At 74.0% G+C, this 55676-nt stretch carries 48 protein-coding genes, 1 tRNA gene, 1 pseudogene and 1 riboswitch; of the genes and pseudogenes, 26 read left to right on the top strand and 24 right to left on the bottom strand.

Annotated elements, in window-relative coordinates:
- Positions 1 to 52 precede the first annotated feature (52 nt).
- The 3 genes and pseudogenes from AB0B40_RS27295 to AB0B40_RS27305 all read right to left on the bottom strand — a co-directional run bounded on the left by AB0B40_RS27295 (position 53) and on the right by AB0B40_RS27305 (position 3087).
- The gene (locus AB0B40_RS27295; RefSeq protein WP_345054038.1) at positions 53 to 1057 is read right to left on the bottom strand and encodes a Gfo/Idh/MocA family oxidoreductase; all 1005 of its coding nucleotides are present in this window, start codon (positions 1055 to 1057) and stop codon (positions 53 to 55) included.
- Between the two features lie 34 nt (positions 1058 to 1091).
- A pseudogene (locus AB0B40_RS27300) lies at positions 1092 to 1866 on the bottom strand (SDR family oxidoreductase); the annotation flags it as partial.
- A gap of 69 nt (positions 1867 to 1935) precedes the next feature.
- Complete coding sequence (locus AB0B40_RS27305) at positions 1936 to 3087, bottom strand: Gfo/Idh/MocA family oxidoreductase (protein ID WP_362266065.1); 1152 nt, start codon at positions 3085 to 3087, stop codon at positions 1936 to 1938.
- A gap of 120 nt (positions 3088 to 3207) precedes the next feature.
- Between AB0B40_RS27305 and AB0B40_RS27310 the strand changes: the two genes are divergently transcribed.
- Positions 3208 to 4251, top strand: a complete 1044-nt coding sequence (locus AB0B40_RS27310; RefSeq protein WP_345054034.1) for a LacI family DNA-binding transcriptional regulator — start codon at positions 3208 to 3210, stop codon at positions 4249 to 4251.
- On the opposite strand, the gene AB0B40_RS27315 is transcribed toward AB0B40_RS27310, so the two are convergent.
- The gene (locus AB0B40_RS27315; protein ID WP_345054032.1) at positions 4241 to 4585 is read right to left on the bottom strand and encodes a cupin domain-containing protein; all 345 of its coding nucleotides are present in this window, start codon (positions 4583 to 4585) and stop codon (positions 4241 to 4243) included. The two genes, AB0B40_RS27310 and AB0B40_RS27315, sit on opposite strands and share 11 nt — an antisense overlap.
- Before the next feature lie 154 nt (positions 4586 to 4739).
- Between AB0B40_RS27315 and AB0B40_RS27320 the strand changes: the two genes are divergently transcribed.
- Positions 4740 to 5255: a hypothetical protein gene (locus AB0B40_RS27320; RefSeq protein WP_345054030.1), complete on the top strand. Its 516-nt coding sequence runs from the start codon at positions 4740 to 4742 to the stop codon at positions 5253 to 5255.
- Positions 5256 to 5286: 31 nt separating this feature from the next.
- Here AB0B40_RS27320 and AB0B40_RS27325 read toward each other — a convergent pair whose 3' ends face one another.
- On the bottom strand, positions 5287 to 5865 hold the full coding sequence (locus AB0B40_RS27325) for a helix-turn-helix domain-containing protein (protein WP_345054027.1): 579 nt from the start codon (positions 5863 to 5865) through the stop codon (positions 5287 to 5289).
- A gap of 210 nt (positions 5866 to 6075) precedes the next feature.
- Between AB0B40_RS27325 and AB0B40_RS27330 the strand changes: the two genes are divergently transcribed.
- Together AB0B40_RS27330 and AB0B40_RS27335 are read left to right on the top strand one after the other, a co-directional pair.
- The gene (locus AB0B40_RS27330) at positions 6076 to 7506 is read left to right on the top strand and encodes an MFS transporter (protein WP_362266067.1); all 1431 of its coding nucleotides are present in this window, start codon (positions 6076 to 6078) and stop codon (positions 7504 to 7506) included.
- Between the two features lie 45 nt (positions 7507 to 7551).
- A tRNA-Pro gene (locus AB0B40_RS27335) sits at positions 7552 to 7625 on the top strand.
- A 112-nt stretch (positions 7626 to 7737) separates the two neighbouring features.
- Here the strand turns inward: AB0B40_RS27335 and AB0B40_RS27340 are convergent.
- Positions 7738 to 10086 (bottom strand): GH92 family glycosyl hydrolase, encoded by a 2349-nt coding sequence (locus AB0B40_RS27340; RefSeq protein WP_362266069.1) that lies wholly within the window; start codon positions 10084 to 10086, stop codon positions 7738 to 7740.
- Positions 10087 to 10596: 510 nt separating this feature from the next.
- Here AB0B40_RS27340 and AB0B40_RS27345 point away from each other — a divergent pair.
- Genes AB0B40_RS27345 through AB0B40_RS27355 form a run of 3 tightly spaced genes read left to right on the top strand, consistent with a single transcriptional unit; the run spans position 10597 to position 12844 of the window.
- The gene (locus AB0B40_RS27345) at positions 10597 to 11346 is read left to right on the top strand and encodes a 5-oxoprolinase subunit PxpA (protein ID WP_362266129.1); all 750 of its coding nucleotides are present in this window, start codon (positions 10597 to 10599) and stop codon (positions 11344 to 11346) included.
- A complete protein-coding gene (locus tag AB0B40_RS27350) occupies positions 11343 to 11990 on the top strand; it encodes an allophanate hydrolase subunit 1 (protein WP_362266072.1) in 648 nt (215 codons plus the stop codon). The genes AB0B40_RS27345 and AB0B40_RS27350 overlap by 4 nt, the downstream gene beginning before the upstream one ends.
- On the top strand, positions 11987 to 12844 hold the full coding sequence (locus AB0B40_RS27355) for a biotin-dependent carboxyltransferase family protein (protein ID WP_362266073.1): 858 nt from the start codon (positions 11987 to 11989) through the stop codon (positions 12842 to 12844). The genes AB0B40_RS27350 and AB0B40_RS27355 overlap by 4 nt, the downstream gene beginning before the upstream one ends.
- 84 nt (positions 12845 to 12928) lie before the next feature.
- On the opposite strand, the gene AB0B40_RS27360 is transcribed toward AB0B40_RS27355, so the two are convergent.
- A complete protein-coding gene (locus AB0B40_RS27360) occupies positions 12929 to 14164 on the bottom strand; it encodes an Ig-like domain-containing protein (protein WP_345054015.1) in 1236 nt (411 codons plus the stop codon).
- Between the two features lie 367 nt (positions 14165 to 14531).
- On the opposite strand from AB0B40_RS27360, the gene AB0B40_RS27365 reads away from it, so the two are divergent.
- Genes AB0B40_RS27365 through AB0B40_RS27375 form a run of 3 tightly spaced genes read left to right on the top strand, consistent with a single transcriptional unit; the run spans position 14532 to position 17899 of the window.
- Positions 14532 to 14810, top strand: coding sequence for a hypothetical protein (locus tag AB0B40_RS27365; RefSeq protein ID WP_345054012.1), 279 nt, complete (start codon positions 14532 to 14534; stop codon positions 14808 to 14810).
- Between the two features lie 52 nt (positions 14811 to 14862).
- The gene (locus tag AB0B40_RS27370; RefSeq protein WP_362266075.1) at positions 14863 to 16623 is read left to right on the top strand and encodes a cation acetate symporter; all 1761 of its coding nucleotides are present in this window, start codon (positions 14863 to 14865) and stop codon (positions 16621 to 16623) included.
- A gap of 34 nt (positions 16624 to 16657) precedes the next feature.
- A complete protein-coding gene (locus AB0B40_RS27375; protein WP_362266077.1) occupies positions 16658 to 17899 on the top strand; it encodes a histidine kinase in 1242 nt (413 codons plus the stop codon).
- Here AB0B40_RS27375 and AB0B40_RS27380 read toward each other — a convergent pair.
- From AB0B40_RS27380 to AB0B40_RS27410, 7 genes are all read right to left on the bottom strand, one after another.
- Complete coding sequence (locus AB0B40_RS27380; RefSeq protein ID WP_362266078.1) at positions 17879 to 19291, bottom strand: amino acid permease; 1413 nt, start codon at positions 19289 to 19291, stop codon at positions 17879 to 17881. The two genes, AB0B40_RS27375 and AB0B40_RS27380, sit on opposite strands and share 21 nt — an antisense overlap.
- A 200-nt stretch (positions 19292 to 19491) precedes the next feature.
- Entirely contained in the window at positions 19492 to 20178 is a 687-nt protein-coding gene (locus tag AB0B40_RS27385; protein WP_345054108.1) for a GntR family transcriptional regulator, read from the bottom strand.
- Between the two features lie 55 nt (positions 20179 to 20233).
- The gene (locus AB0B40_RS27390) at positions 20234 to 21235 is read right to left on the bottom strand and encodes a proline racemase family protein (protein ID WP_362266080.1); all 1002 of its coding nucleotides are present in this window, start codon (positions 21233 to 21235) and stop codon (positions 20234 to 20236) included.
- Positions 21236 to 21247: 12 nt separating this feature from the next.
- Positions 21248 to 22144, bottom strand: a complete 897-nt coding sequence (locus AB0B40_RS27395) for a dihydrodipicolinate synthase family protein (RefSeq protein ID WP_345054002.1) — start codon at positions 22142 to 22144, stop codon at positions 21248 to 21250.
- An 88-nt stretch (positions 22145 to 22232) separates the two neighbouring features.
- Positions 22233 to 23651, bottom strand: a complete 1419-nt coding sequence (locus AB0B40_RS27400; protein WP_362266082.1) for an NAD(P)/FAD-dependent oxidoreductase — start codon at positions 23649 to 23651, stop codon at positions 22233 to 22235.
- A complete protein-coding gene (locus AB0B40_RS27405; RefSeq protein ID WP_362266083.1) occupies positions 23644 to 23946 on the bottom strand; it encodes a (2Fe-2S)-binding protein in 303 nt (100 codons plus the stop codon). The genes AB0B40_RS27400 and AB0B40_RS27405 overlap by 8 nt, the downstream gene beginning before the upstream one ends.
- A complete protein-coding gene (locus tag AB0B40_RS27410; RefSeq protein ID WP_362266085.1) occupies positions 23943 to 25103 on the bottom strand; it encodes an FAD-binding oxidoreductase in 1161 nt (386 codons plus the stop codon). The genes AB0B40_RS27405 and AB0B40_RS27410 overlap by 4 nt, the downstream gene beginning before the upstream one ends.
- A gap of 184 nt (positions 25104 to 25287) precedes the next feature.
- Here AB0B40_RS27410 and AB0B40_RS27415 point away from each other — a divergent pair, with 184 nt between their 5' ends.
- The 8 genes from AB0B40_RS27415 to AB0B40_RS27450 all read left to right on the top strand — a co-directional run bounded on the left by AB0B40_RS27415 (position 25288) and on the right by AB0B40_RS27450 (position 32079).
- The gene (locus AB0B40_RS27415) at positions 25288 to 25410 is read left to right on the top strand and encodes a putative leader peptide (protein WP_362266087.1); all 123 of its coding nucleotides are present in this window, start codon (positions 25288 to 25290) and stop codon (positions 25408 to 25410) included.
- Positions 25411 to 25493: 83 nt separating this feature from the next.
- Positions 25494 to 26381, top strand: a complete 888-nt coding sequence (locus tag AB0B40_RS27420; RefSeq protein ID WP_362266088.1) for a glutathione S-transferase C-terminal domain-containing protein — start codon at positions 25494 to 25496, stop codon at positions 26379 to 26381.
- Positions 26382 to 26459: 78 nt separating this feature from the next.
- A riboswitch (SAM riboswitch) is annotated at positions 26460 to 26570 on the top strand.
- Between the two features lie 32 nt (positions 26571 to 26602).
- Positions 26603 to 26752, top strand: a complete 150-nt coding sequence (locus AB0B40_RS27425; RefSeq protein WP_345053988.1) for a hypothetical protein — start codon at positions 26603 to 26605, stop codon at positions 26750 to 26752.
- A 169-nt stretch (positions 26753 to 26921) separates the two neighbouring features.
- Entirely contained in the window at positions 26922 to 27905 is a 984-nt protein-coding gene (locus tag AB0B40_RS27430; protein ID WP_345053986.1) for an amino acid ABC transporter permease, read from the top strand.
- A gap of 113 nt (positions 27906 to 28018) precedes the next feature.
- Complete coding sequence (locus AB0B40_RS27435) at positions 28019 to 29038, top strand: ABC transporter substrate-binding protein (RefSeq protein ID WP_362266091.1); 1020 nt, start codon at positions 28019 to 28021, stop codon at positions 29036 to 29038.
- A 158-nt stretch (positions 29039 to 29196) separates the two neighbouring features.
- A complete protein-coding gene (locus AB0B40_RS27440; RefSeq protein ID WP_362266131.1) occupies positions 29197 to 29310 on the top strand; it encodes a putative leader peptide in 114 nt (37 codons plus the stop codon).
- Positions 29311 to 29474: 164 nt separating this feature from the next.
- Entirely contained in the window at positions 29475 to 30677 is a 1203-nt protein-coding gene (locus AB0B40_RS27445; RefSeq protein WP_362266092.1) for an LLM class flavin-dependent oxidoreductase, read from the top strand.
- Between the two features lie 25 nt (positions 30678 to 30702).
- Positions 30703 to 32079 (top strand): NtaA/DmoA family FMN-dependent monooxygenase, encoded by a 1377-nt coding sequence (locus AB0B40_RS27450; protein ID WP_362266094.1) that lies wholly within the window; start codon positions 30703 to 30705, stop codon positions 32077 to 32079.
- A gap of 121 nt (positions 32080 to 32200) precedes the next feature.
- On the opposite strand, the gene AB0B40_RS27455 is transcribed toward AB0B40_RS27450, so the two are convergent.
- Positions 32201 to 33286, bottom strand: a complete 1086-nt coding sequence (locus AB0B40_RS27455) for a M12 family metallopeptidase (protein ID WP_362266095.1) — start codon at positions 33284 to 33286, stop codon at positions 32201 to 32203.
- Positions 33287 to 33363: 77 nt separating this feature from the next.
- On the opposite strand from AB0B40_RS27455, the gene AB0B40_RS27460 reads away from it, so the two are divergent.
- Positions 33364 to 35133 (top strand): LuxR C-terminal-related transcriptional regulator, encoded by a 1770-nt coding sequence (locus tag AB0B40_RS27460; RefSeq protein ID WP_362266096.1) that lies wholly within the window; start codon positions 33364 to 33366, stop codon positions 35131 to 35133.
- A 101-nt stretch (positions 35134 to 35234) separates the two neighbouring features.
- Here the strand turns inward: AB0B40_RS27460 and AB0B40_RS27465 are convergent, their stop codons facing one another.
- Positions 35235 to 37847, bottom strand: coding sequence for a CHAT domain-containing tetratricopeptide repeat protein (locus AB0B40_RS27465; protein ID WP_362266098.1), 2613 nt, complete (start codon positions 37845 to 37847; stop codon positions 35235 to 35237).
- A 75-nt stretch (positions 37848 to 37922) separates the two neighbouring features.
- Here AB0B40_RS27465 and AB0B40_RS27470 point away from each other — a divergent pair, with 75 nt between their 5' ends.
- The 3 genes from AB0B40_RS27470 to AB0B40_RS27480 are packed head-to-tail and all read left to right on the top strand — an operon-like array spanning position 37923 to position 40458.
- On the top strand, positions 37923 to 39347 hold the full coding sequence (locus AB0B40_RS27470; protein ID WP_345053967.1) for a S8/S53 family peptidase: 1425 nt from the start codon (positions 37923 to 37925) through the stop codon (positions 39345 to 39347).
- Entirely contained in the window at positions 39344 to 39982 is a 639-nt protein-coding gene (locus tag AB0B40_RS27475; RefSeq protein WP_345053964.1) for a sigma-70 family RNA polymerase sigma factor, read from the top strand. Before AB0B40_RS27470 ends, AB0B40_RS27475 begins: the two co-directional genes overlap by 4 nt.
- An 11-nt stretch (positions 39983 to 39993) precedes the next feature.
- The gene (locus AB0B40_RS27480; protein WP_362266133.1) at positions 39994 to 40458 is read left to right on the top strand and encodes a hypothetical protein; all 465 of its coding nucleotides are present in this window, start codon (positions 39994 to 39996) and stop codon (positions 40456 to 40458) included.
- 186 nt (positions 40459 to 40644) lie between these two features.
- On the opposite strand, the gene AB0B40_RS27485 is transcribed toward AB0B40_RS27480, so the two are convergent.
- The 3 genes from AB0B40_RS27485 to AB0B40_RS27495 all read right to left on the bottom strand — a co-directional run bounded on the left by AB0B40_RS27485 (position 40645) and on the right by AB0B40_RS27495 (position 44307).
- On the bottom strand, positions 40645 to 41436 hold the full coding sequence (locus AB0B40_RS27485; RefSeq protein WP_362266099.1) for an N-formylglutamate amidohydrolase: 792 nt from the start codon (positions 41434 to 41436) through the stop codon (positions 40645 to 40647).
- A 194-nt stretch (positions 41437 to 41630) separates the two neighbouring features.
- Entirely contained in the window at positions 41631 to 43850 is a 2220-nt protein-coding gene (locus AB0B40_RS27490) for an NADP-dependent isocitrate dehydrogenase (protein WP_362266100.1), read from the bottom strand.
- 37 nt (positions 43851 to 43887) lie between these two features.
- Positions 43888 to 44307, bottom strand: a complete 420-nt coding sequence (locus AB0B40_RS27495) for a DUF4186 domain-containing protein (RefSeq protein WP_362266102.1) — start codon at positions 44305 to 44307, stop codon at positions 43888 to 43890.
- A 133-nt stretch (positions 44308 to 44440) separates the two neighbouring features.
- On the opposite strand from AB0B40_RS27495, the gene AB0B40_RS27500 reads away from it, so the two are divergent.
- A complete protein-coding gene (locus AB0B40_RS27500; protein ID WP_362266105.1) occupies positions 44441 to 45031 on the top strand; it encodes a hypothetical protein in 591 nt (196 codons plus the stop codon).
- 13 nt (positions 45032 to 45044) lie between these two features.
- Here the strand turns inward: AB0B40_RS27500 and AB0B40_RS27505 are convergent, their stop codons facing one another.
- The 3 genes from AB0B40_RS27505 to AB0B40_RS27515 form a co-directional block, all read right to left on the bottom strand.
- Positions 45045 to 46145: a mechanosensitive ion channel domain-containing protein gene (locus AB0B40_RS27505; RefSeq protein WP_345053951.1), complete on the bottom strand. Its 1101-nt coding sequence runs from the start codon at positions 46143 to 46145 to the stop codon at positions 45045 to 45047.
- Positions 46146 to 46332: 187 nt separating this feature from the next.
- On the bottom strand, positions 46333 to 47871 hold the full coding sequence (locus tag AB0B40_RS27510; protein WP_345053949.1) for an amino acid permease: 1539 nt from the start codon (positions 47869 to 47871) through the stop codon (positions 46333 to 46335).
- Positions 47872 to 47976: 105 nt separating this feature from the next.
- Positions 47977 to 48963: a hypothetical protein gene (locus tag AB0B40_RS27515; protein ID WP_345053946.1), complete on the bottom strand. Its 987-nt coding sequence runs from the start codon at positions 48961 to 48963 to the stop codon at positions 47977 to 47979.
- A 255-nt stretch (positions 48964 to 49218) separates the two neighbouring features.
- On the opposite strand from AB0B40_RS27515, the gene AB0B40_RS27520 reads away from it, so the two are divergent.
- The 3 genes from AB0B40_RS27520 to AB0B40_RS27530 are packed head-to-tail and all read left to right on the top strand — an operon-like array spanning position 49219 to position 53395.
- The gene (locus tag AB0B40_RS27520; RefSeq protein ID WP_345053943.1) at positions 49219 to 50649 is read left to right on the top strand and encodes an FGGY family carbohydrate kinase; all 1431 of its coding nucleotides are present in this window, start codon (positions 49219 to 49221) and stop codon (positions 50647 to 50649) included.
- The gene (locus tag AB0B40_RS27525; protein WP_362266108.1) at positions 50646 to 52166 is read left to right on the top strand and encodes an FAD-dependent oxidoreductase; all 1521 of its coding nucleotides are present in this window, start codon (positions 50646 to 50648) and stop codon (positions 52164 to 52166) included. The genes AB0B40_RS27520 and AB0B40_RS27525 overlap by 4 nt, the downstream gene beginning before the upstream one ends.
- Positions 52163 to 53395, top strand: coding sequence for an FAD-dependent oxidoreductase (locus tag AB0B40_RS27530; protein ID WP_362266110.1), 1233 nt, complete (start codon positions 52163 to 52165; stop codon positions 53393 to 53395). The genes AB0B40_RS27525 and AB0B40_RS27530 overlap by 4 nt, the downstream gene beginning before the upstream one ends.
- 53 nt (positions 53396 to 53448) lie before the next feature.
- Here the strand turns inward: AB0B40_RS27530 and AB0B40_RS27535 are convergent, their stop codons facing one another.
- Entirely contained in the window at positions 53449 to 54213 is a 765-nt protein-coding gene (locus AB0B40_RS27535) for a crotonase/enoyl-CoA hydratase family protein (RefSeq protein ID WP_345053935.1), read from the bottom strand.
- Positions 54214 to 54550: 337 nt separating this feature from the next.
- A complete protein-coding gene (locus tag AB0B40_RS27540) occupies positions 54551 to 55621 on the bottom strand; it encodes a lysylphosphatidylglycerol synthase transmembrane domain-containing protein (RefSeq protein ID WP_362266112.1) in 1071 nt (356 codons plus the stop codon).
- Positions 55622 to 55676 lie beyond the last annotated feature (55 nt).

Below are 55676 nucleotides of genomic sequence, written 5' to 3' on the forward strand. Positions count from 1 at the left end.
GCCCGGGACACGTGTCCGGGCGCCGTCACCCTGCCCTCAGTCCGCCCGCACCTCAGTCCGCCCGCACCTCCGTGAGCGTCACCGGCCGGTGCTCGTGCAGCGACAGGGTGCAGGCCTCGGCGATCCAGCCGGCCTCCAGGGCGTCCTCGACGGTGCACGGGGAGGGCCGGGTGCCGGCCACGACCTCGGTGAACGCGGTGAGTTCGGCGCGGTAGGCGTCGGTGAACCGGTCCATGAAGAAGTCGTGCGGGGTGCCGGACGGGAAGACCGCACCGGGCTCGACCGAGCGGAGCGGGAGCCGGTCGTCCAGGCCGACGGCGACCGAGTCGGCGAAGCCGTGCAGTTCCATGCGCACGTCGTACCCCCGCGCGTTGTGCCGTGAGTTGGACACCACCGCGATCGTGCCGTCGTCGAGGGTCAGGACCGCGCCGGTGGTGTCGGCGTCACCGGCCGCCCGGATGTAGTCGGCGCCCCGGTTGCCGCCCACCGCGTACACCTCGGTCACCTCACGGCCCGTCACCCAGCGGATGACGTCGAAGTCGTGCACCGAGCAGTCGCGGAAGATGCCGCCCGACGCGGCGACGTACGCGGCCGGCGGCGGCGCCGGGTCCAGGGTCGTGCAGCGGACCGTGTGCAGCGTGCCCAGCTCACCGGAGCGCACGGCGGCCCGCGCGGCGGCGAAGCCCGCGTCGAAGCGCCGGTTGTAGCCGATCTGGACCGGCACGTCGCTGCCCTGGAGGGCCCTGAGGACCTCGACGCCCTCCGCCATGGTGCGGGCCACCGGCTTCTCGCAGAAGACCGGCACACCGGCCGCCACCCCGGCCCGGATGAGCGCCGGGTGCGCGTCCGTGGCCGCCGCGACGACGACGCCGTCCACGCCGGCCGCCAGCAGGGCCTCCGGCGAGTCCGCGACCTCGGCCCCGAACCGCTCGGCGGCTGCCTTGGCGGCGTCCGTGAACGGGTCGGCGACGACGAGCGACTCGACGGCGGCGAGGCCGGAGAGGGTCTCGGCGTGGAAGGCGCCGATGCGGCCGAGGCCGAGGATTCCGATGCGCATGGGCACTGCTCCTAAAGGTGGGTGCGGGGTGCTGGTCGAGGCCGCCGAGCACGTTCTGGTCCCAGTCGATCACCGAGCCGGTGGCCACGCCGGACCGGTCCGACAGCAGCAGGACGACGAAGTCCGCGATCTCCTCCGGCCGGCCCAGCCTGCCCATCGGCAGCCTGGGGCGCGGCCTGCTCCCGCCAGTCGTCGCCGGCGCCGTGGAAGGCGCGCTGGACGGCGTCCTCGCCCTCCGTCGCCGTCCAGCCGATGTTCAGACCGTTGATCCGGATCCGGTACCGGCGGTGGGCGTGCGCCGCGTTCCGGGTGAGACCCGCGAGACCCGCCTTCGCGGCGACGTACGGCGCGAGGAACGGCTGTCCGCCGTGCGCCGACGAGGTGATGATGTTGACGATCGCGCCGGGCGCGCCACGGGCCCTCATGTCGGCGACCGCCGCCTGCATCGCGAAGGACGGTCCCCTGAGACTGACCGCGACGTGCGCGTCGAACAGCTCCGGTGTGGTGTCCGGCAACGTGCCACGCGAGGTCAGCCCGGCCGAGTTCACCAGGCAGTCGATCCGGCCGTACGCGTCCGCGACCTCGGCGGCCGAGGCCTTGGCCTGCCCGGCGTCCGCCAGGTCGGCGCGCACGAACAGCGCCCTGCCCCCGGCGGCCGACAGCTCCGCCACCAGCGCCTCGCCCGGCTCCGTGCGCCGCCCGGTCACCGCCACGGCGGCTCCCTCGCGGACGGCGGCTCGCGCGGTCGCGGCCCCCACGCCCCGGCTGCCGCCGTTGACGAGGACGACCTTGTCGTCGAGAAGTCCCATGCGTTCCTCAGCTCTCCCGGCGGTCCGCAGCCGCCCGCGGTCCCGGGCGCGGGCGCCCGTGCAATTCACCTACAGGCCGACCCACCGGCCGCTCACCGCGGACTCCGCCATGGCGTCGAGCACGGTGGCGCTGTGCACCGCGTCCGCGAGGGTGGTGCCGTACGACCTGCCCTCGGCGATGGAGCGCACGAAGCGGTGGGCCTCGATCACCTTCAGGTCGTCGTACCCCATCGCGTTGCCGGCGCCCGGCTGGAAGGCCGCGAACTCGCCGGCGTCCGGGCCGACGTAGACCGTGCTCACCGGCTGGTCCTGGTAGGCCGTGCCACGGCTCACCCCCAGCTCGTTCATGCGGCGGAAGTCCCAGAACACCGCGCCCCTGGTGCCGTGCACCTCGAAGCCGTAGTTGTTCTGCTCGCCGACCGAGACGCGGCACGCCTCCAGGACCCCGCGAGCGCCGGAGGCGAAGCGGAGCAGGCAGCCGACGTAGTCCTCGTTCTCGACCGGCCCCGGCTCACCGCCCGAGGCCAGGGCGTGACCGGCCGTCGCCCCGGCCGGGCGGGCGCGTTGCGGTACGAAGACCGCCGTGTCGGCGGTGAGCGCGGCGATGTCGCCGAGCAGGAAGCGGGCGAGGTCAACGCCGTGCGAGGCCAGATCGCCGAGCACCCCGCTGCCGCCGCGCTCGCGCTCGTACCGCCAGGTCAGGGCGGAGTCCGGGTGGGCGGCGTAGTCGCTGAACAGGCGGATGCGGACGTGGGTGACCGTGCCGATCCCGCCGGAGGCGATCAGCTCGCGGGCGGACTCCACGGCGGGCGCGTTGCGGTAGTTGAAGCCGACCGTGCCCTGTACACCGGCCTCGGCGACCGCGTCGGCGACCGCGCGGGCGTCCGCCGCGGTCAGGCCCACCGGCTTCTCGATCCAGAGGTGCTTGCCGGCCTCGGCCATCGCCACGCCGATCTCCCGGTGCAGGAAGTTCGGCGCGGTGACGCTGACGGCCTGAACGCGCGGATCGGCGGCCACCTCGCGCCAGTCACGGGTCGCGGAGACGAACCCGAAGCGCTCGGCGGCCTCCTCGGCCCGCCCGGGCACCTCCTCCGCCACCGTGACCAGCCGGGGCCGCAGCGCGAGCCGCGGATAGTGGTGCGGGAGGCGGGCGTACGCCTGGGTGTGCACGCGGCCCATCCAGCCGAACCCGATGACGGCGACACCCAGCGCATCCACCATGACTGCCCTTCCACGGTCTGCTTGGACCGGTCCATGCCCGACGCAGCTCACCTTTGTTCGGACATGGCCAGTGTGTCAACCCTTTGACAGCGCGACATGCGGCATGGAACGGTCCATACCATGAGACCGCCGACGATCCGTGACGTGGCCGAACGGGCCGGCGTGTCGAAGTCGCTGGTCTCGCTCGTGCTGCGCGGCTCCGGACCGGTGCGGCCCGAGAAGCGCGACGCGGTGCTGCGGGCCGTGGCGGAGCTGGGCTACCGCCCGAACGCGGCGGCCCGCAGCCTCAGCGAGCAGCGCACCCGCACCGTCGGGGTCCTCCTGGACGACCTGCGCAACCCGTGGTTCGTGGAACTGCTCGACGGACTCAACTCCCCGCTGCACGCGGCCGGTCTGCACATGCTCCTCGCCGACGCCCGGCTCAACCGGCGCATGGGACACGACCTCGCCGAACCGTTCCTTGACCTGGGTGTGGACGGACTCGTGGTGGTCGGCACGGTCCCGGACGCCGGTGCGCTCGGCACCCTGGCGCGGCGGATCCCGGTGGTCGTGGCGGGTGCCCGGGAGGCGCAGCCGCCGGGTGTGGACGTCGTCGCCGGGGACGACGAGCAGGGCGCCCGGCTCGTCACCGAGCACCTGCTCGGGCTCGGTCACCGCCGGATCGCACACCTCGCCGGCCACGGCGCCGTCGGGGCACTGCGCAGGCGCGGCTTCGAGACGGCGATGCGCGAGCACGGCGCCGAGCCGCTCGTGGAACCGGGCGACCTGACCGAGGAGAGCGGCTACCGCGGAACCGTACGGCTGCTCAGCCGCCCGGAGCGGCCCACGGCGCTCTTCGCCGTCAACGACATGACCGCGGTCGGGGCGCTCTCGGCGGCCGGGGAACTCGGCCTGCGGGTGCCCGCCGACCTGTCGGTGACGGGGTACGACAACACCAGCATCTCCCGGTTGCGGCACCTCTGGCTGACCACCGTGGACACCGCCCCGTACGAGGCCGGCCGGCGTGCCGCGCGCTGCCTCCTGGACCGCCTGGCCGGTCACGGCGGGGAGGGCACCGTCCACCTGGCCGCGCCGGCACTCCAGGTGCGGGGGACGACGGGACCCCCGGGCCCCGCCGCCCCCACGCCGAGGCCCGGCGAAGGGCGCCCGGGCGTCAGAGGTTGATCGCGTACGCCTTGCGCAGCGTCTCGTGCACGGTCCACGTGGTGCGGTCGCCCGCCCGCAGCACCGCCATGTCGCCGGGTCCCACCCGCAGTGTCGGCCCGTCCGCCACCTCGATCGTCGCCGATCCGCTGATCACCACGAACAGCTCGTCCGCCTCCGTGTCCGTGACCACACCGGGGGTGATCTGCCAGACGCCCCGGATCTGCCGCCCGTCCGGCGACTCCCACACCACCTTTCCGGTGACCTCCGGGGTACCGGAGAGGATCTGCCCGGGGTCCAGGGGCTCGGGTTCAAGGTCGGCGTCGGGGATGTGGAGCGCGAAGCTGTGCGTCATACGGCCGACCCTAGTGGGCCCGCGAGCCGTGCCACCGTGGACAGTGTGTGGGGCATCGGGCCTGGTCGGAGGACACTTCGTCGCGGCGGCGAACGGGTCGGGCCGGGGCGGGCGCAAACTGGCGGGGCCGCCGGTCCCGGGTGATCGTGGGGACATGGCGGACTCCACGGTGGCCGGCACCCCGCGGTCCCGGCAGCACGACGCGCGCGAGATCGTCCTGTTCGGCGGGGTGTACGGCGCCGTCCTCGCCAGCTCGATGGTCGCGGCGCTCACCCAATACGGACACACGTCCGCCGAGGTCCGCGGCTACGACGCCGCGTGGGTGCTGGTGACCGCCTGCGCCTCCGCCCTCGCCCACGGCTACGCCCACTACATCGCCGAGCGTGCCCCGCACCGCCGCTGGGACGTCCTGGTCGCCGTGCGCAACGAGTGGCCGCTCGTGACAGCCGTGCTGCCCACGGTCTTCCTGCTCGCGGGCGCACGCTGGGGGTGGTGGCCGGCGAAGGGCGTCGAGTACGCGGCGTTCGTCCTCAACATCGTCATCCTGTTCGTGCTCGGCCTCCTCACGGCCCGCTGGTCGGCGCGGCGCTGGCCGGTCGCCGTCCTCATGGGAGCGGGGGACGCGCTGCTGGGGCTGATCGTGGTGGCGGCGAACGCGTTGATCAAGTAGCCGCCGGGGTGCCCGGGCCGGGCGCGCGGTGTCAGCGGCCGGCCCGGACCCCGTCCAGGGCGATGGCGAGGACCCGGTCCCGCTGGGCGGCATCCTCGAAGGCCGTCGCCGTGATCCCGGCGACCATCCGCAGCAGGTCCCCGAAGTCCATGTCCGCCCGGGCGACGCCGGCCCGCTGCGCGCGCTGCAGCAGCGGGCCGCCGGCCGCGTACATGGACTCGCGGCAGGCCTGGAAGATGCCGGACTCGTCGTCGAGGGCCTCGCGTACCGCGCGCTTGGTGACCATGTACCCGGCGAACCGGTCCAGCCAGGCCGTCAGCGCCTCCCACGGCTCCCGGTCCGCGAGTTCGACGGCCGCCCGGCACAGGGCGTTGACCTCGTCGGCGTAGACGGTCTCGAACAGATCGCGGCGGGTCGGGAAGTTGCGGTACAGCGTGCCGATCCCGACGCCCGCGCGGCGCGCGATGTCCTCCAGGGAGGCGTCGGCCCCGTGCTCGGCGAACGCCTCGCGGGCGGCGCCCAGCAGGGCGTCGTAGTTGCGGGCGGCGTCCTTACGGTGCGGCCGGCGGGTCGCCACGATCTCGCTGACGGGGAACGGCGTGGCCGTCACGGGTGCCTCCCGGGGAGGGAATCGATTGAACCGGAGGGGTGCCTCCGCTACAGTGGAGGGGTACCTCCACTTTACCAGTGCGGGGTGGCTCCGCCATGGCCGGACGCGGCCCGCGCAGCCGGCTCCGCACCCGGCGCACGGCCCCTGCGGCCGTGCCCGGCAGCACTCGACCCGACCCTCCGTGTCCCCGCTTTCCGGAGAGGCTTCTTCATGCCCCGTCCGTCCGCCCGCCTCACCTTCGCGGTCCTCGCGACCGGTGCCGGCGTCTTCTCCATGCTGCAGTCGCTGATCGCGCCTGCCCTGCCGACCGTCCAGCACGCCCTGCACACCTCCCAGTCCACCGCGACCTGGGTGATGACGGCCTATCTGCTGTCCGCCTCGGTCTTCACCCCGATCCTCGGCCGGGTCGGCGACCTCGCCGGCAAGAAACGGACCCTCGTCGCCGTCCTGCTGGCCGTCCTCGCCGGCTGCCTCGTCGCCGCGCTGGCCCCGAACATCGCCGTGCTCATCGTCGCCCGCGTCGTCCAGGGTGTCGGCGGCGCCCTGTTCCCGCTCTCCTTCGGCATCATCCGGGACGAGTTCGCCCCGGCCGAGGTCAGCGGCAGCATCAGCAACCTCTCCGCCGTGATCGCGGCCGGCGGCGGGGTCGGCATGGTGGCCGCCGGACCGATCGTGTCCGCGCTCGACTACCGCTGGCTGTTCTGGATCCCCGTGGGCATCGTCGCCGCGACGGTCCTGATCGCCCTGCGTTATGTCCCCGAGTCGCCCAAGCGGGCCTCGGGCAAGGTCAGTTGGGGTGGTGCCGTACTGCTCTCCGGCTGGCTGGTCGCCCTGCTGCTGCCGCTGAGCCAGGCCGGGCACTGGGGCTGGGGCTCGGCCAAGGTGCTGGGCCTGTTCGCCGTCGCCGTCGTGCTGTTCACGGTGTGGCTGGTGACCGAGGCCCGCTCCCGCAGCCCGCTCATCGACCTGCGGGTGCTCAGGCTGCCCGCCGTGTGGACGACCAACACCGCCGCCCTGCTGTTCGGCGCCGGCATGTACTCCATCTGGTCCTTCCTGCCGGGCTTCGTCCAGACGCCCGCCGCGGCCGGGTACGGCTTCGGTGCCAGCGTGACCGCATCCGGCCTGCTGATGCTGCCGATGCTCCTGGCGATGTTCCTCTCCGGCGTCCTGTCCGGCCGTCTCGAACCCCGCGTCGGCGCCAAGGCGCTGCTCACCACGGGTGCCGCCCTCGGCGCGCTGGCCTGCGGCTTCCTCACCCTCTGGCACGACGAGCAGTGGCAGATCGCGGTGGTCGCGGGTCTGTTCGGCCTCGGCATCGGACTGGCCTTCGCCTCGATGGCCAACCTCATCGTGGGCAGCGTCCCGGTGGAGCAGACCGGCGCCGCGACCGGCATGAACGCCAACATCCGCACCATCGGCGGCTCCATCGGCGCCGCGCTCACCAGCGTCCTGGTCACCGGCCGGCTCCAGCCCTCGGGCCTGCCGTACGCCTCCGGCTACACCCATGGCTGGGCCCTGCTGGCCCTGCTCTGCCTGGGCGCGGCCGGCGCGGCCCTGCTCGTCCCGGTCCGTCGTTCCGGCCGACTGTCCGGCCCGCCGCCCGTGCCGGGGCCGACACGGGCACCCGCACAGGTGCGGTAGGGTTTACCTGCGTGATCACGCGGAACGCTCCGCGTGAGACCGCGGCGGGACGTGGCGCAGCTTGGTAGCGCACTTGACTGGGGGTCAAGGGGTCGCAGGTTCAAATCCTGTCGTCCCGACTTTTCGAAGTCGCAGGTCAGAGGCCGTTTCAGACAAGTTCTGGAACGGCCTCTCGATCATTTGCGGCCACGACCGAGCCGATCGTCCTCGCGCTCGGCCGTGGTCCGTGGGTCACTTCAGCGCAGGTGGCCCTGCCTCGGCGGCCGTTCCCCATGCGGACGGCTCGGCGCCGACCGTGAACGCGAGCGACCGCGTGTCACGCAGGGCGTCCGTCGTCAGATACGTGCGGCCGTACGGGGAGCCGTCGACCCGGGCCGACTGGATGTAGCGGCGGCTGTCGGACGTGCCGGGTGCCGTCACCGTGAGCGAGCCACGCGGGTAGTAGTGGCGGTCGAGCGTGAGGTCGACCCGTTCGAAGACGGGTGTGGACAGGCCCCAGGTGTCGTAGCCGGGCTGCACCGGGAAGATGCCGATGGACGACAGCACGTTCCAGGCGGACATGGTGCCGAGGTCGTCGTTGCCGGTCATGCCGGTCGGGGCGTCCGTGAAGAGGGTCAGCGCGGCGTGGACCACGTCGGTGGTCTTCCACGGCTGGCCGGTCGAGAGGTAGGTGTACGGTGCGATGAGGTCGGGCTCGTTCTGCGGGTTGTACTTGTCCGCGTTGTAGTAGTCGTACGGGCCGTTCACCCATACCTCGCGGGCGGTCTTCGCGGGATCCTGCACGAGCTGCCCGTAGGCGAAGAAGGAGTCCAGCCGGTCGTTGGCCGCCTGCTTGCCGCCGATCAGGCCGACCATCCCCGGCAGGTCCTGCGGCACCAGCCACTGGTACTGCCAGGACGTGCCCTCGTGGAACCCCTCGCTCCTGGCCGGGTCGTCCGGCCCGGTGAAGGCACCGGAGGCGTCGCGCGCGCGGAAGAAACCGGTCGAGGCGTCGAAGATCCTGCGGTAGTTCTGCGCGCGGGCGGCGTAGCGCGCCGCGTCCGCGTCATGGCCGAGATCCCGGGCCATCTCACCGAGCATCGCGTCCGCCAGCGCGTACTCCAGAGTCGCGGACGCGCCGTGGTCGTAGTCCGAGTCGCCGGGCTTCGCGTGCGGGCGGCCCTTGACGTACGGCGCGAAGCCGTCGGCGATGTACTCCTTGTCGGCCTCGCGGCCGACGGCCGGCGAGTCGGCGGGCGGCACCCCGTCGGCGTTCTTCCTGAGGGCGCGGTAGGCCCGTTCCTCGTAGCCCTTGAGCAGGCCCTGCTGGTAGGCGTTGGTGAGGAACGGGGTGACCGGGTCGCCGGTCATGATGTTCGTCTCGACCGTGCCGTACCCCCACTTGGGCAGCCAGCCGCTCTCCTCGTCGATCCTGATGACGGAGATCGCCATGTCGCGGGCCTCGCGCGGCGCGAGCAGCGACAGGAGCTGGGACTGGGTGCGGTAGGTGTCCCACAGGGACCAGTTCTGGTAGTACGTGAAGCCGCGGGCGCGGTGGATCCTCTGGTCCCAGCCCGTGTAGCGGCCGTCCGCGTCGCTGCCGATGTTGGGCGCGAGGAAGGACCGGTACAGGGAGGAGTAGAAGGTGCGGCGCAGCCTGTCGCTCCCGCCCTGGGCGCGGACGTCGTCGAGCCGGTCCTCCCAGGCCCGCCGGGCGGCACTGCGGACCTGGTCGAAGGAACGGCCCCCCTCGGCGCGGAGGTTCACGTCGGCGCCGTGTGCGTCGACGTACGAGAGCGCGGTCGTGGCCTCGACGGTCCGGTCCCTGCCGGTGTCGAAGCGGACGTACGCGCCGTCCCGTCCGGTCCGCGACCCGGCGGTGACCGTGGAGCCGTCCCAGGTGCCGAACGCGGTGAACGGGCGGTCGAAGCGGGTGATCGTGTAGACGGTGTACGGCCTGGTGTCCTGGCAGAATCCGCTGCCGGTGATCGCGGTGCGCACGGTCCGGTCGTCGAGCACCTCGACCTTGGTGGCGACCGTCCGGTGCAGTGACTGCCCCGCGTCGAGCAGGACGTTGGCCTTGTCGGTGGCGGGGAAGGTGTAGCGCTGCACACCGGTGCGGGCGGTCGCGGTCAGCTCGGCGTCGATGCCGGACTTCAGCCCGACCTTGTAGTAGCCGGGGCTCGCCGTCTCCGCGTCGTGGCTGAACTCGGCGCTGTACTTGGCGTAGTCCGTCTCGGTGACGTCACCGGTGGTCGGCAGCACGGGCAGGTCCCCGCCCAGACCGCAGCCGACACCGGAGAGGTGGACGAGTGAGAAGCCCCGGATGTGGTTCTGGGAGTAGTCGTAACCGGTGTTGTGCCCGGTGTCCGGGGAGAGCTGCACCATCCCGAAGGGCACGGCCGCGCCGGGATAGGTGTTGCCTTCGTTCTGGGTTCCGATGAACGGGTTGACGAGATCGGTGAGTTGGCCGTCCTGCCGGGCGGCGGCCTGGGCCGTGGGCGCGGCAAGGGCGGCCCCGAGCAGGGCCGCCGCCGCGACCACCGTGCCTGCGCCGCGTATGCGTCGGGCCCAACTCGTGGGCGGATGGGTCCATCTCATGGGCGGAAGCGCCTCCCCGAAAGCCGGACAACGTTGTCAGACGGAGCGCGCTCATTCTTTGCGTTGTATGTGTACCCGTCAAGAGTTCGCGGGGGCCGCGGAGTTCGGCGTCAGGCTTCGGCACGAGCGAGTGGTCTTGCCGGGCACGCGCGGGTCGCCGGCCCGCACGGCGGACACGGTCACCGTCTTCGCCGCGGCCGCTGCAAGGTACCGGCGGTCTCCGCGAGCGACCGGGGCTCGGCCACCGGGTTCCTCTCCCGCGGCACCACCGGTCCGGTGCCCGCCGGGACCCGGTCCGTCCAGGCCGAGGTGCGGTTCCTGTCGTCGGGCGACGAGACCGGCCAGGAAGCCGTCGAGCCACCGCTCGGACCAGTCGCCGCTCAGCACCCTGCACCTCGCGTCGGCCTCGTCAGCGCCGGAACAGGAGGGGGCGGTACGCCGTCCTTCCGAGGCGGCAGAATTGCCCCCTTGTCGGATCGTTCAACGATCGGCTACGTTCTGGACGTGACGATCGACCTCAACGCAGACCTCGGTGAAGGCTTCGGCCGCTGGACCCTCACCGACGACGACGCCCTCCTGTCCGTCGTCACCAGCGCCAACGTCGCCTGCGGCTTCCACGCGGGCGACCCCTCCGTGATGCGCCGCGTCTGTGACCTGGCCGCCGAGCGCGGGGTACGGATCGGAGCCCAGGTGTCCTACCGGGACCTGGCCGGCTTCGGGCGGCGCGCGATGGACGTGCCCGGCGACGAACTGGCGGCCGAGACGGCCTACCAGATCGGCGCGCTGAGAGTCTTCGCCGAGGCTGCCGGGGCGCGGGTGGCGTACGTCAAGCCGCACGGCGCCCTCTACAACCGCACCGTGCACGACGCCGAGCAGGCCGCCGCCGTGGTGGCGGGAGTGCGGCTCGCGGGCGGGGCGCTGCCGGTGCTCGGTCTGCCGGGGTCGCTGCTGCTCGCCGCCGCCGAGGAGGCGGGGCTCACCGCCGTACCCGAGGCCTTCGCGGACCGCGCCTACACCCCCGAGGGCACACTCGTCGGGCGCCGCGAGGCGAACTCCGTGGTGACCGACGAGGACGCGGTGGTGCGGCGGGCGCTCGGGTTCGCGACGGAGGGCGCGGTCGAGGCCGTGGACGGCACCACCGTCGCGGTGGCCGCGCGCTCCCTGTGCGTCCACGGCGACACCCCGGGCGCGGCCCGGATCGCGGCGCGCGTGCGCGAGGCACTCGAGAGGGCCGGGATCGCGGTGGGGGCATTCGCATGACCGAGCGCCGACTGCCGGACATCCGCCCCGCCGGGCGGCACGCACTGCTCATCGAGCTGCCGGACGCGGAGCGCACCGGAGCCTTCCACGCCGAACTGCTGCGGCTGCGCGCGGCGGGCATCCTGCCTCCGGTCGAGGAGATCGTGCCGGGGGCGCGGACCGTCCTGCTGGACGGCGTCGCGGACCCCGAGGCGCTGGCCCGCCGGCTCGCCGACCGGGACATGCCGGCACAGGCCGCCGACGACCGCGGAACGATAAGGATCCCCGTGCGCTACGACGGGCCGGACCTGGAGGGCGTGGCCGCCCTGTGGGGGATCGGCGCCGATGAGGTCGCCGCACGCCACTCCTCGTACACGTACCGCGTCGCTTTCTGCGGTTTCGCGCCGGGGTTCGGCTACCTCACCGGACTGCCCCCGCACCTGCACGTGCCGCGCCGCGATACGCCCCGTACCCGGGTGCCGGCCGGATCCGTCGCGCTCGCGGGCCCCTACAGCGCGGTCTACCCGCGCGCCACCCCGGGCGGCTGGCAGCTGATCGGCACCATGCCGGACCCGGCTCCGCTCTGGGACCTCGCGCGGGACGAACCGGCGCTCCTCACACCGGGAACGCGGGTGCGGTTCGTCGCAGAGGCCGGTGCGGCATGAGCGCCAAGCTCACGGTCGTACGATCCGGCGCCCTCACCACGGTCCAGGACTCCGGCCGGCGCGGCCACGCGCACCTGGGAGTCCCGCGTTCCGGCGCCCTGGACGCGCCCGCGATGCACCTCGCGAACCGGCTGCTCGGCAACGACCCCGGTGCCGCCGTTCTGGAGACCACCCTGACCGGCTGCGCCCTGCGGCCGGACCGCGCCGTCACCGTCGTGGTGGGCGGGGCGCCCTGCCCGGTGACGGTCGACGGGCGGCCGGTGGCCTGGGGAGCGCCGGTGCGCGTGCCCGCGGGCGCGGTACTCGACGCGGGTACGGCGACGGCGGGCGTGCGCTCGTACGTGGCCGTCGCCGGGGGCATCGCCGTCGAGCCGGTCCTCGGCAGCCGTGCGACGGACCTGCTCTCCGGGCTCGGCCCCGCGCCCTTGCGCGACGGGGACGTCCTGCCGCTGGGAGCCCCGGCCCGGTGGACGGCACTACCGGCCGCCGCCCCCTGGCCGGCGCCGCCCACCCAACTCGTCCTGCCGCTGCGGCTCGGCCCCCGTGCGGACTGGTTCACCGCCGCGGCGCTGCGCACCCTCACCTCGGCCACGTACCGCGTGTCCCCGCACAGCAACCGCATCGGCCTGCGCACCGAAGGGCCCCCACTGGAACGCCGCCTGACGGACGAACTGCCCAGTGAGGGCATGGTTCTCGGCGCGGTCCAGGTGCCCTGGGACGGGCGCCCGGTGGTGTTCCTGCACGACCACCCGACGACGGGCGGCTACCCGGTCATCGGCGTCGTCGCGGACGCCGCCCTGGCGTCGGCGGCCCAGGCCGCGGTGGCGACGCCGGTGCGCTTCACGCTGGGATGACGGGCCCGGTCGCCGAACCCCGGTGACGTTGCCCGCGTCCCGCCCTCCCTCACCCGGCGCCGACCGTGTCCGGGGGGCGTGGCGTCAGCCGGTCGCGCTGCCCGCGACCCACTGGCTCCACGGCATGTTCCAGTCGCTGAGGCCGTTGTCCGGGGCCAGCGTGCTCTTGTCGGCGGAGTTCTTGACGATGACGACGTCACCGGTCATCGAGTTGTCGAAGAACCACGCGGCGGGCTGCCTGCCGTCACCGCCGCCCTTGACGTCCTTCAGGCCCACGCAGCCGTGGCTGGTGTTGGCCTTGCCGAAGACCGCGTCGGTACCCCAGTAGTTGCCGTGGATGAAGGTGCCCGAGGCGGTCAGGCGCATGGCGTGCGGCACGGCCTCGATGTCGTAGGAGGGCTTGCCGTCCTTGTTCGTGAGGCCGACGGTCGCACCGTTCATGCGGGTCTGCCGGAACTTCTCGGAGATGACCATCTGCCCGTTGTACGTCGGGTGCTCGGTGCTGCCGGACGAGATCGGGATGGTCCTGATCGTCTTGCCGTCCCGTACGACGGTCATCTGCTTCGTCTCGGCGTCGACCGTGCTGATCTGGCTCCGGCCGATCTTGAAGGTGACCGTCTTCTGGGTGCCGTCGACGCTGAGCCTGACGGTGACGGTGGACCCGGGCTTCCAGTAGTTCTCGGGGCGGAAGTCCAGGCGGTTGCCGCTGAACCAGTGGCCGACGACCTTCTGGCCGCTGCTGGAGCTGACCTGGATCTTGGACTGCACGGCCGCCTTGTCGCCGACCGCCTTGTCGAAGTCGACCGTCACCGGCATGCCCACGCCGACGGTCGAGCCGTCCTCGGGGGACAGGTGCCCGATGAAGTCGTCGGCCGGGGAGACCGTGGTGATCGAGGCGTTCTCGCTGGCGGAGCGGCCCTGGGCGTCATCGGCGTCCGCGGCGACCTGATACCTGGTCGCCCGCTCCAGCCGGCCGTCCGCCGTCCAGGACGTGCCGTCGGCGGACAGGGTGCCCGGGACCTCGGCACCGGTCGCGACCGCGGTCATGGTCACCCTGGTGAGCTTGCCGTTGCTGACGGTGACCTTGACGGGGTCGTCGGTCCCGACGCCGTGGGCGCCGTACCCGGGACTGATCATTATCCGGGCGTCGGAAGCCTCCTGCGGGGCGGCCTGATCCGCCCCTGCCTGCGCCTGCGGACCCGCCCCGGCGTCGTTACCGCCGGTAGCGGCGTAGCCGGTGCCGCCGAGGGCCGCGAGCGAGAGCGCACCGGCGAGTACGCCGACCGCCAGCGGGGTGCGTCCTTTACGTGCCGTGATCAAGGGCCTCTCCCGTGTCCTGGTCGTCGGGTCCCTGGAACCGGAGGCCCAGGGAGTGCAGCTCACTATGAAACTACTTATAAAGGGCCATCTGCCATTAAAAGAGCAAACTGTGGTCAAGGCCACGCGGAGGCGAGCGCGCCCCCGAGACCCTGCTCGACCGGCGGAGGCCCTGCTCGACCGACGGACGGCGCTCGCGCTGACCGGAAGCTGTCTCTTTCGTTTCCCGGTGCGTACACTCCACTGCTAAGTGTGATCTTCGCGGGGCGGAGGACGCGGCATGGGTGCACCTGGGACTCCCCGACGTGAAGTGGTCACGGGGACTCCCCGCGCGCCCCGGGGACCCGTCCGCCCCGCCCGGGTGTACGGGGTGGAGGACCTCGCGGTCGACCGCCGCGTCCTGCGGGAGCTGATGCGGCGGCAACTGCGGCTCGGGGCGACGACGTTCGCCGTGCTCGTCGGGATGCTCGGGCTGCTTCCCCTCGCCTTCACCGCCCTGCCCGACCCCGATGTCCGGCCGGGCGGCGCCCTGGTCGTGTGGGCCGTTCTCGGTGTCGCCGTCTATCCCGCACTCGTCGTCCTCGGCCGGTGGTACGTCGTACGCGCCGAACGCAATGAGCGGGACACCGTGGACCTCGAAAGGCCCTGACGGTGACCGACGTCCGGCCGCCGGGGACCGGCCGCGCACCGGGGGCCGCCGGGTGAACCAGACGTACGGCGTCGTGGCCGTCTCCGCGGCGGTCGTCGCGACCCTGGTGATCGGCTCGACGGGGCTGCGCGTCTCCCGCACCACGTCCGACTTCTACGTCGCCTCCCGTACCGTCCCGCCCTATCTCAACGCCATGGCCGTCAGCGGCGAGTACCTCTCGGCGGCCTCCTTCCTCGGCATCGCCGGACTGGTCGCCGCCCAGGGCGTCGAGATGCTCTGGTTCCCCGTCGGCTACGCCGCGGGCTACCTCGTCCTGCTCGCGTTCGTCGCCGCTCCGCTGCGCCGCTCCGGGGCCTACACCCTGCCCGACTTCGCCGACTCCCGGCTGGAGTCCAGGGCCGCCCGGCGCGTCGCGAGCGTGCTCGTCGTCGGCGTCGGCTGGCTGTACCTGCTGCCCCAGCTCCAGGGCGCGGGCCTCACGCTCGGCCTGGTCACGGGCGCGCCCCGCTGGCTCGGCGGGGTGCTCGTCGCCGCCGTCGTGACCCTGGCCGTGGCCGCCGGCGGCATGCGCGGCATCACCTTCGTCCAGGCGTTCCAGTACTGCCTGAAGCTGGCCGCGCTCCTCGTGCCCGCGATCTTCCTGGTCATCGCCTGGCACGGCGACCCGCATCCCGCCCGGGCGGTGGACGAGCCGCCGACCTTCCGCCGGCACACCCAGGTCACCGTCGAGAGCACCGTACGCATCAGGATCGGCGCGCCGCTGCGGGCCGTGGTGACCGGCGCCGTGGACGGCGTGGACCACGACGGCGGCCGGCTGCTGCTGGAGCCCGGTGTGCACGAGGTCCGGGCCGGGACGACACTCCGGTTCCCGCCCACGGCCCCGGTGCCCGAGCGCGAGACCGGGGACGAAGGGCGCGACGGCGCCTCCGGCTGGGCGGCACCGCTGTCCGGCGGGAAGGACGAGCACCCGCTGTACACGACGTACGGGCTGATATGCGCCACCTTCCTCGGCACCATGGGGCTGCCCCACGTCCTCGTCCGCTTCTACACCAACCCCGACGGCCGTGCCGCCCGCCGCACCACCGTGATCGTGCTGGCGCTGGTCGGCGGCTTCTACCTGCTGCCGCCCCTCTACGGGCTCCTCGGCCGGCTCTACGCCCCCGACCTGCTGCTCACCGGCAACACCGACGCCGCCGTGCTCGTGCTGCCGGAACGCCTCGTCGGCGGCGTCGGCGGCGACCTCCTCGGCGCGCTGATCGCCGCCGGCGCCTGTGCCGCCTTCCTGTCCACGGCCTCCGGGCTCACCCTCTCCGTCGCGGGCGTGCTCAGCCAGGACGTGCTGCCCTCGCTCGGCGTCCGCCGCCTGCGATGGGCCACGCTGCCGGCGGTCGCCGTACCCGTCACGGTGAGCGTGGCCGCCGGTGATCTCCCCGTGGCCAACGCCGTGGGACTCGCCTTCGCGGTGGCCGCCTCGTCCTTCTGCCCTCTGCTGGTGCTCGGCATCTGGTGGCGCGGACTCACCGCGCCCGGCGCGGTCGCGGGGCTGCTCGCCGGCGGGGGCGGCGCCCTCACCGCGGTCGCCCTGACCATCGCCGGGCCCCTGGCCGACGGCTGGGCGCACACCCTGCTCGCCTGGCCGGCCGTGTGGTCGGTACCGCTCGGCTTCCTGACCATGATCCTGGTCTCCCTGGCCACCCCGGGCCGGATCCCGCCGGGCACCGAGGCGGCCATGGCCCGCCTCCACCTGCCCGAACGCCCGGTGGACCGGGCCCCGCCCACACCCGCCGCCCGCCGAGGAGTGCCGACCCCATGACCAAGCGCCGGCCCGCGGCCCGCCGGGGCCGCAGATGAACGGGCTCGCCCTCCTCGCCACCGCGGGCCCGCTGCTGTTCGCCGCCGGTCTCGCCGTGGGACGGCTGCCGGCCCGCCGGTCCGCCCGGGACGGCACGGGCCCCGGCACCCCCGTGGAACGCGCCACCTTCCGGACCCTGCACACCGCCTCCCTCGCCGCGCCCCCGCTGCGCGCCGGGCTCACCGCGGACGCCGCCCGCAAGGCGGTACGACGGCTCCGGCCGCTGTTCGGCACGGCCGCGCTCGCCCTCACCGCCGAGGACCGGCCGCTGGCCTGGGACGGGCCGGGCCGGCACCACGAGGACACGGCCCTGGACCGGGTCCGCCAGGTGCTGGACACCGGCCGCACGCAGACCTTCGCCGTCGGCTGCCAGGACCCGCGGTGCCCCGTGCGCTGGGGAGCCGCCGCCCCGCTCACCGTCGACGGGCGCGTGCTCGGCGCCCTCGTCGTGCTCGGTGCGGGGGAGCCGGCGCCCGCGGTGCGGGCCACCGAGGAGGTGGCGCGCTGGGTCTCCGTCCAGCTCGAACTCGCCGATCTCGACCGGACCCGCACCGGACTGATCGAGGCGGAGATCCGGGCGCTGCGCGCACAGATCTCCCCGCACTTCGTCTACAACTCCCTCGCGGCGATCGCCTCGTTCGTCCGCACCGATCCCGAGCGGGCCCGCGAACTGCTGCTGGAGTTCGCCGACTTCACCCGCTACTCGTTCCGCCGCCACGGTGAGTTCACCACCCTGGCCGAGGAGTTGCGCGCCATCGAGCAGTTCCTGGAGCTGGTGCGCGCCCGGTTCGGACAGCGGCTGGAGGTGACCCTGCAGATCGCCCCCGAGGTGCTGCCCGTGGCCGTGCCCTTCCTGTGCCTCCAGCCCCTGGTGGAGAACGCCGTCAAGCACGGGCTGCGGGAGGGCGTCGAGCGCGGCCGGATCAGCATCACCGCACGGGACGAGGGGGCGAGCGCCCGCATCGTCATCGAGGACGACGGGGCCGGCATGGAGCCGGACCGGCTGCGCCGCATCCTGTGCGGCGAGGACGGCCCGACGGCGGGCATCGGGCTGCGCAATGTGGACGAACGGCTGCGGCAGGTCTACGGGGACGACCACGGGCTGGTGATCGAGACCGGCGTCGGCGCCGGGACGAAGGTCACCCTCCGCGTCCCCAAGTACCGGGCCGGAGTGCACAGCGAGGCCCCGCGCACCGCGGCGCGCAGCGCCGACGGACTACGGCGCCTCGACCGCTGACGCCGGCTTCCGCTGCCGCCGGGCCGCCATCACGGCGTAGACCAGGATCCCGGCGAACAGGAACAGCACGCCCTGGTACACCGCCGCGTAACCGGCGCCCGCCATCAGCCAGACCGAGAAGGCGGCGGCCACCGCGGTGATCACGGAGTCCCGCACCAGCCGCGCCCGGTCGACCGCCTCACCCCGCACCAGATGGAAGAGCTGCGCGGCGGCGGCCAGCAGATACGGCACGGTGGCCGTGAACGTGGTGACGAGGACGAGGACCTCGAAGACCTTGCCCGAGCCCGACAGGTAGTTGTACATCGTGAGCAGCGAGGCGAGGACGACCGTCACGCCGACCCCGACGGTGGGCACGCCCCGCCGGCGGCGCGTGAAGGCGCTCGGGAACAGACCGTCGCGCGCCGCCGCGTACGGCGTCTGGGCGCTCAGCAGGGTCCAGCCGTTGAGGCAGCCCGTCATCGAGACGAGGGCCGCGAGCGCCACCGCCGTACCGCCCCAGCTGCCGCCGAACATCGTGTCCACGGCGTCCGAGAACGGCGCGGTGGAGGTCACCAGACGGTCGTGCGGGACCGTGCCGAACACGGACAGGGTCCCCAGCAGGTACACCACCGCGGCGCCCGCGGTGCCGATGACGGTGGCGCGGCCCACGTTGCGCCGGGCGTCCTTGACCTCGCCCGCGCTGACGGCGGCGGACTCCACCCCGAGGTAGGAGAAGAGCAGCAGGGCGGCCGAGGCGGACACCGCGCCGACCGCGCTGTGGCCGCCGGTGTTGAACGGCCCGAGCCGGTCCGGGTCGAAGAAGAACAGGCCGCCGACCGCCACCAGCAGCAGCGGGACGAACTTCAGCACCGTGGACACCAGCTGGACGGCGCCCACATAGCGGGTGCCGGCGAAGTTGGCGAGGGCGGGCAGCCACTGCAGGGCCAGCGCGGCCAGACAGGCGGTCCACCGGTGGCCGCCCACCGGGATCAGTACGTCGAGGTAGCCGACGGCGGCGACGGCGAGCGCGGCGTTCGACACCCAGGTGGTGATCCAGTACGACCAGGCCGCGAGGAAGCCCGCGAAGTCGCCGAACGCCTCACGGGCGTACACGTAGGGGCCGCCCGTACGGGGGTCGCGGGCGGCGAGCCGGCCGAAGACCAGGGCGAGCGCGATGGCGCCGACGGTCAGCACCACGAAGGCCACCAGGCTGACGGTGCCGAAGGGGGCGATCGAGGCGGGCAGCAGGAAGATGCCGCCACCGATGATGTTGCCCATGACCAGCGCGGTGGCGACGGGCAGGCCGAACCGGCGGGCATGCCTGCCGGTGTCGCCGTGCGGGTCCTCGACGGTCACCGTGGGGGGTTCCGCGGGGGCCGGAGCCGGCTGATGGACGGTTCCGGTGCTGTGCATGGGTGGTGCGCCTCTCATGGAACTGACGTGCCCGGGATCGCCGGGACGGACCCCATGGTCGGCTATGCGTCGATCTGACGCAAAATCGCCGCTCGATATGTGGCGGGGGCCGCTTGATCACGCGAAAAAGCGTCGCGGCACGGCCCCCGCACCGTGAGATGTCCGGTGCCCTCCACGGGGGTGCGCCGGGCCGGGCGTGGTCAGTCCGCCGCCGCCCACAGGCTGCGTACATGCCCCAGGTGCCGGGTCATGATCTCGCGCACGGCGGTCTCGTCGCGCCCCAGCAGGGCGTCCAGCAGTTCCAGGTGCTCCTCGGCGGAGGCGAGCAGCCGGCCCGCCTCCACCAGCGCGGTCAGACCGTACAGACGGGAGCGTTTACGCAGGTCGGCGACGACCTCCACCAGGTGGGCGTTGCCCGCCAGGGCGAGCAGGCCCAGGTGGAAGCGGGTGTCGGCCTCGACGTAGCCGATCAGGTCGCCCGCCACCGCGGCGGTGACGATCTCCCGGGCCGCCGGGCGCAGCGCCTCCAGCGAGACGCGGTCGGCCGTGCGGGCCAGGGCCGCCACGGTGGGGATCTCGATGAGCGACCGGATGTGCGTGTACTCGTCCAGCTGCCGGTCGGAGACGGCGGTGACCCGGAAGCCCTTGTTGGGCACGGTGTCGACCAGTCCCTCCTTGGCCAGGTCGAGCATCGCCTCGCGCACCGGCGTGGCCGAGACGCCGAAGCGGGTGGCCAGCGAGGGCGCCGAGTACACCTCGCCGGGCCGCAGCTCGCCCGCGATCAGCGCGGCGCGCAGGGCATCCGCCACCCGCTCGCGGTAGCTGCTCCGCCGGCCGCCGAGCCGGGGGAGCGCGGGCATCTCCGCTCCCGGCGCGTCCTGTGCCATGTCACGCTTCACCCGCTGAGTGTAGAGGACGCCCGGGAGGACGCCCGGCGGATGTCTAGAGGACGAAGCCCTCCGGGAACGGATCGTCCGGGTCCAGCAGGTACTGCGCGGTGCCCGTGATCCACGCGCGCCCGGTGAAGCTGGGCAGTACGGCCGGCACCCCGGCGACCTCGGTCGTCCCCAGCAGCCGCCCGGTGAAGTGGGTACCGATGAAGGACTCGTTCACGAAGTCGGTGTGCAACGGCAGTTCACCGCGCGCGTGCAGCTGCGCCATGCGCGCGCTCGTCCCGGTGCCGCACGGGGAGCGGTCGAACCAGCCCGGGTGGATGGCCATCGCGTGGCGGGAGTGCCGGGCCGTCGCGCCGGGGGCGTAGAGGTGGACGTGGTGGCAGCCGCGGATCGACGGGTCCTCCGGATGCACCGGCTCGTCCCGCTCGTTGACCGCGCGCATCAGCGCCAGCCCCGCCGCCAGGATGTCGTCCTTGCGGGCGCGGTCGAAGGGCAGCCCGAAGGCGTCGAGCGGGAGGATCGCGTAGAAGTTGCCGCCGTAGGCGAGGTCGTAGGTGACCGAGCGGCCGTCGGGCAGGGTGATCCGCCGGTCCAGTGCGGCGGCGAACGACGGGACGTTGCGCAGGGTGACGTTCCGGGCCGCGCCGTTCTCCACGGCCACCTCGGCGACCACCGGCCCCGCCGGGGTGTCGAGCCGGATGGTGGTCACCGGCTCCACGACCTCCACCATGCCGGTCTCGACCAGCACGGTGGCCACCCCGATCGTGCCGTGTCCGCACATCGGCAGATAGCCGGAGACCTCGATGTAGACGACGCCCCAGTCACAGTCGGGCCGGACCGGCGGCTGCAGGACGGCGCCGCTCATCGCCGAGTGACCGCGCGGCTCGTTCATCAGCAGCCGCTTGATGTGGTCGAGGTGGTCCCGGAAGTACAGCCGCCGTTCGTTCATCGTCGCGCCGGGGAGGGTGCCGATCCCGCCGGTGATCACCCGGGTCGGCATGCCCTCGGTGTGCGAGTCGACGGCGTGCAGAACGAGCTTGCTGCGCATGGTCCGGCTCCCTTACCCGAGGCCCGCGGCGACGGCCTTCTCGGTGGCCGCGCGGACCGCGGCCTCCTGCTGGGGCGGCAACGGTACGCGGGGCGGCCGCACCGGGCCGCCGTACCGCCCGACGACGTCCATGGAGAGCTTGATCGCCTGGACGAACTCCGTCCGCGAGTCCCAGCGCAGCAGCGGGTGCAGCTGCCGGTACAGGGGGAGCGCGGTGCCGAGGTCACCGGCCGTCGCGGCGCGGTACAGCTCCGCCGAGGCGCGCGGCAGCGCGTTGGGGTAACCGGCCACCCAGCCCACGGCGCCGGCCACCGCCAGCTCCAGCAGTACGTCGTCGGCGCCGGCCAGCAGGTCCAGCTCCGGCGCGAGTTCGCGGATCCGGTAGGCGCGGCGGACGTCACCGGAGAACTCCTTGACGGCGTGCACGAGCCCCTCGCCGTGCAGCCGGGCGAGGAGTTCGGGTACCAGGTCCACCTTGGTGTCGACGGGGTTGTTGTACGCCACCACCGGCAGGGCCGCCTTCGCGACCTCGGCGTAGTGGGCGAGGACGGACCGCTCGTCGGCGCGGTAGGCGTTGGGCGGCAGCAGCATCACCGCCGCGCAGCCCGCCTCGCCCGCCTGCTCGGCCCAGCGGCGGGCCTCGGCGGAGCCGTACGCCGCGACACCCGGCATCACCCGCCGGCCGCCGACCGCGGCCACGGCCGTCTCCACCACCCGGGCACGTTCCCCGGGGGTGAGTGCCTGGTACTCGCCGAGCGAGCCGTTCGGTACGACGCCGTCGCAGCCGTTCGCGACGAGCCAGGCGCAGTGCTCGGCGTAGCGGTCGTGGTCGACCGAGAGGTCGTCACGGAGCGGGAGGGCGGTGGCGACGAGGAGGCCCCGCCAGGGACGGTTCTCGGCGTGCGTCATGAGTGATCTCTCTCCCGTAGGGTGTGACATGGCACTGACGGTGTCTGATGGTGCTGACGGTGTCGGGGTGGAGCTGGTCGGGCCGCGGTCAGTCCGCGTCCGGCGGACCGGCTTCCGTGTCCGGCAGGCCCGCCAGGACTCCCAGCGGCACCGGTCGGGCGAACGGCCTCCGGCCGGCGGTGAGCGGGCAGCCGGCCAGACCCGCCACCGCGGGCGCGCACATCCGGCCCTGGCACCAGCCCATCCCGGCCCGGGACAGCAGTTTCACGGTGCGCAGGTCCCCGGCGCCGAGCGGGTCCACGGCGCGGCGCACCTCACCCGCGGTGACCTCCTCGCAGCGGCACACCACGGTGTCGTCGGGGAGCCGGCCCGCCCAGCCCGCCGGTGGCTCGAACGCCGCGTCGAGGGCCGTGGCGAACTCCCGCAGCCGGCGCCTGGCCCGGGCGGCGGCGGCCCAGCGGCGCGGGTCGGGGGCGCTGCCGTGCAGCCGGGCCGCGGCCGAGCATCCGGCGATGTGGCCCTCGGCGAGGGCGAGTTCCGCGCCGCCGACCCCGGTGGCCTCCCCGGCGGCCCAGACGCCGGGGACGTCGGTGCGCTGCTCGTCGTCGACCCGTACGGCGGTGCCGGACAGGGTGCAGCCGAGGGACTCGGCGAGATCGGTGTGCGGCAGCATGCCGTGGCCCACGGCGAGGGTGTCGCAGCGGATCCGGCGGGCGCTGCCCGGCCTGAGGTGTCCTTCCCGGCCCAGTGCGGCCACCGTGACCGCCTCCAGCCGGTCGGTACCGTGCGCCGCCACGACGGTGTGCCCGGGCAGAGTGCGTACGCCGTGTCGCAGCAGCCGGGCCGCGTACCCGGCGCCCTCGGCGAGTTTGCCCGGCTGGGCCGCCAGGGCGGGCGCCCGGCGCAGCAGCGCGGCGGGGCCGGCGGACTCGACCAGTGCGGCGACCCGGGCACCGGCCGTGACGAGTCCGGTGGCCACCGGCAGCAGCAGCGGCCCGCTCCCGGCGACCACGGCCGTCCGTCCGGGCAGGACCAGGCCGCCCTTGAGCATGGCCTGCGCGCCGCCCGCCGTGACGACCCCGGGCAGGGTCCAGCCGGGGAAGGGCAGCACCCGTTCGTACCCGCCGGTGGCGAGCAGTACGGCGTCGGCGCGGACGGTGACGCCCTCCTCCTGCGCGGGTCCGCGCAGGGCGTGCACACCGAACGTCCCGGAGACCGGATCCGCTGCCACGCACCACACATGATGGTCGGTCAGATGGGTGAGGCGGCCGGTCGCGAGGTGCCGGCCGAGGCCGGCCCGCAGTCGTTCCCAGGTCCGCCACTGGTGGTGCAGCGCCTGGGGCCGCGCCGCGCCGAGTGCGGCGGCGGGCTGCCGGTAGAACTGGCCGCCCGCCTGTTCGGCGGCGTCGACGAGGGTGACCCGGACGCCCCGCGCGGCTGCCGCCAGGGCCGCGGCGAGGCCCGCCGGCCCCGCGCCGACGACCGCGAGCCGTGGTCCCTCAGCCATCGTCCCGCCCCGTCCCCTCCTGCGTGCGGATCACATCGCCCGGGCGCACCGGCACCAGGCAAGCCCGTTGGTTCGGGATGCCGTTGACCGTCACCAGGCAGTCGAAGCACACCCCGATCCCGCAGAACACCCCGCGCGGCCGGCCGGCGCCGCGCGTGCTGCGCCAGGCCGTCACCCCCGCGGCCCACAGCGCCGCCGCCACGCTCTGGCCCGGCAGTGCCGTGAGGGGCCGGCCGTCGAAGGTGACGGTGCGGGCCGCGCCCGGGCGGGCCCGGGTCAACTCCAGCGGGTTCATCGGACGTCGCCTCCATCGGTGTCGAACCGCTCCGGCCGGAACGGTGCGGGGTCCAGCTCCGGCGTCTTCCCGGTGAGCGCCTGCGCGAGCAACTGCCCGGTGCCGGTGGCGAGTCCGATGCCCGCCCCCTCGTGCCCGCAGGCGTGGAACAGGCCCGGTGCGCGCGGGTCGGGGCCGATCGCCGGCAGGTGGTCGGGCAGATACGGCCGGAACCCCGCGTACGTGCGCAGCGCGCGGACCCGCTCCAGGAACGGGAACAGGCCGATCGCCCCGGCGGCGAGGGCGCGTACGGCGGGCAGCGAGAGCGAGCGGTCGAACCCCACCCGTTCCCGGGTGGCGCCGATCAGCACCGGTCCCGCGGCCGTGCCCTCCACGACCGGCGAGGTGCGCAGGGCGGCCGAGTCGCTGGCGACGTCGGCCACGTAGTCAGCGGCGTACACCTTGTGCCGGACCATCCGGGGCAGCGGCTCGGTGACCAGCACGAAACCGCGCCGGGGGAGTACCGGCAACCGGACACCGGCGAGCGCCGCGAGGTCGCCGCCCCAGGTGCCGGCCGCGTTCACCACCGCCGGTGCGTGGATGTCGCCCCGGTCGGTGCGTACGCCGTACACCGTGCCGCCCGCCGCGCGCAGGACGCCGGTCACGGTGTGACCCACGTGCATCCGGGCCCCGGAGGCTCGGAGCAGCCGGGCGGCGGCGAGCGCGGGCATGACCTGGGCGTCCTGCGGATAGTGCACTCCGCCCGCCATGGCCGGCGCCAGGTGCGGTTCCAGCTCCGGCAGCCGGTCCGCTCCGACCGGTACGGCCGTGACGCCGGCGCCGCGCTGGCCCGCGGCGAAGTCCCGCAGCGCGGTCAGGGCGGCGGGTGCCGAGGCGACCACGAGGCCGCCCTTGGGCTCGTACTCGATCGCGGTGCCCAGCTCGTCGGCCAGCGCGGCCCACAACCGGGCCGACAGCAGCGCGAGGTCCAGCTCCGGGCCCGGTCCCTTGTCGGAGACGAGCAGGTTGCCTTCGCCCGCCCCCGTGGTGCCACCGGCCACCGGACCCCGGTCCACCACCCTCACGTCGAGGCCGGTCCGGGCGGCGTACAGCGCACAGGCCGCCCCCACCATCCCGGCTCCGACGACCACGACATCGCAGGTCAGTCGCTTCGCCACGGCAGTACTATGTCACATGCTTCTCTCCCTGAGGAGTCCTCCGGCTCCGGGAGGCCCGCCGCGGGCCCACTCCCCGCCGCTCCCGCCGTCCGCCCGGAGTCCCAGGCGTGGACGCCCCCTTGACGTCCCGCGGAGCCGGATCGACACTCCAGGGAGGGGAATCCTAGTGAACGGGTAGGGAATGATGACGCGCCTCGCAACGGGCACCGGCCTGACGTGCCGGACGCCGTTGTGCGCGCCCCTGCTCACCTCCCGACGCCACATCGACCTGCAGCGCGTCTGCAGCGCGATCAGCCGCCACCGCTGAACCGGGCCCTTCGCGCCCCACCGCCGCCCGTCCGCGACCGCGCCGGTCCGCCCGTCCGCACGCCCACACCCTGGGGGAGACGCATGTCCATCGCTCCGCTCGCCGCCGTCCCGTCCGCCCACCGCCCCGCCGCGGTCTTCCGAGGCCGTATCGGCCGGGACGCGCGCAGCGGCCACTACGCCGTGCCGCACCGCTACCGGCTCCATCTGTCGACCGCGTGCCCCGACGGACTGCGCCTCGCCGTCGGCCACAGCCTGCTCGGCCTGGACGGCGACTGTCCGGTCACCCTCCTGCCCGCCGTACCGGACTGTCCCGGCGGCGGCCACGCGGCGCTGCGCCCGCTGTACGAGGCGAGCGCCCACCACTACACCGGTCCGGCGCTCGCCCCGGTCCTCAGCGACGACTGGTCCGGACGCATCGTCAGCACCCACGCCCCCGAGATCCTGCGCGACCTGGACCTGCTCCGGCACGACGGCGACGCCCGCCTGTACCCCTCCGGCCTCCGGTCCGTGATCGAGGCGGTCGAGCGGATGTGCGCCCAGGGCATCGGGGAGGCCGCCCAGCGGGCCGGCCGGGCCGGTGCCGGTGCGGACGAGCGGGCCGCCGCGCTCGATGCGCTGCTGGACACGCTGGGCCGGCTGGAGCGGCGGCTGAGCGGGGAGGAGTACCTGGCCGACGACCGGCTCACCGCCGCCGACATCGAGCTGTGGGTGTCCCTGGTGCAGCTCGACACCGTCCACCGCTGCCATCTCGACGCCGCCGCCGTCCACCGCATCGCCGGCCACCGCGCGTTGTGGTCCTACGCCGGCCGGCTGGCCGCGCACCCCGCCTTCGGCCGCCACCTCGACCTCGACGGCATCGCCCGCCGCCACCACGGCCGGTGCCAGGGCCTGGAGGCCGCCGGAGCCGCGGTCCAGATCCTGGACTGGGCGGTCCACGCCGAGCGTGCCACGGACGTTTTCCGCAGGTGAGGGCGGGCCGCCGAGGTCCGCTGGGTGGACAGCCGTTGACATTCGAACGGTCAACTGCCTTACTTACGCCTCAAGAACGGTCATGAGCGTCAGCGTCAAGCCCTGGCTCGCTGACCGGCAACCCTCGCATCGCGGTGGGGTGCCCCAGGTGACGACCGGACCGGACGACGATCTCGGTAAGCGCGAGGCCCCCGGGGGCCGCAACAGTGACAGGTGACGCCATGGACGCAGCTCCCAGGACGGCCGTGAGCCGCCCGCAGGGCCGCGTACCGTCGTACGCCGGTCTGCTCGTCGCCGACCGTGCCGTCGATCTGCTCCGCGTGAACAGCGCACTGTGTACCGTGCCGGGCTCTGCCCGCCGCCAGGGCTGACCTCTCCGTACAGTCCCGCGTTCCCGCCGCGCACCCTCCGATCGGTGTGCCGTTGTCCGCCCCGCCCCGGTTCCGGGCCGGTCCGTGCGCCGCCTCGTGCCCCAGCGCCGTCCCGGCCCACGTCCGCTCGCCCGCGGCACCGGGGTGTCCGACTCCGCCGGAGCCCCTCATGAGTGAACCCGCAGGCGCCGCCGTCTCCCTCGCCGAGGCACCCCCGCCCCCCGACACCACGTCAGAAGTACCGCTGCCACCGCGCGTCCAGCCGGTGCGCAGACCCGGCCGGTGGATCGTCACCACCGTCGTCCTCGTGCTCGTCGCACAGGTCCTGCACGGACTGGTCACCAACCCCTTCTACCAGTGGGGCCGCTTCACCTACTGGTTCCTGCGCCCGGCCGTCCTCGACGGCCTCCTCGTCACCCTCGAAGTCACCGCGCTCAGCGCCCTGCTGGGGCTCGCCGGCGGGGTCCTGCTGGCACTCGGCCGGCTTTCCGGAAGCCCGGTGCTGCGCGCGGTCAGCTGGACCTACACCTGGCTGTTCCGCTCCGTCCCGCTGATCGTCGTACTGATCTTCCTGTACAACTTCAGCGCCCTGTACCGGACGCTGAGTCTCGGCGTGCCGTTCGGTCCCGCCTTCGTCACCTTCGACGAGTCGAGGCTGGCCACCGACATGACGATCGCCGTCGTCGGCCTCAGCCTCAACGAGGCGGCGTACGCGGCCGAGGTGGTCCGCGGCGGCATCCTCTCCGTGGACCAGGGGCAGCACGAGGCGGCCGCCGCGCTCGGGCTGCCCCGGGGCCGCCAGTTCCGCAGGATCGTCTTCCCACAGGCCCTCAGGTCCATCACGCCGAACTACGTCAACCAGCTGATCGGCCTGGTCAAGAGCACGTCCCTGGTGTTCTACGTGTCCCTGCTCGACCTGTTCGGGACGGTGCAGTCGATGGGCAACACCTACCCCGGTGACATCGTGCCGCTGCTGATGGTCGCCACCGTCTGGTACCTGGTCCTGACCAGCGCCGTGTCCGTCGTCCAGTTCTACGTCGAGCGGTACTACGCCCGCGGCGCCACCCGCACCCTGCCGCCGACCCCGCTGCAGAAGGCCCGGACCGGGCTGGCCGGACTGCGGAACCGGCTGCGCGGGGAGGCCGCCGTATGACCACGGGCCGGCACCGGTGCCCGGCCCCGGCGAAGTGACCCGACCGCCCCTTTCGTTGCCCCGCCCGCAGTGAAACTCCCCGCAGTGAAACTCCCCGAACGACAAGGAAAGCCATGCCCAGCCAGTTCTCCCGGCGCAGCCTGATCCGCGGCCTCACCGCGGCGACCGTGACCCTCTCCCTGGCCGGCGGGCTCGCCGCCTGCGGAGGCGACAGCGACGCCGCCACCACCACCGGTCCGGCCGGCACGGTGACCGTGGGACGCCAGTCCAACGGAGCCGCGCAGGAGACCGAGCTGAAGGTCTCCGAAGTGAAGTCCATCAGCGCCGAGCTGCCCGCCTCCGTCCGCAGGAGCGGCAAGCTCGTCATCGGCGTAGGTGCCCTGCCCTCGGGATCCGCGCCGCTCAACTTCGTGGGCGGCGACCAGCGGACCCTCACCGGCTCCGAACCCGACCTCGGCCGCCTGGTGGCCGCGGTCCTCGGCCTCGAACCCGAGATCCGGAACTCCACCTGGGAGAACCTCTTCGTCGGCATCGACAGCGGCAAGGTCGACGTCGCCTTCTCCAACGTCACCGACACCGAGGAACGCAAGAAGAAGTACGAGTTCGCCTCCTACCGCAAGGACAACCTGGCCTTCGAGGTGCTGAAGAAGAGCACCTGGAACTTCGACGGCGACTACGAGAACCTCGCCGGCAGAACGGTCGCCGTGGGCTCCGGGACCAACCAGGAGAAGATCCTGCTGGAGTGGAAGGCCAAACTGGCCAAGGAGGGCAAGCAGCTCACCGTCAAGTACTTCCCGGACCAGAACGCCGCCAACCTGGCGCTGAGCAGCGGCAGGATCGACGCCTTCTTCGGCCCCAACCCCGGGGTCGCCTACCGTGCCCGGCAGACCGCGAGCACACCCCACCCCACCCGCAGCGCGGGCAGTTTCTCCGGCGCCGGCGCGACGCTCCAGGGCCTGATCGCCGCCACCGCCAAGAAGGACAGCGGGCTCGCCAAGCCGCTCGCCGACGCCATCAACCACCTGATCCGGCACGGGCAGTACGCCAAGTGGCTCGCCGCCTACAACCTCTCCGACGAGGCCGTGCCGACGTCCCAGGTCAACCCGCCCGGGCTGCCACTGGACAATGCCTGACCGTCCCCGCCGAAGACGGGCGGACCCCGTGCCGTGGAACCCCGCGGCCGGGAACAAACGGCACCGGCCCGGCGTTGAACGCCACGACGAGATCCGCGACGGCGGGCGCCCGCCCGGCCCGCCGCGCCCGACGGAGGGAGGTGACGGCCGTGACCCCAGTGCTCCCGCGGGCATGCCCGGCGCGCCTGCCGCACCCGTACCGCTCCGTCCGGCTGCACTCCCGGCCGCACATAGACCTCCAGCGCGTGTCCGCCGCGCTCTGTCGCCGCTGACCTCGCCGCCCGGACTCCGCCGGCCCGGGCCACCTCCCGCCGTGCTCGCCCCTGACCGGCGCCGCCCGCCCCGGCGGCCGACCGCTCCCGCGAGCCGGTGTTCCCCGTCCTCCTCGTGCGGACACCCTCGTCCTCCTCGTACGGACACCAAGGAAGGCACCGACGTGTCACCGACCCCCTCCGCCCACCTGCACCTCGCCGTCGCCCTGGACGGCACCGGCTGGCACCCCGCGTCCTGGCGCGAACCGGCCGCCCGGCCCCGGGACCTGCTCACCGCCGGCTACTGGGCCGACCTGATCACGGAGGCCGAACGCGGCCTGCTCGACTTCGTCACCCTCGAGGACGGCCTCGGCCCGCAGTCCTCCCGGCCACTGGCGCCCGACGAGCGCACCGACCAGGTCCGCGGCCGGCTCGACGCCGTCCTCATCGCCTCCCGCGTCGCCCCGCTCACCCGGCACATAGGCCTGGTCCCGACCGTGGTGACCACCCACACCGAGCCGTTCCACATCTCCAAGGCGATCGCCACCCTCGACTACGTCAGCACCGGACGCGCGGGCGTACGCGTCCAGGTCACCGCCCGCGCCGACGAGGCCGCGCACTTCGGCCGCCGGGTCATCCCCCCGATCGACTCCTTCGACGGCCCCGGCGCGCAGGAACTGCTCACCGAGCTGTTCGACGAGGCCGCCGACCACGTGGAAGTCGTACGCCGGCTCTGGGACAGCTGGGAGGACGACGCCGAGATCCGGGACGCGGCGACCGGCCGCTTCATCGACCGGCACAAGCTGCACTACATCGACTTCGAGGGCCGCTTCTTCAGCGTCAAGGGCCCCTCCATCACCCCCCGGCCGCCGCAGGGCCAGCCCCTGGTCACCGCCCTCGCCCACCGGACCGTCCCGTACCGGCTCGTGGCCCGCCAGGCCGACGTCGGCTATGTCACCCCGCACGACGCGGCCGAGGCCCGCGCGATCGTCACCGAGATCCGCGCCGAGCAGGAGGCGGCGGGCCGCGCCCACGAGAGCCTGCACGTCTTCGGCGACCTCGTCGTCCTCCTCGACGACAGCCGCACCGCGGCGCAGGGCCGCCGCGACCGGCTCGACACGCTCGCCGGCGAGCCGTACACCAGTGACGCCCCGATCTTCGCCGGGACGGCCGCCCAACTCGCCGACCTGCTGGAGGAGCTGGCGTCCGGCGGGCTGACCGGCTTCCGGCTGCGGCCCGCGGTCGCCGGCCACGACCTGCCCCGGATCACCCGGGACCTGGTGCCCGAGCTGCGGCGCCGCCGCCGCTTCCGGGACGCCTACGAGTCCGGCACCCTGCGCGGTCTCCTCGGCCTGCCCCGCCCCGCCAACCGCTACGCAGCAGCCTGACAGCCGGAGAGGACGACCGCACGCCATGAGCAAGCCGTCGAAGCAGATCCACCTGGCCGCCCACTTCCCCGGCGTCAACAACACCACCGTGTGGAGTGACCCGGCCGCCGGCAGCCACATCGAGTTCAGTTCCTTCGTGCACTTCGCGCGGACCGCCGAACGCGCCAAGTTCGACTTCCTGTTCCTCGCCGAGGGGCTCCGGCTGCGCGAACAGGGCGGCACGGTCTACGACCTGGACGTGGTCGGGCGCCCCGACACCTTCACCGTGCTGTCCGCACTGGCCGCCGTCACCGACCGGCTGGGCCTGACCGGAACCATCAACTCCACGTTCAACGAGCCCTACGAGGTGGCCCGGCAGTTCGCCAGCCTCGACCATCTCTCCGGCGGCCGGTCCGCGTGGAACGTCGTCACCTCCTGGGACGCCTTCACCGGCGAGAACTTCCGCCGCGGCGGCTTCCTGCCGCAGGACGAGCGCTACTCCCGCGCCAGGGAGTTCCTCGCCACCGCGCACGAACTGTTCGACTCCTGGCACGGCGACGAGATCCTCGCCGACCAGGCCACCGGCACCTTCCTGCGGGACGCCAGGGCCGGCGCCTTCACCCACCGGGGACAGCACTTCGACATCCACGGCCGGTTCAACGTCCCGCGCTCCCCGCAGGGCCGCCCCGTCATCTTCCAGGCGGGCGACTCCGACGAGGGCCGCGAGTTCGCCGCCGCCGACGCCGACGCCATCTTCAGCCGGTACTCCACCCTGAAGGAGGGCCAGGCCTTCTACACGGACGTCAAGTCCCGCCTCGCCAAGTACGGCCGCCGCCAGGACCAGCTGCTCATCCTGCCCGCCGCGACCTTCGTCCTCGGCGACACCGACGAGGAGGCCGCCGAACTCGCCCACGAGGTCCGCCGCCTGCAGGTCAGCGGCGCCACCGCCATCAAGCACCTGGAATTCGTGTGGAACCGGGACCTGTCCGCGTACGACCCGGACGGCCCGCTGCCCGACGTCGACCCGTTGGTCGGCGAGGACCACATATCCCGGGGCCGCGCCCAGGTGCGGATGTACCGCGACCCGCTCGCCATCGCCCGTGAGTGGCGCCAGCTCGCCGAGGCCAACAAGTGGTCCATCCGCGACCTGGTCATCAACACCGGCAACCGGCAGTCCTTCATCGGCTCCCCGGCCACCGTCGCGCGGGCCGTCAACGACTTCGTGCAGGCCGACGCCGCCGACGGCTTCATCCTCGTCCCGCACATCACCCCCGGCGGGCTCGACCCGTTCGCCGACAAGGTGGTCCCCCTGCTCCAGGAACAGGGCGTCTTCCGCACCGACTACGAGGGCACGACCCTGCGCGACCACCTGGGCCTCGCCCACCCCGACGCCGGCTCCCCCGCCGAGCGGGCCGCGTCCTGAGGTCTCGCCCCCGCCCGGCCGCCGAGGCACCGGTGCGGGCGCGGGCGTCACCTCCCCCGTGGGTGACGCCCGCGCCCCTTCCCCCGGTGCCGGACTGTGGCTCCCCGCCGTCCGTGTGCCGTCACCAGCACATGACCGCCGTCTCTCCCGAACCCCACGTGGAGTACAGGCGGACCCGGACGACATAACGCCGGCCCCTGACGAGCCGGACCCGCACGGCGGCGTTGTCCGGCGTGCCGCCGTCGTCGTGTCCCGCGAGGAAGCGCGGCTCCCCGTCGCGCTCCTCGAAGACCACCAGCACCGTGTCCGCGTCGCCGAAGGTGCCCACGGTGTACTCGCGGGTCTCCGGCGGCTCGACGGCGAAGTCCGCCTGCTCGCCCGCCCCCAGCACGAGCGGCACGGACCGGAACGGCAGCAGCCCGGCCGGCCCGGCCGCGGCCGTGGGCGGATACCGGCGGAGCACGAACTCCTTGTCCGCCGGGGACGGGGTGCCGGGCGGGCGCAGTCCCCCGCGGTACTGCTCCGGCTCCAGCACCAGCCCCGGCCCGAACGGCAGCGTCATCACCGACTGCGGATCCCACAGCGGTCCGCCCGCCTGGCCGGCGTCCAGCCGGCGCAGCACGTTCGTGAACGTCGTCTCCCGGTCCCAGAAGTTCGGCGGGTCCGCCAGCTCGGCGTACACGGCCTCGTCGTCCCAGAGCAGCCCGGCGAACGGGCTCTGGTGCTCGTGCACCATGCCGAGCGCGTGCCCGATCTGGTGCAGGACCGCCCCGTGCTCCCCGGGCGCGGTCACGTCCCACCCGAGGTTCATGGTGCGCTCGCCCCGGCCGGCCGACAACGCGTCCCGGCCGATCGCCGACCAGGACCCGGCACCCGCCTGGAACCCGATCCGCAGCTCCGCCTCATGGCGGTCGCCGACCTCGGCGAAGGTGACGCCGATGCCCAGCTCCTGCCACTCCGCGAAGCATCCGCGGACCACCTGCCGCTGCTCCTCGCCCCCTGCCCACGGCACCCGGCGCAGTTCCCCCGTCCCCGGGACCGGGATGACCGACGCGTCGGAGCGGGCGTCCAGGAAGCAGTAGTGCAGCACCGTGCCGTTGACCCACGTCCGCCGACCGGCGAGCAGCGCGCCCAGCCTCTCGGCGGTCAGCCCCGGCCCGAAGGAGGGGGCCGGCTGCCGCGGAAGCGAGCAGAGACGTCGGGTCATGCGCCCAGGGTGCCCGCCCGCCGTACCCGGACGCCTGAGTCGGCGGCTACTCAAGTCACCCTGTATCAGAACTGAGTATGCGCGCTCTGAACGACGTGAGGAATGACGAACAGCACGCGAAGACCCTGCAACCGACCGGGCCGTCCTGGCCGTCCCGGCCGTCCTGGCCGTTCACCGGCCGGGCGACGGAACTGGAGCTGGTGCGCGACGCGTCGGCGGCGGGCCGGCCCGGCATCGTGGTGACCGGACCGGCGGGCCACGGCAAGACCCGGCTGATCACGGAGGCGCTCCGGGGCACGGACCACGCCCGGGTGACCGGTACGCCCGAGGCCCGGCACCTGCCCCTCGCGGCGTTCGCGCACCTGCTCCCCGACACGGTCCCGCTGCCCCGCGCGGTCCGGATACTGTCCGGCGTACGGACTCTCGTCGTGGACGACGCCCAGCTGCTGGACGAGACCTCCGCCGCCCTGGTGCACCAGCTGGCCGTGCAGGGGCGCACCCGTACGATCGTGGCCGCGGCGGACGGCGTACCCGCGCCCGCCGCGGTGTCCCGGCTGTGGACCGGGGAACTGCTGCCCCGGCTGGCCCTGGACCCGCTGTCGCGCGAGGACACCGCCCAGCTGCTCGCCGGCGCCGGCCTGGAACCGCTCACCGTGCGCCGGCTGCACCGGGTGTGCCAGGGCGATCTGCGGCTGCTGCGCGACCTGGTGGCCGCACTCGCCGGGGCCGGCCGGCTGGCGCCCGTCCCCGGCACCGGCGAACGGGCCTGGCGGGGCCCGCTGCCGCTGACCCCGGCCGTCCGGGAACGGCTCGCCCCCGCCCTGGAGCGGTCCGGCCCCGGCGAGCGGGACACCCTCGAACGCCTCGCCTTCGCCGAGCCCCTGCCGGTGCCGCTGGAGGAGCTGCCACCGCACGTCCTCGAAGACTTGGAGGCGGACGGGCTGATCCACGTCGACGACCAGGGCGGCGTCACCCTCGCCCACCCCCTGTACGGCGCCGCGCTGCGCGCCGCCACCGGCCGGCTGCGTGCCCGCCGGGCGGCCCGGGTCGCCGACGCGCACCATGCCGCGCTCGCCGCCGAACAGCGCACCCTGGTACGGCGGATGGAGCGGCTGGACGTGCGGCCGGTGCCGACGCCGGTGGGGGAGTGGCGGGTGGCGGAGGGCATCCCGCTGCCGCCCGGATACGCCGAGGTCCGTGCCCGGTTCGCGCGCCTGCGGGGCGAGCTGCGGGAGGCGGCGGCCTGGGCCCGGGAGGGGCTGCGGGAGACTCCGTCGGACACCGGATGCCGGGCCGAACTCCGCTTGTCACAGGGCAGGTTGGACGATCACACCGATCCGGACGACGTCCATGCGGTCTACGCGGCCGTACGCCTCGGCGCACCGGAACGGGCGGTGGGGCGGTTGCCGGCGGGCAGCGTGCTGGCCCGGCACGCGGACGCGCTGGCCCGCGGTGACGGCGCCGCGCTGGACGGGGCCGCGGAAGCGCTGGCCGAGCGGGGGTTCCTGCTGTACGCGGCGGAGGCGCGTGCACAGGCCGTGCGGGCGCATCGTGATCCACGGGCCGCGCGGCGTTCCCGTACCCGGGCGCTGGCGCTCGCCCGGCGGTGCGCGGGCGCGCGGACGCCGGCCCTGGCCGGCCTCGTCCTCGGTGACCTGACCGCCCGGCAACAGCAGATCGTCACTCTTGCGGCCGCCGGGCTGAGCAACCGGGAGATCGCCGAGAGGCTGACACTGTCGGTACGGACGGTGGGCAACCACCTGTACAGCGCGTACACACGGCTCGGCACGGGCGACCGCGCGGCGCTGCCGACGCTGGTGAACGCACCGGAGGGGGTAACGGTGTAGGGGCGGGGCGGGGGTGCGGTCGCCCCACGTCCGCCGCGCGGGGGCCGTGGCCCGGCGCAGCCCCGGTGCCCGGTTCGGCCGGCGCCGGCCGCCGTACACCCTCACGCCGCTCCGAACGCCGCGAACGCCCAGCCCGTCGCCTGGTGGACGGTGTCGCCGGGCAGAGAAGCGCGGGCGTCGCGGAGGGCCTCGGCCAGCGAGAGGCCCGCGCCGAGGCCCTTGTGCAGGGCCAGCATCAGCGGCACCACGGCCGCGTCGTTCACCGGTGCGCTGCTGGCCACCACCCCGGCCGTGCCCAGCGGCAGCAACGCCGTGACCAGGCCCAGGAGTTCGTCGGCACCGACCGAGGCGAGCCGGGCGGTGTCACAGCTGGACAGGATGATCCGGTACGGGCTGCGGGCCAGCCGCTCGAAGTCGTGCACGATCAGCGGTCCGTCGGCCATCCGGAGGGCGGAGAACAGGGGGCTGTCCGCACGGAACGTACCGTGCGCCGCGAGGTGCGCGAGGCCCGCGCCGTCGAGTTCCGCCAGCACCCGCGGCACCTGGGCGTCGTCGCCCTCCAGGACCGTCGCCGTGCCGTACCGGTCGGCCAGCTCGGGCACCTCCGCGCCCCCGGACGCGAGGCCGGGGCCGCGCACCAGCACCGGCCGGCCGTCCGGCGGCGGCGCCGTCTCCCGGGCGCGCAGCCAACTGCCCGCCGACGGCGACACACTGAGCACCCGCTCCCGCAGCGCGGGCAGCAACGCCCACGGCACCCGGTGCAGCGCCCCCGGCGGCACGATCACCACCGGGCCCGTGCCGAGCCGCGACGCCGCCCCGGCCAGCAGCAGCTCCTGCAACCGCCGGCCGGCCGCCTCCACCACCGGCAGCCGTGCCTCCGCCCCCGGATGCGCGAGCCGTCGCAGCCCGGCCTGCACATGCTCCGCCTCCGCCACGGCCTCCGCCAGACAACCCCCGGCGAACCGCCGTACCCTGCCCTGCCCGCACAGCAGGACGTGCACCCGGCCGTCCACCACGGCCAGTTCGACCAGGCGCACGTCACCGAGCCGGTCCAGCAGCCGGCCCACGTCGAAGCGGTCCCCGGCATCCGCGGCGGCACCGCCCATGTGCCGGGTGCGGGAGCGGATCTCCCGTTCCAGACGCCGCTGTTCGCGCTCCAGCGCCGGCACCGGGCGGCCGTCCATCCGGGCGGCCTCCGCCCGGGCCGCGATCTCCCGGTAGGCGGTCAGCCCGCTCAGCAGCGCCGGATCGTCGGGCGGCCGGGTCGGCGGCGCGGACAGCACGGTCGCCCGCCAGCGCTCGCTCCACACCAGCAGCCGCCGCGGGCTGCCCTCGGCGAGACTCACCTCCTGGGCCAGCGCCGCAAGTTCGGCGCCCTGCGTACTCGTGTGGGCGCGCAGCTCCGGGGCGCCCAGCGTCATCCGGTGGTCGTCCAGCACGTCCAGGCCGCGCCGGCACGCCTCCAGCACCCCCCGCCGCGAACCGGCCGCCCGCGCCCGCAGTGCCTGCGCGGCCCAGCCGGTCACCCGGGCCGGCGCGGGCCCGCCGTGCCGGCTGCGGGCGGCCACCGCCAAGTGCCGTTCCGCGTCCGCCGTCCAGCCCAGCGCCAGCGCGATCCGCCCGGCGAGCAGCGACGCCTCCGGCGCGGCGGGCGAGCCGAGGGCGGCCAGCCGCTCGGCGACCGCCGCCGCGTCCGCGACCATCCGCCCCGAACGGCGCCCGGCCGCCGTCCGCGCCTCGATGAGCACCAGCCGGGCGTGCGTCTCCCACCACGTCCGGCGCTGCGCCGCGAACAGCCGTACGGCGACGGCGGCGCGGGCTGTCGCGGTGTGCGCGTCCCCCGCCGCGCGGGCGGCCCACGAGGCGGCGAGCAGCAGTTCGGCCTTGCGGGTGGACTGCCCGCCGATCCGGTCCAGCAGCGCGATCGCCGCGTCCGCCTCGGCCAGCGCCTCGGGGGCGAGCCCCGCCGCCATGAGGACCTCGCAGCGCCGGATCGACAGGTTGTAGGTGGGGGTGTCCAGCTTGGCGTAGCGCTCCTCGGCCTCGTCCAGCAGCCGTAGCGCCGCGGGGATGTCCCCGGACCGGAACGCGGCCAGGCCCCGGCTCTCCACCGCGTCCGCCTTGTCGTGCTCCTGCCCGGTGGTGTCCCACAGCCGTTCCGCTGCCGTGAAGTCGGCGACCGCCCGGTCCACCGCGCCGAGCGCCAGGTGCACGGTGGCCCGCAGGGTCAGCGCCCGGGCGGTCCAGATGTCGTCGGCGACCTGCCGCAGTACCGGCAGCGCCCGCCGTACGTCCTCCAGCGCCTCCCGGTGACGCCCCAGCACCCACCACACATAGGCCCGCCGGTACAGCACCCGGGCCCGGGTGTGCCCGCTGCCCCGGGCGACCCCCCGCTCGAAGGAGGCGAGCCCCTGCCGTGTGCGCCCCGCGTGCACCAGTGCGACCCCCAGCGTCGCGAGCACATCGGCCTCCCGGTCGGCCGACTCGGCGTGCGCGGCCAGGTCCCGGGCCCGTCGCAGATGCCTGAGTGCGATGCGCAGATCGCCGAAGTCCCGCTGCCAGATACCCAGTACCTGGTGGGCGACGCTGCCGTGCAGTGGGGGCGGACCGGTACGCAGGACGTGTTCCGCGCGTGCCCGGGCCTCGCCCGGATCGGCGAACACCATGGGCAGCAATTCGAGAACCGGCTCGCTTCCCGCTGTCACGTCTCGCATGGTAGTGGCCTGCTGTATCAGACGGCGGCCTGGTGGCTCTCACTGTGGCACACCGTCTCGAGGGGGAGGACATCCATGGCACCACGGCGATTCCATGAGCAGTTCCGCCACATCCAGCGCTCCCTGCCGGACGTCCCGTTGACCATGGGACCGGACGACACCGCGGGTCTCCTCTACGAGAAGGGTGTCGTCCTCGTCCGGGACGGCGAGGAGGCCCGGTTCGTCGAGGACGCCGTACGCGCCCACTTCACCGCGACCGCGGGCCTCGTCCCCGACCATGTGCGCCGCGTGGGCCCCCGGGCCGGCCGCACCGGGGTGACCCGGATCCGGGTCGGGGACCCGGCGGAGGGCGAGGACACGGTGCCGCACGCCCTGCGCGCCGTACGGGAGGCCGAGGGCCGCCGGGGACGCAGGCTGGTGGGGCGCAACCACGTGGTGCACATCGCGGTCAACGCCTGCCCCGGCGACGAGCCGGTGCCCGCCCCGCGCACCGGTCCGGTCAACCCGGCAGCCGCCGAAGAGAGTTACGACCCCGCCACCGCGGTCGGCGTCCTCGTGGTCGACACCGGCCTGATGCACGACCACCGCTCCTACCCGCTGCTCGCCCACACCCGGGGCGACGCCCAGCTGGCCGAGACCGACGGCGACGGCGTGCTCCGCCAGTACGTCGGCCACGGCACGTTCATCGCCGCGCTCCTCGCGGCCGTCGCGCCCAACACCGACATCACCGTCCGGGGCACCCTCAACGACGCCGGTGCCGTCCTGGAGTCCGAGTTCGGCGCCCTGCTCTTCGAGGCGGTCGACCGGGACGGCTGGCCGGACATCATCAGCCTCTCGGCGGGCACCCCGAGCGCGGACACCGACGGCCTGATCGGCCTGGACGCGTTCATGAGCGAACTGCGCGGCCGGCGCACCCTGCTGGTGGCCGCCGCCGGCAACAACGGCAGCGACACCCCGTTCTGGCCCGCCGCCTACGCCGGACTGCCCGGGTTCGGCGACAGTGTGCTGTCGGTCGGTGCCCTCCGCGCGGACGGCGAGGGCGCGGCCTGCTTCACCAACCACGGCCCCTGGGTGCGCGCCCACGCCCCCGGTGAGCGCCTCACCAGCGCCCTCACCGGTTTCACCGCGCCGGTGCCGTACGTCTACCAGCATTCCACCTACGACACCTGCCGGTTCGGCGCCGACTACGCCTGCACCTGCCAGTACCCGCGCCACACCGGTGTGCTGAGCGAGGGCCACGAGAGCACCGGCGCCAAGCCGGACCAGGTGATGTTCGACGGCCTCGCGCAGTGGAGCGGCACATCCTTCGCCGCTCCGGTGGCCGCGGCGCTCGTCGCCGCCCGGATGACGGCGTACCGGGAGCGCGACCCGCGCGCGGCCGGCGCCGCGCTGCTGGCGGCCACCCCGGACCGGACCGAGGTGCGCGGGGCGCGCGTCCCGGTGCTCCGCCCGCCCACCTGGCTCCCCGCCCCGGCCGTGGCCACGGCTCTGCCCGTATGAGCGCCGGGACCCTGCGCTGCACGGCGTACGATGACGAGCCGTACACAAGGGGTGGAGCCGTGGACCGAACAGAGGTCGGCGCTTTGGTCCGGTCCGCCGTCGACGGGGACGCCGCGGCCTGGAAGGCGCTGGTGGAAGGGATGAGTCCCCTGGTGTGGTCGGTGGTGCGCGCGCACCGGCTCTCGGACGCCGACGGGCACGAGGTCTTCCAGACGGTGTGGTTCCGCTTCGCCCAGTACCTGAGCCGGATACGGGAGCCCGACAAGGCCGGTGCCTGGCTGGCGAGTACGGCCCGTCACGAGTGTCTGAAGGTGCTCAAGGGCCTGGCGCGGCTGACCCTGACCGACGATCCGCGGGTACTGGACCGGGCCAGTGAGGACCGGACGCCGGAGGAGTCGCTGATCGAAGCGGAGGAGGCGGCGTGCCGGGCCGACCGGATCCGCCGGCTGTGGCAGGAGCTGGACGGACTGGGCGAGCGCTGCCGGCAGTTGCTGCGTGTGCTGATGGCCTCGCCGCCGCCCAGCTACGGGGAGATCTCGGCCGCGCTCGGCATCGCGGTCGGCAGCATCGGGCCGCTCCGCCAGCGCTGTCTGCGCCGGCTGCGGGCCCGGATGGACGCTCGGGGTGTGATGTGAACGGCGACGAGATGCCCGGGGAAGGGCACCCGGACGAGGGCCGGGCGGCGGACGCGCTGCTGGAGGAGGAGCTGCGCCAGGTCGCCGCAGTCCTGGACCCGGTCCCGGCCGAACTGGTGCAGGCGGCCCTGGAGGCCTTCGCGTTGCACGACCTGGACGCCCGGCTCGCCGAGCTGACCTTCGACTCCCTCGTGGACGCGCTGCCGGTCCGAGGGGTCGTGGACGCGCCGCGCATGCTGACGTTCAGCGCGGGCGAGGTGACCGTGGACGTGGAGGTCACCGGGGACGGTCTGATCGGTCAGGTGCTGCCACCGCAGCCGGCCCGGATCGAGGTGCTCGGCGCTCCGGGCGCCGCCCGCCCGGTCGCGGCCGACACCCTCGGCCGGTTCACCAGCGACACCCCACCGGCCGGCCCGTTCGCCCTCCGGCTGCGGACCGGCGCGGAGGTCATCGTCACCGAGTGGCTGCGGGCCTGAGCCCGCGGGTGGAGCGGGGCGGCGGATGCCTGATGCGGTGGCCGCAGGCTTGAACCCGCGGGGGCGACGGCGCCGGCGGCTGCCGGAGGCCGGGGGTGGCCGGGGTGCGCCGCCGCGGTGAGCGGGCCGGGGTCGACGTGTTCGGCGCCGGCATGGGCGGCGCGGCCGGGGTGCCGGGGGCGTCGGCTACACGGCGTCGACCAGTGTCGCCAGTGCCGTGGCCAGCCGCTCCAGTCCCGTTCCGGCGGGGCCGCCCGGCTCGGTCATGTAGGTGTCCCGCCGGATCTCCACCATCAGGGCGCCGACCCGGGCGTCCGTGCCGTAGAACTCCAGCGGTACGTACGTTCCGGCGAACGGGCTGTCCAGCCCCGTCTCCCCGCAGCGGGCGAAGGCCTTGCGCGCGGCCTCGGTCAGCTCGTCCGGCGTGTGGAAGGCGTCCGTGCCCAGGCACACCGGCGGGCGCGGCCCGCTCCCGTGCAGCTCGTAGGGGAGCGGCTCGGACGGATAGGAGTGCACGTCGATGACGACGGCGCGCCCGGTCGCCGCCAGCCGTCCGGCCACCGCCTCCCTCATCGCCTCGGCGTAGGGCCGGTAGTAGCGGGCGAGCAGCGGCTCCGGGTCGGTGCCGGCGGGCCGCAGCTCACCCCGGTGCGTGGTGCGCGTGTAGACGGCGCCCATGCCGACGGCCGTCATCTCCTCCCGCTCGTCCGGGAACCGCTCCGGGTCCACGACCAGCCGCGACAACCGGTTCACGAACCGCCAGGGCGTGATGCCGGCCAGCTCGGCGGCCCGTGCGGCGATCTCGGCGGTGTGCGCGTCCGTGATGTGGTCCAGCTCCCGCTCCAGCGCGCTGTCGTCCAGCACGATGCCGTCGCGTACGCGCCCGGGTATCGCGCGGGCCGAGTGCGGCACGTGCAGCAGCACGGGCGACCCGGCGTCGCCGGGCAGGAGTTCGAAGGAGGGGACGGGCTCGGTCACGGGCTGCTCCAGGGCTGTCGTCGGTGGCGTCCTGCACGGTCAAGGTGTCACACGGCACTGACAACGGGCTCACCCGGCCGGGCGGTTGCCGTACGGGCGGCCCGGGACGGGAGACGGGAAGGTGCCCGGGAAACGACTCGCCCCGGCCGGGCGGTGCCGGCCGGGGCGAGTTCGGTGGCCTGTGGCCGTGAGCGTCAGCTCAGGGAGGCCAGCGCCTCGTTCCAGGTGGCCGACGGGCGCATGACCGCGTCCGCCTTGGCCTTGTCGACCTGGTAGTAGCCGCCGATGTCGGCCGGCTTGCCCTGGACGGCGATCAGCTCGTCCACGACCTTCTGCTCGTTCGCGGCGAGCGTCTCGGCGAGCGGCGCGAACGCCTTCGCGAGGTCGGCGTCGTCGGTCTGCCCGGCCAGCTCCTGCGCCCAGTACAGGGACAGGTAGAAGTGGCTGCCGCGGTTGTCGATGCCGCCGACGCGACGCGTGGGGGACTTGTCCTCGTTGAGGAAGGTCGCCGTGGCACGGTCCAGGGTGTCGGCGAGGACCTTGGCGCGGGTGTTGCCGGTGACCGTCGCGTACTGCTCGAAGGACGGCACGAGCGCGAAGAACTCACCGAGCGAGTCCCAGCGCAGGTAGTCCTCCTTGACCAGCTGCTGCACGTGCTTGGGCGCGGAGCCGCCGGCGCCCGTCTCGAACAGGCCGCCGCCCGCCATCAGCGGGACCACCGACAGCATCTTGGCGCTGGTGCCCAGCTCCAGGATCGGGAACAGGTCGGTGAGGTAGTCACGCAGCACGTTGCCGGTCACCGAGATGGTGTTCTCGCCGCGGCGGATGCGCTCCACCGACAGCTTGGTGGCCTCGACCGGGGAGAGGATCCTGATGTCCAGGCCCTCGGTGTCGTGCTCCCGCAGGTACTGCTCGACCTTGGCGATCAGCTGGGCGTCGTGGGCCCGCCCCTCGTCCAGCCAGAAGACGGCCGGGTCGCCGGTGGCGCGGGCGCGGGTGACGGCCAGCTTGACCCAGTCGCGGATCGGGGCGTCCTTGGTCTGGCAGGCGCGGAAGATGTCGCCCGCGGACACGGCCTGCTCGATCACGGCGTTGCCGGACGCGTCGACCAGGCGGACCGTGCCGGTGGCCGGGATCTCGAAGGTCTTGTCGTGGGAGCCGTACTCCTCGGCCTTCTGCGCCATCAGGCCGACGTTCGGGACCGAGCCCATGGTGGACGGGTCGAAGGCGCCGTTGGCCCGGCAGTCCTCGATGACGGCCTGGTAGACACCGGCGTAGGAGGAGTCGGGGATGACGGCGAGGGTGTCGTGCTCCTGGCCGTCCGGGCCCCACATGTGGCCGGAGGTGCGGATCATCGCCGGCATGGAGGCGTCGATGATGACGTCCGACGGCACGTGCAGGTTGGTGATGCCCTTGTCGGAGTCGACCATGGCGAGGGCCGGGCCCTCGGCGATCTCGGCCTCGAAGGAGGCCTTGATCTCGGCGCCCTCGGGCAGGTTCTCCAGGCCCTTGAGGATGCCGCCGAGGCCGTCGTTCGGGGTCAGGCCGGCCGAGGCGAAGGTCTCGGCGTACTTCGCGAACGTCTTCGGGAAGAAGGCGCGCACCACGTGACCGAAGATGATCGGGTCGGAGACCTTCATCATCGTGGCCTTCAGGTGCACGGAGAACAGGACGCCCTCCTCCTTGGCCCGGGCGATCTGCGCGGTCAGGAACTCGCGCAGGGCGGCGGTGCGCAGCACGGAGGCGTCGACGACCTCGCCGGCCAGGACCGGTACGGACTCGCGCAGCACGGTGGTGGAGCCGTCGTCACCGACCAGCTCGATGCGCAGCATGCCGTCCTCGGCGATGGTCACGGACTTCTCGGTGGAGCGGAAGTCGTTCTCGCCCATGGTCGACACGCCGGTCTTGGACTCGGAGGTCCAGGCGCCCATGCGGTGCGGGTGGGCCTTGGCGTAGTTCTTCACCGAGGCCGGGGCACGGCGGTCGGAGTTGCCCTCGCGCAGCACCGGGTTGACGGCGGATCCCTTGACCTTGTCGTAGCGGGCGCGGATGTCGCGCTCCTCGTCGGTCTTCGGGTCGTCCGGGTAGTCCGGCAGCGCGTAGCCCTTGGCCTGCAGCTCGGCGACGGCCGCCTTGAGCTGCGGGATGGACGCCGAGATGTTCGGCAGCTTGATGATGTTGGCCGCCGGGGTCTTGGCCAGCTCGCCCAGCTCGGTCAGCGCGTCCGGGATGCGCTGGTCCTCGTTCAGGTACTCCGGGAAGACGGCGATGATGCGCCCGGCCAGTGAGATGTCACGCGTCTCCACGGGCACACCGGCCTGCGAGGCGTACGCCTGGATCACCGGCAGGAACGAATGCGTCGCCAGGGCCGGGGCCTCGTCTGTGTAGGTGTAGATGATGGTCGAGTCAGTCACCGGGTGCTCCGCTCCACGTCTGCAACATTGCTCGACATCAAGATATCTCGTGACCGGGGTCGGCTCGACAGGGGTCCTGGCCGGAAAACTCCCCCTCCGCCGTCTCGCGCGCGATCCACCGGCAGATCACGTTCACCACGTACACGTGTTCGGCACGGGTCAGCTCGCGCCCCTTGGGGATGCCGTGCCAGCGCAGGAGGCAGCTGCGGCAGCAGGTGGCGGTCGCGTGCTGGGCCACGAACACCGGGTGGCCGCGGTACGGCGTCTGCTTGCCGTCCTTGTACGGCGCGGCCGGCGCCAGACGCTTGGCGATCAGGTCGTAGGCGTGCCAGCGCAGGGTCGCGGGACCTTTCAGCCGGGCGGTCGCCAGGTCCCGCCCGCGCAGATGGAACTTCGCCCGGAACGGCTGCCGGGCGATCGCGTCGAGCCGCTCGTCGAGGCCGGGGGAGACGTCCATGGTCCTTCGAGCATACGACCGCCCCCGCGGCCCCAGGCGCCGCCCCTGTCACCATCTGGGCGGAACTCCTGATATGTCGGCCCCCGGCGTGACACCTTGTAGCGGTCGGTGACAACGGAGGGGGACACGGCCCATGCCGAAGCATGCCGAGAGCGAGGAAGAGGCGGAACGCGATCTGCTGGAGTACTGCGAGTCGATCGGGTTCGACCCGGAGTGGATCAGCGCGGAGAAGTGGCAGTCGTCGGTCGGCATCGCCACGCGGAAGGAGTACGGCTTCGCCGAGGCGCACCGGACGATCGACAGCGACCGGGAGGAGATGGCCAAGGACTCGGCCCGTGCCGCCCGCCGCGCCGGACTCGACGGCGACCCCGCCGGACTGCTCGCCAAGGTGAAGAAGCACTACGCGCTCAAGGACACCCTGGTGCCGGGCATCCTCCAGCAGTGCGCGGACGCCTATGTGGGCGGCGAGCGCGTGAACCTCGGTCTCGGCGGCTCGCCGCTGGACCGCGACGCCTACGGGGAACTGCGCGACGAGTGGCGGCAGGCCGCCGCGCTCGCCGCGGGGGGAGTGTTCACCGAGTTCGTCAGCCACGCCCCGCAGGACAAGGCCGCGCTCGGCAAGGGGTCGGTGGGCGCCACCCTCGCCAAGCGGAAGGTCCAGGGCAACCTGCTCGTCAAGATCGGCGGAGTGCGCTTCAACATGCACATCGACATCGCCGACTGAGCGCGCGGCGGCCCTATTCGGCGACGGCGGACCCGGCGGGTTCGTCGTCGCCGCTGCGCTGCTGCGGGATCATCACCGGCCCCTGATGGCCCTGCTGGATGGCCACCGTGCGGGTGGGGGCCGGGATGCGGATGCCCTCCGCGCGGTAGCGGCGGTGCAGGCGCTTGATGAACTCGTGCTTGATCCGGTACTGGTCGCTGAACTCGCCCACGCCGAGGATCACCGTGAAGCCGATCCGGGAGTCGCCGAAGGTGTGGAACCGGACGGCGGGCTCGTGGTCGGGGAGCGCGCCGCTGACGTCCGCCATGACCTCCGCGACCACCTCCGCGGTCACCCGCTCGACGTGCTCCAGATCGGAGTCGTAGCTCACCCCCACCTGCACCAGGACGGTCAGTCGCTGCTCGGGGCGCGTGTAGTTGGTCATGTTGGCCTTGGCGAGCTGGCCGTTGGGGATGACCACCAGGTTGTTGGAGAGCTGCCGGACCGTCGTCTGGCGCCAGTTGATGTCCACGACATAGCCGTCCTCGCCGCTGCTCAGCCGGATGTAGTCGCCCGGCTGGACGGTCCTGGAGGCGAGGATGTGGATGCCCGCGAAGAGGTTGGCGAGCGTGTCCTGCAGGGCCAGGGCGACGGCCAGACCGCCGACCCCCAGGGCGGTGAGCAGCGGCGCTATGGAGATGCCCAGGGTCTGCAGAACGACCAGGAAACCGATCGCCAGGACCAGTACGCGGGTGATGTTGACGAAGATCGTCGCCGAGCCCGCCACCCCTGAGCGGGACTGGGTGACCGAGCGGACCAGGCCGGCGATCACCCGGGCCGCGGAGAACGTCACCACGATGATCAGCCAGACCTGGAGCACCTCGTTGACGTGATGCTGAACGGTACGGGTCAGCGGCAGCACGGCCGCTGCCGCCGCCGCGCCGCCCGCGATCGCCGCCCAGGGGACGACCGAGCGCAGGGCGTCCACGATGACGTCGTCGCCGCTCCAGCGGGTCCGCTTGGCGTGGCCCGCGAGCCAGCGCAGCAGGGTGCGCGACATGAAGGCGAGCACCAGGCCCGCCGCCAGGGCGATGCCGGCGAGGACGAGGTCGTCCAGGGTCAGCGCGCGGTTCACCGGTCACCTCCGGGGCGCGTCGCCGCCGCGGGAGGCCGGTTGTGAAGTCTCGTCACGTTGTCACCTGCTCGATGTCCGGGATGTGCGACCGCGCCGGCCCGGAACTCCGGTGACCGGCGCGCTCGTTCATCCTGCCGTATCCGGCACACCAGTTCGTACCGGGACCGGCGCTCTTCGGACGGCAGGCTCAGACGATGCCCTCCGCGAGGTCCGCCTGGTCGCGGTCGCTGCCGTACGCGGCGGTGGTGGGCGTGCCGTACGACCTGCGGGCGACGTACCACCAGACGCTGGCGAGGAGGAGCACCACGGCGAGGGCGACGGAGGCGTAGTTCATCGTGCTGACCGTGACCGGCGACGCCTGCGGCAGGCAGAACAGGACGGTCACGCACGCCACCCACACCACCGCGATCCAGCCGATCGGCTTGCTCCACCGGCCCAGCTGCCACGGCCCCGGCTGGAAGCGGTCGCCCGCGCGCAGCCGCAGGTACACGGGGATGGCGTAGGCCGGGGTGATGCCGATGACGTTGATGGCGGTCACCGCGTTGTACGCCGTAGCCGAGTACAGCGACGGCAGGGCGAGCACGCCGGCCACGACGACGGACAGCCAGACGGCGGCGACCGGGGTCTGGGTGCGGTCGCTGACCTTGCGCCACAGGTGGGAGCCGGGCAGCGCCCCGTCCCGGCTGAACGCGAACACCATCCGGCTGGCCGCGGCCACCTCGGCGTTCCCGCAGAACAGCTGGGCGATGATCACGACGAGCAGCAGTGCGCTGGCGCCGTCGGTGCCGAGGCCGTCGAGCAGGATCTGAGCGGGCGGCACCCCGGTGTCGGTGGTGCGGGTGGCGTCGTAGTCCTGGATGGCGAAGGTCAGACCGGCCAGCAGGGCGAAGCCGGCGAGCCAGGACACCCAGATGGCGCGGACGATGCCCCGGGACGCGGCCACGGAGGCGTGCGAGGTCTCCTCCGACAGGTGGGCCGATGCGTCGTAACCGGAGAAGGTGTACTGCGCGAGGAGCAGGCCGATCGCGGCCACGTACAGCGGGTTGTCCCAGCCGGTCTCGTTGACGAACTTCGTGAACACGAAGGACGGTGACTGGTGGTGGTCGGGGAAGATCGCCAGCGCGCCGACGATCAGCGCGACGCCCGCCAGGTGCCACCACACGCTGACCGAGTTGAGCACGCTGACGAGGCGCACACCGAACAGGTTCAGTGTCGCGTGCAGCAGCAGGATGACGCAGAAGATCAGCATGGTCTTGCCGGGCGTCGGCTCGAATCCCCACTGGAGATTGGCGAACGCGCCGGTGAACAGGGCGGCGCCGTAGTCGATGCCGGCGATCGCGCCGAGCAGGCCGAGCAGGTTCAGCCAGCCCGTGTACCAGCCCCAGCGCCGGCCGCCGAGCCGGTCGGCCATGTAGTACAGCGCGCCGGAGGTCGGATAGGCGCTGGTGACCTCGGCGAGCGCCAGGCCGACGCACAGCACGAACAGGCCGACACCCGCCCAGCCCCACAGCATCACGGCGGGCCCGCCGGTGTTCAGGCCGAAGCCGTACAGGGTCATGCAGCCGGACAGGATCGAGATCACCGAGAAGCTGATCGCGAAGTTGCCGAAGCCGCCCATGCGGCGGGCCAGGACCGGCCGGTAGCCGAGTTCGCGCAGGCGCTGCTCCTCGTCCTGCTGCGGCAGGCCGGGGGAGGGGGCGGGCGAGGGATCGGGGGTGGGGGACACGCAAAGACCTCCGGATTTCAACAGGTGTCGAACGGGGACGTTCTGGGGTGGTGCGGAGGAGCGTTCAGGGCCGGAACGGCGGCCCCGGGCTGGTGTCCGGCGCGTTCAGGGGCGGGAGCCGTCCGCGGCGGCCCGGCAGCGGTCCCGGGCCTGGACGAAGACCTCCACGGCACGGTCCCGGTCCCGGGTGCGGTACATCCAGGGCGGGGGTGTGAAGTAGGGGCCGATCGCCCCGAACACCCGGTCCGCCTCGGGGAACTGCAGGGAGCCCCACAGCGCGTGGGCCAGGTGGTTGAGGTCCGGCAGCGCGCGCTCGGCGGGCTGGGACCGCTCGAACCAGGCGTGCAGCGCGTGCCGCGCCTCGCGGGCCGCTTCCTCCACCACCCAGTGCAGGTCCAGCGCCGCGTCGTGTCCGCTGTCCCGGCGGTAGCGCTCGACGCGCACGTACAGCGGCAGCAGGTGCAGCGCGGAACCGGGCGGGGCCTGGCCGGCGGCCCACTGGGCGTACCCGGCGGCCTCCGCGAGCCGGCCCGAACCGCCGCGCGCGTACAGGAACTGCAGCATCCGGTGGTGTGCCTCGCGGTTGAACGGGTCGCGTCTGCCGGCCTCGGCCAGCAGGCCCCAGGGCCCCGGCGGCAGCATCGGTTCCGGCGCGGCGGTCCGGTGCTCCTCCCAGCGCTGCTCCGGATCGAGCTGGGACAGGGCCAGCAGGCACACCCAGGGCACGGGATCCCGCGGTGCGGCCACCGTGGCCGACTGGGCGATGTCCCATGCCTCGATCCACAACTGATGGGTGCGGCGGTGCTGTTCCCGCCGGGCCCGCAGTGCCCGCTCCACGCCGACCCGGGCGTGCATGACCGCCGCGTGGACGCTGTCCGGCTCCTCGGTGAGCCAGGCCCGGACCACGTCGGTGCCGGCCGCCGCTGCCGCCAGGACCTGGGTCCGCTGGGTCCACTGCCACCACTGGGTGGTGTCCGCGAGCAGGGTGCGCATGGCCATCCAGCGGCCGGTGCGCAGGTCCTGCAGCGCGGTGCGCAGCGCGTGGTCCCAGCCGGCGGGATCGTAGGAGGGGCGGGCTCCGTCTCTGGCCATCAGCCGCCGGCCCCCGGCCACTGGCGCACGGGCGAGGCGGCGGGGTGACGTTGCAACAGCCCTCCCCTGGGCGGTGACGAAAAAAGGTCTTCGTGTGGTCGGCGGTCACTATAGAGGTGGAGGTACCGACGTACCATTGTTGCCAAGTCAACTATTTAGTATGGCAAGTTGACCGGGTCCGGACAGCTTGACGCAGGGCCCGGTGCGGCGGCAGGCTGGCGCGGTGATCTTCAGGTCCGGAGCGGAGGGTGCGCGATGACGGGGCCGGTGCTCGCCGTCGACCAGGGCACGTCCGGCACCAAGGCGCTCGTGGTCTGCCCGGAGCGCGGTGTCCTCGGTACCGGATTCGCCGAGGTCCGGCCCAGGTACCTGCCGAACGGCCTGGCCGAGGTCGACCCGGCCCGGCTGTACGACTCGGTGGTGGACGCCGGCCGCCGGGCGCTCGCCGAGGCCGGCGAGGACGTCGTCGCGCTCGGCCTCGCCAACCAGGGCGAGACCGTCCTCGCCTGGGACCCGGCCACCGGCCGCCCGCTCACCGACGCCCTCGTGTGGCAGGACCGGCGGGCCGCGTCCGTCTGCACCGAACTGGCCGACCACGCCGAAGAGTTGCGGCACCTGACCGGACTGCCCCTCGACCCGTACTTCGCCGCGCCCAAAATGGCCTGGATCCGCCGCCACCTCACCCGGGAAGGCGTCGTCACCACCTCCGACGCCTGGCTGGTCCACCGCCTCACCGGCGCCTACGTCACCGACGCGGCCACCGCCGGCCGCACCCAGCTGCTGGACCTGGACCGTGTCGAGTGGTCCCCGCGCGCCCTGGACCTCTTCGGCCTCGCAGGCGAACGCCTGCCCGAGGTCACCGACGCGGCCCGGCCGGTGGGGACGACCACGGCGTTCGGCCCGGAGATCCCGCTCACCGGACTGATCGTCGACCAGCAGGCCGCCCTGCTCGCCCAGCGCGTCACCGGCCCCGGCACCGCCAAGTGCACCTACGGAACCGGCGCGTTCCTGCTCGCGCACACCGGCGACCGCCCCCGGCGCGGCGGCTCCGGCCTGGTCAGCTGCGTCGCCTGGCGGCTCGACGGGCACACCGGCTACTGCCTGGACGGCCAGGTCTACACGGCCGCCTCCGCCGTCCGCTGGCTCACCGACCTCGGCGTCATCTCCTCCGCCGCCGACCTCGACCCGGTCGGCGGTGCGGTCCCGGACAGCGGCGGGGTCACCTTCGTACCCGCCCTCGCCGGACTCGCCGCCCCCTGGTGGCGCGGCGATCTGCGCGGCTCCCTCACCGGACTCGGCCTCGACACCACCCCCGGGCACCTGGTCCGCGCCCTGTGCGAAGGCCTCGCCGCCCAGGTCGCCGAACTCGCCGAGGCCGCCGCCCACGACCTGGGCGCGCCGCTGGACACCCTCCGCGTCGACGGCGGGCTCACCCGCTCCGCGCTGCTCATGCAGACCCAGGCGGACCTGCTGCAACGTCCCGTCGAGGTGTCCGCCCTGCCCGACGCCACCGCACTCGGCGCCGCCGCCCTCGCCCGCCTCGGCGCCGAGCCCGGCCTGAGCACCGAAGCGGCCCTGCCCGACTGGAAACCCGCCGCCGTGTACGAGCCCCGCATCCCGGCCGACCGGGCCGCCGAACGCCGCGCGCGCTTCCGCACCGCCGTCGCGGCCCTCCTCGGCCCGTGACCGTCACCGCGGAGGGCCCGCTGCCGTCGGCCTTGTACGACGTGGCGATCGTCGGCGCCGGCGTGGTCGGCTGTGCCATCGCCCGCGAACTCGCCCGCCACCCCCGGCTGCGCGTCGCCCTCGTCGAGGCCCAGGACGACGTCGGCCAGGGCACCTCCAAGGCCAACACCGCGATCCTGCACACCGGCTTCGACGCGACCCCCGGCACCCTGGAGGCCCGGCTGGTCCGCGAGGGCTACGAGCGGCTCGGCGCCTACGCGGCCGAGACCGGCATCCCCGTCGAACGGGTCGGTGCCCTGCTGGTCGCCTGGGACGAGGAGCAGCTCGCCGCGCTGCCCCGGCTCGCCGAGAAGGCCGAGCGCAACGCGTACCGCGACACCGTCCTGCTGGGCCCCGGCGAGCTGTACGGCCGTGAGCCGCACCTCGGACCCGGCGCGCTCGGCGCCCTGCACGTCCCCGGGGAGAGCATCATCTGCCCCTGGACGACGACCCTGGCCTACGCCACCCAGGCCGTGCGCGCCGGAGCCGACCTGCACCTGAACACCGCCGTGCGGGCGGTGGAGCGGACGGCGGACGGTCACCGGCTGTCCACCGGCCGGGGCGCCCTGCGCGCCCGCCACCTGGTCAACGCGGCCGGACTGCACGCCGACACCCTCGACCGCGCGCTCGGCCACGAGGACTTCACCGTCACCCCGCGCCGCGGCCAGCTCCTCGTGCACGACAAGTTCGCCCGCCCCCTCGTCCGGCACATCCTGCTGCCCGTGCCGACCGCCCTCGGCAAGGGCGTCCTGGTCGCTCCCACCGTCTACGGCAACGTCCTGCTGGGTCCCACCGCCGAGGACCTCGACGACAGGCGGGCCACCGGATCCACCGCCGACGGACTGGCCGCGCTGCGCGACAAGGGCGGCCGCATCCTGCCCGCCCTGCTCGACGAGGAGGTCACCGCCGTCTACGCCGGGCTGCGCGCGGCCACCGAACACGAGGACTACCGCATCACCGCGCACCCGGAGCAGGCGTACGTCACCGTCGGCGGCATCCGCTCCACCGGCCTGACCGCTTCCCTGGCCATCGCCGCCCACGTCACCGGCCTGCTGGCCGGCACCGGGCTCGACCTCGGCCCGGTACGGGAGCCGGAGCCGCTCACCATGCCCAACCTCGGCGAGGCGTTCCCGCGCCCCTACCAGCGGCCCGACCTCATCGCCGCCGACCCCGAGTACGGCACCCTCGTCTGCCACTGCGAGCGCGTCTCCCGCGGGGAGATCCGCGACGCCCTCGCCGGCACGATCCCGCCCCGCACCCTCGAGGGCCTGCGCCGCCGCACCCGGGCCCGGGCCGGCCGCTGCCAGGGCTTCTACTGCGGGGCGGCGGTACGGGAACTGTTCGAACGGGGGCTGCGCGAACAGGTCCTGCCCCAAGGGGAGTTGCCCGGACAGGTGTCGCCCGAACGGGATCCCTCCGGAGCGCGGCGGCGCGAGCGGCCGTCGCCGGAGGGTGAGCAGGAAGGAAGCCCGGCATGACGGTTCCCCGCCGCGTCGACGTCCTCGTCGTCGGCGCCGGTCCGGCCGGGCTCGCCGCCGCCGCGCGACTGGCCGCCGCCGGCGCCGGGCGGGTCGAGGTGCTGGAACGGGAGACACAGCCCGGCGGAGTGCCCCGGCACTGCGCCCACGGCGGCTTCGGCACCTGGACGCGTCCGCTCACCGGCCCCGGATACGCCCGCCTGCTCACGGCGGCCGCCGAGCGGGCCGGTGCCACCCTCCGCACCGGGGTGACGGCACTGGACTGGGCGACGGCGGGCCCCGTGCTCACCGCCGTCGGCCCCGGCGGCCCCGAGACCATCGAGGCACGAGCGGTCGTCCTCGCCACCGGCGCCCGCGAACGCCCGCGCACCGCCCGGCTGGTGCCCGGCACCCGCCCGGCCGGCGTCCTCACCACCGGCGAACTCCAGCAGGCGGTCCACCTGTTCGGGCAGCACATCGGCACCCGCGCGGTCGTGGCCGGCGCCGAGGACGTCTCCTACGCGGCGGCCGACACCCTGCGCGCGGCCGGCGCCGAGGTCGTCTGCCTGGTGACGGAACACCCACGCGCCCAGACCGGCCGGGCCCGCGCCCGGGCGGCCCGGCTGCACCACGGCATCCCGCTGCTGACCGACACCACCGTCACCGAACTCCTCGGCCACGGACGGCTGTCCGGCGTCCGCGTCCGGCACCGGGACGGCCGTACGGCCGTACTGCCCTGCGACACCGTGGTGTTCACCGGTGACTTCGTCCCGGACCACGAACTGGCCCGGCGCGGCGGCCTCGTCCTCGACCCCGGCACCCGCGGCCCCGCCGTCACCGGCTCCACACACACCTCCCGCCCCGGTGTGTTCGCCGCCGGAAACCTCCTGCACGCCGTGGAGCCCGCCGGTACCGCGGCCCGCGAGGGCGCCCGGGCGGGCCGCGACGTGCTCGCCTTCCTGGCGGGCACCCCCTGGCCGGATCCGGGCGTACCCCTCCTCGTGTCACCGCCGCTGCGCTGGGTCGCCCCGAACCGCGTCACCCCGGCCGTCCGCCCCGCCCGCTACCTCCTGCGCACCGGCGTCCCGCTGCCCCGCCCCGTCCTGTACGTCCGCCAGGACGGCCGCCTCCTGCACCGCGAGCGGATCGGCGCCGGTACCGCCCTGCCGAACCGCACCCTGGCCCTCACCGCACGCTGGCACGACCGTGTCGACCCCGAGGGCGGGGAGGTGCGGGTGAGCACCGACTGAGCGGACCCGGTGCCGGGTGCCCGGTCAGCCGCCGGGTGCCGGAGGGCCGGTGCTCACCGGTCGGCGAACGACCCGTGCCGTCCGGCGCCGGACGCGAACCGGGCCACCCCCTCCGCGCTCGCCGCCAGCACCCCCATGCCGTACCGGAGTTCGCCGCGCAGGGCCGTCTGCTCGTCCGCGCCCTCCTGGTCGAGGACCGAGGCCCGGTCGCCGCGCAGGCAGGACTGCGGGAAACGGGCGACGGCCGCCGCGAGCGCCTCCGCCTCGGCGCGGGCGGTGCCGGCCGGCACCACCCGGTCGGCGAGCCCCATCGCGTGCGCCTCGCGGGCCGGCACCGGGCGGCCGGTGAGGATCATGTCCAGTGCCCGGCCGGTGCCGATCAGCCGGGGCAGCCGGACCGTGCCGCCGTCGATCAGCGGCACGCCCCAGCGGCGGCAGAACACCCCGAACACCGCGTCCTCCTCCGCGACCCGCAGATCGCACCACAGGGCGAGTTCCAGGCCACCCGCCACCGCGTGACCGGCCACCGCCGCGATCACCGGCTTGGACAGCCGCATCCGGGTCGGCCCCATCGGCCCGTCCCCGTCCTCCGCCACCCGGTTGCCGCGTTCCGTACCGATCGCCTTCAGGTCCGCGCCCGCGCAGAAGGTGCCGCCCTCGCCCCACAGGACCGCCACCCGGGCGTCGTCGTCCGCCTCGAACGCCCGGAAGGCGGCGGCGAGTTCGGCGGCCGTCGGCCCGTCCACCGCGTTGCGCGCCTCCGGCCGGGACAGGACGACCGTGGTGACGTGCTCCTGCCGCTCGATGCGCACCGGCATACGGCAACCTCCTTCTACGGGACCACTGCCCGGGCTGGGACGGTGACTTGCCGGTAGCTTCGCAGCAGCGGGGCCGGTCCGGACAGGCCCGAGAGGACGGTCGCGCCGTCGTGCGGGCCGTCGCGCCGGTCGGTCGTGCGGGCCGTCGCATGGCTCGTGCGGGCCGTTGCATTGCTCGTGCGGGCCGTCGCATTGCTCGTGCGGGCCGTATCGCGCCGGCGTGCACACAGGCCGCCGCGCCGGCACCGGCGCCGGCACCCGCGCGCGTCCGCGGGGTGAGACCCCCGGGCGTACCGCCGTACCCTACGGCCGGACCCCGGCGAGAGGGCGGCCCGCGTCAGATGACCTTCAGCCGTACCAGCGCGCCCAACGTCAGCGCCCCGGGCACCAGCGGCACCCACACCGTGATGACGCGGTAGGCCAGCACCACCGCCGTCGCCACCGCGGCCGGGCCGCCGACCGCGACCAGGGCCACGATCAGTGCCGCCTCGACGGAGCCGAGCCCGCCCGGAGTGGGCACCAGGGCCACCGCGACCGTCGCGGCGAGATAGGCGAGCGCCATGTGGGCGGCCGGTACCGGCAGGCGGAGCGCCTGGCCGACGGCGGCGAGCCCGGCCGCCTGGAGCGCCGGAAAGGCCAGCGAGCCGCCCCACAGGGCGAGGGCACGGGCGGGGCGGGTGTGTACCGACCGCGCCTCGCCGAGCGCGTCCCGCACGAACGAGGTCACGCGCGTGCGCAACGGCCGTACGAGCACCAGCACGGCCACCGCGACGGCCGACAGGCAGGCCACGCCCAGCAGCAGCCGGAGCGCCGAGCCGTCCGGCAGCAGGGAGCCGAGCCGCAGCGCGTCCGGGAAGGCGATGAGCAGCGCGGCCAGCAGACCCAGCCGGCCCACGCTCTCCGCCAGCAGGTACAGGGCGAGCGCGGCCGAGGACCGGGCCGGCGGCACCCCGCACACGCTCATGAAGCGCAGGTTCACCGCGCCGGCGCCGAGCCCGGTGGGCAGCAGGTGGTTGGCGGAGGCCGCGGCGAACTGGGTGGCCAGCAGCCGGCCCTTCGGCAGCGGCTGGACCACCGCACCCTGCCGGGTGACCGCGGCGGCCACCCAGGTCAGGCAGGTGGCACCGGCCGCGGCCAGCAGCCACGGCCAGGAGGCGGTGCGCAGCTGGCCGACGCCCTCGGTCAGCATCGAGCGGTGCCGTACGGCGGCCACGGCGACGAGCGCGAGGGGAACCAGACACAGCAGTCGCCGGACGGGGACGCGACGGGGAGGGCGCCGGGGGAATCGTCCCCGGAACAGCGGGGGAGACGGGGGGAGCGGGACGGCAGTCACATCCGCAGAGGTTCTCCGCACCGTCCCAACGGCGGGTGGCGGAATCGCGGACAGCGGCTTACAGGGTGAGGTCATCGGGGCCTTCGAGCCGGGGGACACCGGTGCGGACGACGAAGCGGCGGGTGAAATC

Source organism: Streptomyces sp. NPDC042638 (genome assembly GCF_040647235.1).
In the GTDB taxonomy this organism is placed as follows: Bacteria; Actinomycetota; Actinomycetes; order Streptomycetales; family Streptomycetaceae; genus Streptomyces; species Streptomyces rameus.

What these genes read in the sequence shown, in the direction of transcription:
- AB0B40_RS27460 (WP_362266096.1), top strand. Translation starts at nt 33,364, where the DNA reads ATGCGCGCTCTGAACGACGTGAGGAATGACGAACAGCACGCGAAGACC.
- AB0B40_RS27330 (WP_362266067.1), top strand. Translation starts at nt 6,076, where the DNA reads ATGCCCCGTCCGTCCGCCCGCCTCACCTTCGCGGTCCTCGCGACCGGT.
- AB0B40_RS27540 (WP_362266112.1), bottom strand. Translation starts at nt 55,621, where the DNA reads ATGACCTCACCCTGTAAGCCGCTGTCCGCGATTCCGCCACCCGCCGTT.
- AB0B40_RS27535 (WP_345053935.1), bottom strand. Translation starts at nt 54,213, where the DNA reads ATGCCGGTGCGCATCGAGCGGCAGGAGCACGTCACCACGGTCGTCCTG.
- AB0B40_RS27315 (WP_345054032.1), bottom strand. Translation starts at nt 4,585, where the DNA reads ATGACGCACAGCTTCGCGCTCCACATCCCCGACGCCGACCTTGAACCC.
- AB0B40_RS27350 (WP_362266072.1), top strand. Translation starts at nt 11,343, where the DNA reads ATGACCGAGCGCCGACTGCCGGACATCCGCCCCGCCGGGCGGCACGCA.
- AB0B40_RS27400 (WP_362266082.1), bottom strand. Translation starts at nt 23,651, where the DNA reads ATGGCTGAGGGACCACGGCTCGCGGTCGTCGGCGCGGGGCCGGCGGGC.
- AB0B40_RS27435 (WP_362266091.1), top strand. Translation starts at nt 28,019, where the DNA reads ATGCCCAGCCAGTTCTCCCGGCGCAGCCTGATCCGCGGCCTCACCGCG.
- AB0B40_RS27530 (WP_362266110.1), top strand. Translation starts at nt 52,163, where the DNA reads ATGACGGTTCCCCGCCGCGTCGACGTCCTCGTCGTCGGCGCCGGTCCG.
- AB0B40_RS27475 (WP_345053964.1), top strand. Translation starts at nt 39,344, where the DNA reads ATGAGCGCCGGGACCCTGCGCTGCACGGCGTACGATGACGAGCCGTAC.
- AB0B40_RS27340 (WP_362266069.1), bottom strand. Translation starts at nt 10,086, where the DNA reads ATGAGATGGACCCATCCGCCCACGAGTTGGGCCCGACGCATACGCGGC.
- AB0B40_RS27385 (WP_345054108.1), bottom strand. Translation starts at nt 20,178, where the DNA reads ATGGCACAGGACGCGCCGGGAGCGGAGATGCCCGCGCTCCCCCGGCTC.
- AB0B40_RS27450 (WP_362266094.1), top strand. Translation starts at nt 30,703, where the DNA reads ATGAGCAAGCCGTCGAAGCAGATCCACCTGGCCGCCCACTTCCCCGGC.
- AB0B40_RS27320 (WP_345054030.1), top strand. Translation starts at nt 4,740, where the DNA reads ATGGCGGACTCCACGGTGGCCGGCACCCCGCGGTCCCGGCAGCACGAC.
- AB0B40_RS27355 (WP_362266073.1), top strand. Translation starts at nt 11,987, where the DNA reads ATGAGCGCCAAGCTCACGGTCGTACGATCCGGCGCCCTCACCACGGTC.
- AB0B40_RS27405 (WP_362266083.1), bottom strand. Translation starts at nt 23,946, where the DNA reads ATGAACCCGCTGGAGTTGACCCGGGCCCGCCCGGGCGCGGCCCGCACC.
- AB0B40_RS27375 (WP_362266077.1), top strand. Translation starts at nt 16,658, where the DNA reads ATGAACGGGCTCGCCCTCCTCGCCACCGCGGGCCCGCTGCTGTTCGCC.
- AB0B40_RS27430 (WP_345053986.1), top strand. Translation starts at nt 26,922, where the DNA reads ATGAGTGAACCCGCAGGCGCCGCCGTCTCCCTCGCCGAGGCACCCCCG.
- AB0B40_RS27395 (WP_345054002.1), bottom strand. Translation starts at nt 22,144, where the DNA reads ATGACGCACGCCGAGAACCGTCCCTGGCGGGGCCTCCTCGTCGCCACC.
- AB0B40_RS27465 (WP_362266098.1), bottom strand. Translation starts at nt 37,847, where the DNA reads ATGCGAGACGTGACAGCGGGAAGCGAGCCGGTTCTCGAATTGCTGCCC.
- AB0B40_RS27420 (WP_362266088.1), top strand. Translation starts at nt 25,494, where the DNA reads ATGTCCATCGCTCCGCTCGCCGCCGTCCCGTCCGCCCACCGCCCCGCC.
- AB0B40_RS27500 (WP_362266105.1), top strand. Translation starts at nt 44,441, where the DNA reads ATGCCGAAGCATGCCGAGAGCGAGGAAGAGGCGGAACGCGATCTGCTG.
- AB0B40_RS27310 (WP_345054034.1), top strand. Translation starts at nt 3,208, where the DNA reads ATGAGACCGCCGACGATCCGTGACGTGGCCGAACGGGCCGGCGTGTCG.
- AB0B40_RS27515 (WP_345053946.1), bottom strand. Translation starts at nt 48,963, where the DNA reads ATGGCCAGAGACGGAGCCCGCCCCTCCTACGATCCCGCCGGCTGGGAC.
- AB0B40_RS27295 (WP_345054038.1), bottom strand. Translation starts at nt 1,057, where the DNA reads ATGCGCATCGGAATCCTCGGCCTCGGCCGCATCGGCGCCTTCCACGCC.
- AB0B40_RS27470 (WP_345053967.1), top strand. Translation starts at nt 37,923, where the DNA reads ATGGCACCACGGCGATTCCATGAGCAGTTCCGCCACATCCAGCGCTCC.
- AB0B40_RS27305 (WP_362266065.1), bottom strand. Translation starts at nt 3,087, where the DNA reads ATGGTGGATGCGCTGGGTGTCGCCGTCATCGGGTTCGGCTGGATGGGC.
- AB0B40_RS27425 (WP_345053988.1), top strand. Translation starts at nt 26,603, where the DNA reads ATGGACGCAGCTCCCAGGACGGCCGTGAGCCGCCCGCAGGGCCGCGTA.
- AB0B40_RS27480 (WP_362266133.1), top strand. Translation starts at nt 39,994, where the DNA reads ATGCCCGGGGAAGGGCACCCGGACGAGGGCCGGGCGGCGGACGCGCTG.
- AB0B40_RS27380 (WP_362266078.1), bottom strand. Translation starts at nt 19,291, where the DNA reads ATGCACAGCACCGGAACCGTCCATCAGCCGGCTCCGGCCCCCGCGGAA.
- AB0B40_RS27415 (WP_362266087.1), top strand. Translation starts at nt 25,288, where the DNA reads ATGACGCGCCTCGCAACGGGCACCGGCCTGACGTGCCGGACGCCGTTG.
- AB0B40_RS27455 (WP_362266095.1), bottom strand. Translation starts at nt 33,286, where the DNA reads ATGACCCGACGTCTCTGCTCGCTTCCGCGGCAGCCGGCCCCCTCCTTC.
- AB0B40_RS27390 (WP_362266080.1), bottom strand. Translation starts at nt 21,235, where the DNA reads ATGCGCAGCAAGCTCGTTCTGCACGCCGTCGACTCGCACACCGAGGGC.
- AB0B40_RS27495 (WP_362266102.1), bottom strand. Translation starts at nt 44,307, where the DNA reads ATGGACGTCTCCCCCGGCCTCGACGAGCGGCTCGACGCGATCGCCCGG.
- AB0B40_RS27520 (WP_345053943.1), top strand. Translation starts at nt 49,219, where the DNA reads ATGACGGGGCCGGTGCTCGCCGTCGACCAGGGCACGTCCGGCACCAAG.